Origin of the sequence: Bacteroides faecis MAJ27 (genome assembly GCF_900106755.1) — a bacterium.
GTDB lineage: Bacteria > Bacteroidota > Bacteroidia > Bacteroidales > Bacteroidaceae > Bacteroides > Bacteroides faecis.
This window is the reverse complement of record NZ_FNNN01000015.1, coordinates 57,672-115,342: the sequence shown is the minus strand read 5'-3', so window position 1 is coordinate 115,342 and position 57,671 is coordinate 57,672. Positions and strand designations below refer to the sequence as shown.

Genomic DNA, 57,671 nt, shown 5'->3' with positions numbered 1-57,671 from the left:
ATATAATCCGGAGCAAACGCGATGCTGCTCAAGCGAGCGACGATCAATACATGCAAGTTACTGATTTCTGTAGAGATGAGAGTTCTAAGAGTGGTATCCAGAGTAGTAATTCTTTCTCCAAGTTTACCCATATCTGCTTTGATTTTATCCAGCTCGCCATCGATTCTATCTCCCAGATCTTTGAGGTCCTTATTAGTTTGCACCAAATCACCTTGCAAGTCCTTAATATCCTTTGCATTGTCACCTATCAGTCCGCGCAATGCACTGTTTTCCTCTGTCTGCGCATCCCACAATTTTTGGTTTGCTTCCTGAGCGGCTTTCAGTTCATCCTCAGCTTTCTTAATAGCTTGCGCAAGAGCTTCGTCAGCTTCTATCTTGTTGGCGTCTATCATGCCTTTCAATTCCTTATCATAAGCTTTCAAGGCATCCAACTGAAGTTGAAGGTTCTCGTCCGCAGCAATCAAAGTCTTGATAGCGTCTTGAGCGGTCTGGATATTGTTCGCGTTGGTGACCACATCCCCCTTAAGACCGTCTACAGTGCCTGTCAGTGTACTTAATTCGGCTTGAACACCGTCAATCCTACCACCGAGCAACTGAATGACACCCTCAATGTCTTCATTGAATTGCACAATAGCGGCTTCCAGGTCTTTCTTGTCAGCCTTGGTCGCGTTGATTTCAGCGATAGAAGAGTCTACATACTCTTTCATCGCAGTTACTTCTTCCGTGATTTTAGCGAGCGCTTTAGCTTCGGCGTCGGCAGCGGCCTGTTTTGCCGCTTCTGCTAAAACTTTGGCTTGGGCAGCTTCGGCAGCGGCAGCGTCACCGGCAGCTTTGGCAGCATCGGCAGCGGCCTGGGCTTTGGCAGCGTCGGCCTTGGCAGCGTCAGCAGTAGACTGGGCTGTCTGCAAAGCAGCCTGCAAGGCAGTCAGCTGAGCAGTCAACTGTTCTTGTAGAGTGCCAACGGTAGTTCCGTTTTTGTCGATTTGTTCTTGTAACGCCTTGATGTCGTCATCGTAGTCTTTACAAGAAGTAAATGTACCTGTTGAAGCCGCCAACAGCGTTCCAAACAGGATTGCACTTAAATACTTTTTGTTCATGATAAAAAAACTTTTAATTTATAAATTAAAAAAATAATAAAAATATAGTTCTTGTTTTGGATTATCAATTCCCATAAATCCCATGTTTTACTCCTTTCATTCCTTGCATAACCTCCTTTTCTTAAATTATTTCACCTACATTTGCCTTATACAATATACTCTGAAGTATATAGTCTATGCACACTTTACCCGTTACTTTGTAGGTAACGGGAAAACCTTTGTACCTGCCCCAAAAGGGTAGTCAATACCGGAAAATGTCTGAATTGGTAATGAAACATCTTTACCCCTGCTTCTGAGAAGAGGCAGAGGGGAGGAAATTCTTTTATCTAAATTAGAAGGGTGAAACACTCTAATACTAAGAAAATCGCTGTTTTATCGTGTTATTTCTCTTTTTTTAGTAGTTTATCAGAAAAAATATCTTTTTTGTTTGCATGTTTTCCAAAATATCTCCATCTTTGCAACGCTATTTAGCTCCGTTACCTACAAAGTAACGGACTAGCTATCAGGCAGATATTCCTATCACCGAATGCTTTACATAACTGATTATTTGTGTGTTGGCTTCATCAATTTTCCTACTACGGAAAGGTTTCAGATACGTCTCCGTCACAGTGATGGAGGAATGCCCCATCGCCTCGGAGATAATACCCGGATGAATTTCGCAATGATAGGCGGTCGTCGCCCAAGTGTGACGGGCAGTGTACGAGCTGAGTCTGTCGTTCAGCGCCAGCCATTCGCCCAGAAGCATGAGTTGCTGATTGAAGCTGCGTAATGCCGATTGATATTCGCGATATGCTTCCTTCGTCCCCTCACCACTTTTCAACAGAGGAAATAAATAAGGAGATGTGTCGTCACGACTTATATACTTCTTCAGGATTGCCATCGCTTCCGGAGTCACAGTAACCGACAGAGAACGACCCGTCTTACGCCTGCGGTAAGTTATCACATGATCACGCAAATCACTTTTACGCAAATAGGCAAGATCGACAAAAGGAAGACCGCGAAGCAAAAACATCAGGATGAACAATTCCTGTGAGCGCCGCATGCCGGCAGGCACGACAGAAGACGAAGACACCCCAGCGAACACCTTTTTCATATCTTCATCACACAAGGCACGCTTGTGATCCGCACGGGTACCCGTATAGACAGAACGAAACAGATTGGGTACGTAAGAAGCCATGCGACCATCCACCGCACGATTATAGACCGCACGAAACGTGCGTAAATAAGTGGAAACAGTGTTCCAGCTACATCCACGGCTACGAAGGTAAATCTCGAAGCCCTTCAACCATTCAGGGGTTACTTCATCAAATGCAAAATCCCTTTTCCCATGATAAGCAATAATGGCATTGAGACTGCTGCGATAAACGTGTGCAGTACCAAAGTTTCCCTCCATCTGTAGCCCCACCGCTACTTGCTTCATAAATGCTACTACTTTCAACATTTTACTTACTATTAATTAAATTACACGATAAATATAGGAATATTTTAGCATCTCTCCCAAATACCCTACAGACATATATTCATTCATCGGCAGGTTATCCAATCAGCGGATTTGACCATACCTCCGAAAGTAAAACAACAAAAAAAGAAACCGGTATGTTTTTTCGCACAAAGTTTTCGCTGCGAATAAACAGTTATTATAATTAACAAATAGTTCTAATTACAAATTTTATAAAGCAAGCATATACATATAAATTTACAGATATGAAAAACGAAAATAAAACTAAATAATTTTATACTATTCAATTAATTTATTTTTCATAACTTTGCAGAAAATAAGCCACAAATAGCGGTTTATAAAAACTAAATATAAGAATATGATAAAAGTAGAAAAAGAAGTATCCAAAGATTACATCATCAAGGGATTTAAACATTTTACCCAATTAGCTACGGAATACTTTCAAGGACATCCGGACTGCAATGCAGCCAGAAAAAGAATGCGCGACACAATAGACGCCAACTTGCAGCTCAAAGCAGAGCTCACCGCAGCAAGCTACACCGAACACACGACTTTGCTAAGTCCGAAGATGCAGCAAATCATTTGGGCGTACTGGGGACCACCCATCATTTCACTGTCGGAAAACCAGGCAAACGAGTCGGACAACAAACGAGTTTAAACGCCCAAAAAGTGAAAATCGAACTATATATTTTTAAATATATAATTTATTAGTTATCCCTTATTATGGTTCCGCCCTGCGTTTCAAAAGATTTTTCTCAACAGACATATTCCATTAAATGTCAGAAGATTACCTCACTCCTTAGAGTGTTCCGCTGTGCGTTCCACAAAAATGCCCTTTTTTCACCCTCAAACAGAGGCTCCAAAATGACCGGACAGAGGCTTCGTTTACTATAAACAGAGGCTCTGTTTGCATCAGACGAAGCCTCTGTTTCACGATCTTCCTCCAACGTATACCGCACAAAAAAACAACATGCGCCAAAAGCAGCTATTTACGTCACCACGAGGAATATTACATCCCAACACGTCCAAGCACGTACATCCGTTTAGGATTCGAACAGCAATCAACCTACTTTTGGACAAAATTTAAAAAACAGAATATCATATGCAAAAAATGAATTGCCAGGCCATCGGATATGGCTACATCATCATCCCAAAAGCTCTGCTGAAAGAGCAACTTACAGGCTGCAGCCCACACGAAGGAGAAATAGAAGCTTTCCTGAAACTTCTTATAAAAGTCAACTACTCGGAAACAAAACTCACCGACCGCCAAAAACACACCATCGTGTGCAAAAGAGGTGAAAGCCTGCACAGCTACCGCAGCTGGAGCGCCATTTTCCACTGGCCAACGAGCAGAACTTACCGCTTCATACAACAACTGAAAACAAACGGAATCATCGAAATCATTCCTCACAACGACACCACCGCCCTGCATATCCGAGTGGTCAACTACGAAAACTGGACAAACATTTCGGCACTCGTCGGCGAGAAAAAAGAAAACGCCCGAAAAACCAGCGACGAAAAGTTCCGCCTCTTCTGGGACGACTTCCACAACATCCTGCAGCTTCCCAAAGAGAACATCGCCAAAGCGCAGCGTATCTGGAAAAAGCTGAGCGAAAAAGAACAGCAACTCGCCATCGACAACATCGAAGAGTATTATTATCATCAGACAAACGTGAAATTCATCCTACATGCCTGCAGTTATTTATCCAATAAAGCCTTTCTGAATGAATACTGACAACAGAGTTTCCCCACAGGCCCCGGAGATAGAAGAAGCCATCCTGGGGGCCTGCCTGATAGAACAGGAAGCCATGCCGCTCGCAGCCGACACACTGCGCCCGGAAATGTTCTACACCACGAGCCACCAAGTGATCTACGCCGCCCTGCTTGCCATGTACCGGGCAGGAATGAAGATCGACATCCTCACCGTCAAAGAAGAACTTGCCCACCGGGGCAAGCTGGAAGAAGCCGGAGGAGCATTCGGCATCACGCAACTGAGCAGCAAAGTAGCCACCTCGGCGCATATCGAATATCACATGCAGATCGTACACGAGAAATATCTGCGGCGAGAAATGATACTGGGACTCAACAAACTCCTCGCCTGCTCTCTGGACGAAACAATGGACATAGCCGACACACTGATAGACGCACACAACCTGCTCGACCGCCTGGAAGGTGAATTCGGACACAACGACCACATGCGCGACATGGACGCACTGATGACCGACACGATGAAAGAAGCCGAACAGCGTATCGCCAAAAGCGTGAACGGAATCACCGGCATCCCTACCGGCCTGACAGACCTGAACCACATGACATCCGGACTGCAAAACGGAGAACTCACCGTCATCGCCGCACGCCCCTCGGTCGGGAAAACCGCCTTCGCCCTCCATCTGGCGCGGCAGGCTGCCATGCAGGGACATGCCGTCACTGTCTACAGCCTTGAGATGCAAGGAGAACGCCTTGCCGACCGCTGGCTGTTGTCCGCCGGCGACATCAACCCTTACCGCTGGCGCACAGGCATCCCTAACCCGCACGAAGTGGCGGAAGCACACACCACCGCCGCAGAACTGGCACGACTACCGATACACGTAGACGACAGCACTTCGACCAGCATGGACCATGTACGCTCCAGCGCACGGCTCCTTAAAAGCAAGGGTACATGCGATCTGATCATCATCGACTACCTGCAACTTTGCGACATGAGCACCGGACAGAAGAACCGCAACCGTGAACAGGAAGTGGCACAAGCCACCCGCAAGGCTAAATTGATCGCCAAGGAACTGAACGTTCCCGTCGTATTACTTTGCCAGCTAAACCGCGAATCGGAAGGCCGTCCCGGTGGTCGACCGGAACTATTCCATCTGCGTGAAAGCGGCGCCATCGAGCAAGATGCTGATGTAGTGATGCTACTCTACCGCCCTGCACTGGCACGAATCACTACCGACCGCGAAAGCGGTTATCCGACCGAAGGGCTGGGAGTAGTCATCGTAGCCAAACAACGCAATGGAGAGACAGGGAACGCATACTTCAGCCACAACCCTTCTCTAACGAAAATTACGGACTATACACCACCACTGGAAGTATTGCTGAAACAAGCAAAATAAAAAAATTCCCGGAACCATAACTACAATATTATATTACATAATATAAGATTAAATATTTTCCGATTTTATTTCATATTTGCAGTAAAATAAAGAGCATAATGCTTGACTTTGCCTCTTATATTTCGTATATTTGCAATGTCATAGAGAAACAAAATTATTATTACTTAAACCTTAACTTTTTAAAATTATGAATGTTTCAGTAGAACGCTATCAGCGTAGAAAGTACATGAGTCAAGAGAATTCTCCGATGCTGTATTACGTACGCCAGAAATCGGGAACAGTCAGAGTGATGGACGTCGAAAAACTGGCAGATGCCATCGAAGCCAACTCTTCACTCACAGCAGGAGATGTAAAACATGCCATCGAAGCTTTTGTAGAGCAGCTCCGCCTGTCACTCACACAAGGCGACAAAGTGAAGATCGACGGTTTGGGAACATTTCACATCACACTATGCAGCGAGGGGACAGAGAAGGAAAAAGATTGCACGGTCCGAAGCATCCGCAGGGTGAATGTCCGGTTTGTAGCGGATAAAGCATTGCATCTGGTGAACGCAAGCCACACCAGTACACGAAGTGAAAACAACGTGGAATTCGTACTGGCAAGCAAAGGTGACACGGAAGGCGAAAATGCCGGAGGAGGAGGAGGAAATACCGGAGGCGAAGAGGAAGCTCCGGACCCGACAGTTTAACAGGAGATACCATATCGAACCAACCTTAACATATAACTCACCCCCATTATCAATTATCCATTAAAAAAATGCTAGATAAAATTATCGAGATTATTATGACTATCCTCCCTTTTCTGGGTAATCGTAAAAAGCGTAAAGCGATGGCGCAAAACGTCAAAGAATTCAGCGAGCTGGTGAAAGACCAGTATACCTTCCTGATGGAGCAGCTGGAAAAGGTACTGAAAGATTATTTCGACCTTAGTGCGAGAATGAAAGAGATGCACGCCGAAATCTTTTCGCTGAGAGAGCAACTGACACAGGCTGCCGCATTACAGTGCATAAACAAAGAGTGCATACAACGTACTCAAAGCGAAGCATCCATCTCTGAAGCATAATGCCGGACAATCATGAGAACGATCAACTTAATCGTAATTCACTGCTCCGCCACACGCGAAGACAAGGATTTCACGGAATATGACCTGGACGTCTGCCATCGCCGACGCGGATTCAACGGAGCGGGCTATCATTTTTATATCCGCAAAAACGGGGATATAAAGTCTACCCGACCGATAGAAAAGATCGGTGCCCACGCCAAAGGATTCAACAGAGAAAGTATCGGTATCTGCTATGAAGGCGGGCTTGACAGCAAAGGTCGCCCCAAAGATACCCGGACCGAATGGCAGAAACATTCACTGCGAGTACTGATTCTTACTTTATTGAAGGATTATCCGGAATGCCGCGTATGCGGTCACCGTGACCTTAGTCCCGACCGGAATGAGAACGGAGAGATAGAACCGGAAGAATGGGTGAAAGCGTGCCCTTGCTTCGATGCGGAAAATAACTGGAAAGCATGAGGCAGAAATCAAGTAAAGCTTCAATTGAATAGCTTATAAACAAGAAAACTCCAATTGCCCGACCAAACGAAGTCGGAGCAGTTGGAGTTTCTACATTTATAAAATAGATTGTCGGGATATCTCCTCTGAAGGAAATTAATGCTATCTTTGTAGAAAGTAATAAACCTAGAAACTTTTATATTTTAGCATGTATACTCCGCCTTTCACCATATCTCCCCGCACCATTCACTTAATAGCGGATATCTCCGCATTGGTAGAACGATATGCCATCCGTATGGAGCAGGAAGATGCCTTGCTATTGCGAAAAATCAACCGAATTAAGACCATTCAAGGTTCACTGGCTATTGAAGGAAATACCCTATCTGAAAGTCAAATTACAGATATCCTTGACGGGAAGCATATAGTAGCTCCCATCCGTGAAATACAGGAGGTACGAAACGCCATCAAAACCTACAATTCATATCACACTTTCGATCCCTACTCGGTAGACGACTTACTGATAGCACATAAAATAATGACGGAAGCACTGGTAGACAATACAGGACACTTTCGTCAAGGAGGTGTCGGAGTATTCGCAGGCACACAGTTGATCCACATGGCGCCTCCTGCCGACCGCGTTCCTTATCTTATCAAAGATTTGTTTGAATGGTTACGAAAGTCGGATGATCATTTATTAATAAAAAGCTGTGTTTTTCATTATGAGTTTGAATTTATTCATCCATTCAGTGATGGAAACGGGAGAATAGGACGTTTATGGCAATCGCTGATATTAGGCAAACTCCATCCTGTATTCGAACACTTACCGGTAGAGAATATGGTATTCGCCAATCAACAAGCCTATTATAATGCTATAAACCGAAGTACTGATGCTGTAAATAGTGGTATATTCATTGACTTCATGCTACAAGAAATATACGAAACACTAAAGAAACGGCAAGGCGATTCTATAGTAACAATGAAAGCGACAAAGGATGTCGGTATAAATGTCGGTATAAATGTCGGTATAAACGAACAAAAAGTTCTGGAACTTTTGAGAAAAAACAATCAAATCACCGCCAAAGAAATCGCCGGACTTCTAGGTATCAGTCTGAGGCATAGCGAACGTTTGATCACATCATTAAAGCAAAAAGGAATGATTCAGCGAGTTGGATCAAACAAAAACGGATACTGGGAAATTATAGTTTAAATGAAAGGTTGACCTCAATGTCAACCTTTCATTTAAACTATACCTTATCGTGCATCAAAAGCTGCATCAATCAGTGCCTGCAAGTTCAGATAGTGACTCCGGACAATCCCCGTAGAAGCACTTGCCGCACTTGCCAATGACCTCCTTAATTCGAGCAACTGTCCACGGGCAATTGTCGGTGCTTCGGAAGGAGAATCAGACGAGGATAAAACACTCGTCATCATACCCAGAAGCGATGAAGAGTTACCTTTCGGCTTATCAATCATCGAGATCAAAGCGTTGACATAAACTTTCTGCAAATTACGCTGGGCATAATCCGGTCTCTTACCGCCTTGCAGATCGCTCCAGATACCTTTCTTCAAGTCAGTAAACAGGTTATTGGCTGTATATGCCTTTGTACCGTTCAAGAATTCATCGTTTGTCATTTTATCCAACGTGTTCTTGCTTAAGAGTTGCTTCAGAATGCTGCTCTGTACACGGAATACAGCATTGTAAGTGTTGATTCTGGCTCTTTCGGCAAGCTTCTTATCCAGCAACCAGTTGGGAGTATTAAACAGTTCCTTATTCAAAAAGATAACTGCTTTTCTCTGAATATCTTTGGGTACATATTCCATTGCTTTGACGTCAGTCTGCTCTACGGAAACCGGGGTACTATAAATACCACCCACATTCGTCGCTACATGACGCATATACAGATTAAACTGCCCCACTATATTCTGATACAGACTGGATGCTTTAGCGTAGCCTTCGTTCGGTTCGTAAGTCCAGTTCATAATTTCAGGCATGATGCGTTTCAGATTTTTGATACCATAAGTGCTCGCCAATACAGCATCGTCACCCAAATCCTCATTCTGATTACGAGGATCGTTCCGGTCACTTTCCGTACCAAAAGTGTAACGTTTATCCTCTTGTAGTTTACTGATAATCCACTTGTTCATGTGAGGGATTTCGGCTTCGGGCGTCTTATATTCGGGCATCCAGCGATATCCCCATTCGATAGCCCACTCATCGTACATACCGATGCGGGGGAAGATTCCGGCACGGGATATGTTATCTTCGGGCTGCGCTACATAATTAAACCGTGCATAATCCATGATAGAAGGAGTATGACCGTTGGCTTCCACCCATGCTTTGTCTCGTAGCTTTTCTACAGGAACCGTGCTGGAAGAGCCGAAGTTGTGACGCAGTCCCAACGTATGGCCTACTTCATGAGAAGATACAAAACGAATCAGCTGCCCCATCAATTCATCGTCAAACAGAGGTTTGCGTGCACCCGGATCGACAGCTCCAGCCTGCACGATATACCAGTTGTACAACAGGCTCATCACATTGTGATACCAGTTGATATGCGTTTCCAGAATCTCACCGCTGCGAGGGTCGTGTACATGAGGACCGCTCGCATTTGGAATATCGGAAGGTTTATATACGATAGCGGAATGACGCGCATCCTCCAAACTCCATTCAGGATCGTCTGTCGGAGCTTCTTTGCCTATAATGGCATTCTTAAATCCGGCCTTTTCAAAAGCTTTCTGCCAGTCATTGACACCTTGAATCAAGTAAGGTACCCACTTCTTGGGAGTGGCCGGATCGATATAGATCACAATCGGATTCTTTGGTTCCACCAGTTCTCCCTTCAGGTATTTTTCTATATCCTCGTCTTTCGGCTCAAGACGCCAGCGGGTAATCTTCGCTTTATACTCCACCCCCTGAGGATTTTCGTCAAAATCCTTGTAGCTGACAGCAAAGTAACCTACTCTGCTATCATACAGTCTTGATTTCATCGGTTCTTTGGGGAGTAACATCATAGAACTGTTCAGCTCGTATGTCAACGGAGAACTTGGAGCGGAAGACACGGATGTTCCGGCTCCTGCAGGTGATGAGGCTCTCCGCTGAAAAGTACGTACCGTACGGACTTCGATATTACGCGGAAATGCCTTCAGAGTATCAATATAGCTGGCATCATCTACCATACCTCCTATCCCGGCATTGTTTTTCGCACGGCTTTCAAATGAAAACAGTTTGTTATCCCTGCGGATATAGTCAGTCATATCTATGACGTAATTGTTCGTCTCGCCTTCTTTACGGACCGTTTTCAGAGGAAAAGTGGCTATAATGGGCTGTACATTAGAATTCAGTACTGCCTGATACAATCCTAATGTATCCGAAGAATGTTCAATATAAGAGATTTCACGAACAAACAGTTTATCGCCATTTCCCTTTTCGAAACGGATCACTTCATCTCCGATCTGATCTCCCGGATAACCGACTTTGCGCTTTTGCATATCTACGGGAGCCTTCACGATCCGATTCACTATCAGTACATCACGTCCGAAGAGCGAGTCGGGAATTTCAAAATAATATCTGCCTTCTACATTGTGCACTTTGAAGAAGCCATTCATCGTTTTAGCCTTGCCGGTAATTACTCTTGCATAAGGTTGCAAGGCATCTTTCTTCCTGTTGGCAACAGAATCGGTTTTGACTTTGGCTACTTCCTCTGTCTTTCCTTTCTTTTTCTTCTTCTTTTTAAAAATGTCTGTAGATTGCGCCCCGACTGATGGAATGAGCATCGCCAGAATCATTAGAGTTGAGACTAATTTCTTCATGTGTCCAATATTATATGTATTTATTTGAAATACAAAGATAATTATTTGAACGAACTATCCAAAACTATAATCATTCCGGCGTATGATCGTTTTTTATAATGCCAGGCGGTAGATCTCCTTACTGTCTTTCTTTGTCAGCTTCACATAGTTACCCACAAATTCACCTTTATTGCGATGCAGACTATCTGCAAGGCGGTCAATATCCGGATTTTCTATACCCAGTTCTTTGAAGGTTACAGGTAAGCCAATCGATTTGAAGAAAGCTTTCAAGCGGGCAATCCCTTCAAGTGCCACTTTCTTTTTATCGTCCGACTCTTCCACTCCCCACACACGAACAGCATATTGGGCTATTTTATCTACATTGTGTTCTGTCATCCATGTCATCCAGGCAGGGAAGATCACAGACAGACCGGCTCCATGAGTAACATTGTAGATAGCACTGATTTCATGTTCGAGGAAATGGGAAGCCCAGTCTTCTTCGCAACCGACCCCGCATGTTCCGTTATGGGCGATGGTTCCACACCACATCAGATTGGCACGGGCACCGTAGTTTTCGGGTTCTTTCATCACCGTTGCCGCTTCTTTGATAATGGCAAGCAATGTGCCTTCGCACAGGCGGTCGCCTATCTCTACTTCTTTTGTATTGGTAAAGTAACGCTCCATAATGTGCGCCATCATATCGGCAATGCCACAGGCAGTCTGGAAGGGAGGAAGTGTATAAGTCAGTTCAGGATTCATCACCGCAAATACAGGACGCAGCACGCCGGGCGCACGCAGGCTTAATTTCTGCAATCCGTCGACTTTAGTGATCACGGTATTGCCGGAACCTTCACTTCCGGCAGCGGGAATCGTCAGCACGACAGCAACCTTCAGTGCTTTGGCCACGATGGATTTTCCTATGTAGAAATCCCAGAAGTCACCGTCATAAGGTACTCCGGCAGCAATGGCTTTCGCTGTATCAATCACCGAACCGCCTCCTACCGCAAGCATCATGTCAACGTTTTCTTTCCGGCACAGGTCGATACCTTCATATACTTTCGTATCTATGGGATTAGGCTGTACTCCACCCAGCATACAATAAGGAATGCCTGCTTTCCGCAAGGAGTCTTCCACACGGGCAAGCAGACCGCTGCGCACTACCGAACCGCCTCCATAGACAATCATTACTTTTCGTGCACCGTACTTCTGTACCAGTGCTCCCGTTTGAGTTTCCGTATCCCGCCCGAATACAAATTCGGTAGGACTATAAAAGATAAAATTGTTCATTGTCGTACTTTTAGTAAGTCTTTATATAAGCCTCACAAAGTTATAAATTTATGTAATAATCCGTTCTATCCGCAATTAAAATTAGGGTAATATTTTCCGGATACCACTACTCTTTTACCTTATTCCCTACCTTCATAAGAGCAAGCCCGATAACGATCCAAACCATTTCGCGTACACGGGTAATCAACGCGGCATACACTCCGTAAGCTCCGGAAAGGGAAAGACCACCGACAGCAAGGGCAAAACCGCCTTCACGACCTCCCAGCTGCATCGGCAAGAAAAATAAAAGATTAGCCAATAATGAAGAAAAAGCGGCAATCAGGCAACAGTCGGCAAAGCTGACATGGGTTGTCAGCACATTAAGAATCAGCCATATTTCGAGACAGCTGACCACACGCGCCATGTACTCTAAGGAAAGGGCTGCATAAAACGTTTGTTTCTTTTGCCGGTGAAGAAGGGAAATCTGTTGATCTATATTCTCCAACTGCTCCCGATGCACTTCGGCAAAGTGAATCACCTTCTTTTTCAGAAAAGGAAGACGGCTGCCCAAACGGACAAAAGCGACTGCCATCCCGTGCTGATAACCTTTGATAAACAACAATGCTATCAGCAGGCAGAAGATTGTAATAGCACCCAATATAATCCCCATTCCCCATCCTACCGGATACAGGCAGATATAAAGCAGTACGGAAGTCAGCCAGAAACAAAAATGAGAAAAGATGTGCATCATCACGTAAAGGATCACAGAAGAGGTCGCCCTTTCTACACCGATATAGGGTTTCAGCTCCATGATGCGGTAAGGCTCCCCTCCCATCAGTCCGACGGGAGTCACATAATTAAGAGCAAAGCCGGTAACGGTGAATTTGTAGAGACGGGCAAACGAGAATCCCGGTTTGCCGCCGCTACGGATGATGATATACCACGATACTGTATTAATCAGATAGACCGATAGCCACAAGATCAGCACCAAAGGCAAATATATTCCCGCACGTTTCAGATTCGTCCAAAGTTCCTGATAATCCATATCGAAAGTGAACATCATAATCAGGACGGCAACAATGCCGAATGCGAGGAATATATTGCGGTACTTATTCTTCACTATTTAATATACTGGTAATATCGTTCAAAGAAGTTTCTGAATCCCCGGATTTTCATTAATCCGTATTCGAACACCAACCAGCCTGTCAATGCGCAAGAGATTCCAAGCAACACGTCAATGATGTAGTGATGGCATGAATAGACAGCTGTTCCCCAAATACCCGCCATGATGATAGAAAAAAGAGTAATCACATACCATCTGCACTTGCCGATGATGGCATACACCAATGCAACTACCATATAAGCTGCATGGAGAGAGGGGACCGCCGCAAAGACATTCGCATTACGTCCATAAATGGAATCAAAGACAGACACTCCGAAAATCTCGTCGAAACGGCCCAGTCCTGCCACATTACCCGGAGTATTCAGGATCGGTTCAAAACCGTAGTTAATGGCATACCAGGGCGGAGCAGCCGGATGAATATAATAACCGGCAAAACCGATCAGATTTACAAATAAAAAGACCAGCGCAAAGCGAAGATACGTCTTCCGTTCTTTTTTGAAATAGAGGCAAAGCCCGAACAGGATGGGGACAGGAACCCAGCAAAGATAGAAGATACCTGCAAAGACGTCTGCCATCGCCCAATGATGCGCGGCAAAAAATTCACACGGAGTCACCAGTACCCCATTGTCCATCACTCCGAACAGAGACTTCTCCAGATTATAAAGTCCTTCTACATCAATCGGATTCACTTCGTAGTTAGGACAAATGCGCATCCAGTCATATGAAATACCGAATAGGGCAAAGGGAAGAAGAGCTACTGCCAGCTTCCGGGTAGGCAGCCCGGCAAAGAATAAAATCAAATAGAGTGCCGCTATCAGCAGGTGTTCGGAACGAAGTCCGATAAAGACTGTTGTCAGCAGCAAAAAAAGAGCCATGATCACAAGAACCGTCAAGGTTTCTTTCTTCGATGGCATTTTAGTTGTTTGTATCATCACGACTTATATTTTCAGTTATGCATTCTTCCGTTCGTCCGCCATCATTACTTTATAGCAATGTCTTACACGCGCAAAAGCGGTAATGTTAGCGAAAAGGGCTACAAAGGACAAAGGCACGATCAATATCAGCATCGGGTCGAAAGCCGTTATATCCTTAAATACGCCACAGAACAAAGCACCAAGACTCGTCAGCACCACACGTTCCGGACGTTGCATAAATCCTACTTTGCATTCAATTCCCAGACCTTCGGCACGGGCACGCACATAGCTCACCATCAACGAGCCGATCAGGGCTACAAAAGCGATAATCGCATAAAAGAAATAATCTTTCATCGACAGATAATAGCAGATACCGAAGAAAGTCATCAGCTCACTGTAACGGTCGAGCACCGAATCATAGAGTGCACCGAACTTGGAACTCATGTTTCCCAGACGTGCCACACGGCCATCCATCATATCGAACAATCCGGCAAACAGGATAACGCCTCCCGCCCATCCGATAATAGCCAAATCGTCTTGTCCGCCATAGATACCGGCATAGACAAACATTCCTGCCGCCACTACATTCAGAATGAACCCGGTAGTAGTGATAAAGTTGGGAGTAATTCCTATTTTAATCATTCCATGTATCAGAGGATTGATTATCTTATAAATCACCTGCTGTAAGTAATCTCTATAATTCATATACCTTAATCTGTTTTTATCTAAATCTTCTGTTTTTATTTCAATTCCTTTTGAATAAATTCCTTATATCTATATTCCGGTAAACAAAGAGGCGCTGCATATTATAATTCCAGAACAACGCTACAATGACTGCTACTATCACTTTAGGGATAATAAAAAAGTCTCCGAAATACTGGCTGAGTGTATCGCGTACCCATGGAATTCTCGCTAACGATTCCGTCAAAGTATACGTTCCCCAAGTATTCAGCCAAATACTGCAAATCCATACAATAATGAACTTCACAGCAATATGTGTTTTCTTTCCTTTAGATTTAAAAGTCCATTTATAATTGATAACGCAGTTGACAATCCCCCCGTAAATAGCTCCTGCCAGAGTAGCATATACGTAGTAGACATCAAACAGCCTTACCAGAAGGATAGTCACCAGAAAGTCTGCAATAGTCGCCATCTGAGCCGAAAGCTGCGCCCTCAAAAACATGAAGACTCCACCCTTCTGCGAGATCATCCGTGCAACTCTTTTCAGCCAATCACCCATCGTGCCACCGCTAACAAGATAAAACTATACACGCCCGCCAATACATCATCCATCATCACTCCTACTCCTCCTTTGAGGCTCTCCATCTTGCGTACTCCCAATGGTTTGACAATATCGAAAAAGCGGAACAGAGCAAAAGCAGCTGTCACGTACCAATACCAGTGTCCATTATCGGGAACAGCCAGCAACGGAATCCACACTCCTACCATCTCGTCCACCACCACGCGTGACGGGTCTTCCCCCCAACAAGATTCAAGCTTATTGGCAGCCCAAATGCCTGCAAAGGTAAATACAATCACCAAAGCGGCAGTCGCCCACAATACAACAGTGAAAGGAAGCAGAAAATAGAGTGCAATCCAAATGATAGAAGCCAGCAACGCCCCAGCCGTACCGGGAGCAAAAGGAGAAAAACCGGAGCCAAAGCCCGTGCCTATAAAAACAGGTAGAAAGGAGGGTCTCTTCATTATTTCCAATAGCGTGTAGAATAATAAAACTTTCCCCTTACTGAAAAGGGGAAAGTTTATATATTTATCAGGAACATTTTCCCGAATTAAGCCAAATAATCAGGTTCTTTTTCACCAATCATGTTACGCAATGTCTGTTTTACCATTCTCCATTGAGTGAACAGGTCGTGTTCCGGCTGATGTTCGAAATCGTGCATCGGGCTCTTGCAGAAGAATGACAACCATGTCTGGATGCCACACATGCCGGCACGCATAGCCAAATCACTGAACAACACCAAATCGAGTGCAATAGGAGCAGCAAGGATAGAGTCACGGCAAAGGAAGTTTACCTTGATTTCCATCGGATAGCCCATCCATCCGAAGATGTCGATGTTATCCCATGCTTCTTTGTTGTCCTTACGTGGAGGATAGTAGTTGATACGTACTTTATGATAAACGTCTCCATAGAGGTCCGGATATTTCTCCGGTTCGAAGATAGTGTCGATTACTGACAGCTTACTAACTTCCTTTGTCTTGAAGTTGTCCGGATCGTCCAGTACTTCACCGTCACGATTACCCAGGATGTTAGTAGAGAACCAGCCGTTCACACCCAGCATACGGGTCTTGAACATCGGTGCCAATACTGTTTTCATCAGTGTCTGACCGCTCTTGAAGTCTTTTCCTGAAATAGGTACATTCTTTTGTTTAGAGAATTCCCACATTGCAGGAGTATCTACACACAAGTTAGGAGCACCCATTACAAACGGAGCATCTTCTGCAATAGCAGCATATGCATAACACATACTCGGAGAGATAACTTCTGTATTGTTATCTTTCATTGCTTTCTCCAAAGCAGCAAGTGACATGTGTTCGTCAGACAGCGGAATGTAGATTTCGGTACTTGCAGCCCACAATACAACCACACGTTCGCAGTTGTTGGCAGCCTTGAAGTCGCGGATGTCCTGACGGAGTTGTTCTACCATTTCCCAACGGGTAGCAGCCTTCTTGATATGAGTACCGTTCAGACGTTTCGCCCAGTTGTGATCGAAAGCTGCCGGCATAGGCTTGATAGCTTCCAGTTCATCTTTCACACCATTCAGGTCTTTTTCTTTCAAAACCTCAGCATACATGGCAGCTTCGTATGCGTTATCCGGGAAAATATCCCAACCACCGAAAACAATGTCGTTCAAATCAGTCAAAGGCACAACGTCTTTGATGAGTTTTTCTTCGTTGTTTTCCATGCGCATTGTGGCTAACTGTGTAATAGATCCTATCGGTTTTGCCAGTCCCTTGCGAGAGGCTAGTGTACCTACAATCATTGTGGTAGCTACCGCACCACCTACTCCAACTACTAACACGCCCAGACGTCCGGTAGCGGGTTTAATTTCTTGTTTCATTTCTATTCTATTAAAATTAAACTAAAATTGATGCAAAAATAAGATTAATTAATTACTAATACGACCTTTGTTTGCTATATAAACATTGCAATTAGCAGGATTTAACTTTTAAAAGGTCATGTGGAGACTTATTCTCAAGCCGGACTTATCAACATCGGGAGAATCCCGGTATGTAAGCCGCCAGACATAGTCCAGACGTAATACCTTGAAAATGTTTTCAATGCCCACACCCGCTTCTACGTAAGGTGTTTTTCCCATTGTACGGGTGTTTGCTATCGGAAAAGCGAACAAACCATCGGTCATATCCGGATTATTTTTATCACTCAAATGCCCATAAAGTCCACGACAGGAAACTATTTCCCTCCACTTCAGTTTTTTCAACAAAGGTATGCGATTGAACAGCCATCCGTTGAGGAAATACGTCACATCCCATGAGAAATATTCGTCATTCATGAATTCCATTGCGTTCATTAATGAATAAGATTCCGGCTGAATGGTATAAGAAAGGTTCGCATTGGGCATGATGAGCAGCGGAAACGGTACTTTGTCCCACACCTTCCCGGCTTTCAATATAATATCTGTATAACCGAAAGCGGAAAACCAGAAACGTTTCTGTATGCCTGCTTCAGTATGATTATAAGTATAGTCGCTTCCTAGCACTCCTTTTCCGGCAATGGTATGCGACAGCGTAAACACCGGAGCATCCAGCGATACGGGAAAGCGGTTCCACTGCGTCTGGAAAAATTTCTCATTCGGCGCATAACGCAGTTTTAATTCTGCCGCACTGGTAGAGAAGTCTTTGACCGGAGAATAGACCTCCCCCTCTTTCTTCAAGAAAGGGATAAGATAGGTAGATTCGTCTGTCCGCCGGCGTGCCGTGAGCTGGAAAGAAAAGCCGGAATAGAACTCATTGGTATAAGTCATTTCTGCTTGCTGATAATAACCGATACGGTCATCCTTCTCACGTTTCAAGGCAAGGAATACGTTGTCCTTACTTGTATAAAGGTAGTTCTGACCGTATTGATTAACGTCCGACTCATAGCGTACTTTCAACGAATGAACGGGGAACTCGTTGGCATATTCTTTCTTCTTCTTGAATGAGTATTCAATTTCCGCCAACCCTTTTACTCTTTCATCTTTAAATCCGTAAGCAATATATCCTTTGCCAAACAGATGGGGATTAAGCCATGCGGTCGTCATCCCACCACCACGAATACGCGGTCCTTCGAGGGTATTACCACTGATTGTCGCGTTCATCGGCCCGATATAGAAAAGAGGCGCTTCCTTAGAAGTAGGAATATATCCGGTGAAAAGAATGGATAATATCTTCTCCGTCCAATAGTAAACCGGATAGCCACGTAGCTGTGTCATCAGGCGATCTACCGAATTCTCCTGTTGGGAGATGGCTGCTTGCGGACGATTCTCCGCCCAGAAGGTTTCGGGACGTGACAAGGCTTCGGTTTCTTCGATGATGCGTTCCGGCTTGCCGAAAACTTTATCAGCTTCTGCGGTCGGAGCAAAAGAATAGTTACTGTAATCTGCTACCCGACGGGCAAAGATACCGTCTTGTCCTTCAGTCAGTTTAAATTCTACGGTGATGCTTTCGTGGTCGAGCAAACGGGTACCGTCTTCCGCACGCTTGAACTCTTGTTCGAGCAACATATAGTCTACGAAGTTCAGATTGATTTTCTTTGGGAAGTTCAGCACGGCACGTTTGACGAAATAAGTGGAGTCGAGTGTCACGTAGAGGTGTCCGTTAAAGCCGAAAGACTCGGAATTAAAAGGAGTGAAGGCAAGATCTGCACATGTTTCACCACCTATCTGCAAAGTATCCATCAGGTAATATTTGTAGAATCCTGTACCGATACGGGACAAAGGACTGACAAACTTATTAGTGAACAGAGAAATGTTGTTCTCGTAAATATCTACGTCTTTAAAAACTTCATTGATAGCAGCCTGCATTCCTTGTTTGGAAAGAAATTCATCTACCCCCGCCTGTTTGCGCCCCTTTACCCATTGCTTTTCGGAATGAGGGGATTTACGGTAATAGTCGGTAGCAAGCAGTTCCCGTGCAGATACAGTCAGGATAGGTTTTCCGGTTACGGCGGAAGTATCCACATACTCTGTCAGGAAGTCGAATTTACGGTATAACCATTTCTTCTGTTTCTCCTCGTCGAAATTATTCAGGGCAAAGGTTGTCTTCTCATAACGCTCCCGTTGCCAGAAATCCTTTTCATTGGGTGAATGGTCGTCACGGTGTTCTATCATCCGGCGGACAAACTCCACGGCAGGATTGTCTTTCTTCTTGTAATGTTCCCGCTTGGGTTTTACCAGTACTTCATTGAGAGCATACGTAGCAGGAGAAAGAGCTACCTTATACGAAAGGTTACGGGCCGGATGAATCAAACGGCTGTATTCATTATAGCCTACGGTCGAAATAACAAGGGTTCCTTCGGAACGGTGTGTCTTGAAGTAAAAGCGGCCATCACTTCCGGTAGTTGTTCCTTCGGTCGTATTTTTCAGGCGTACGGATACATAAGATAAAGGTTCTCTTGTCAGAGAATCAGTCACCACGCCTTGCACTATGTACTGGGCATTTAGCGGAACACTGACAGCCAATAAAAGAAAGAGCGATAATGCACCTTTGATTATTAATCTCATACCTTGATATCCTATTGAATTGAGCGGGGCAAAGGTATGAGGGATTTTAGAACAAAAAAAGGTCTATATAGCGGAAGAACTGTTCTCCTTTGACGTTTGATCAGGGAAAAAGAATACGGAATCTGGTCAATCCGTCGGTATACGTCCGCAAAGAGAAGGTACAGCCATGACGCATCAGAACCTCACGGATAAAGATCAGTCCGATTCCCTGCCCATTGGGTTTAGTGGAAAAGAACGGGCTAAACAGCTTTGCCTCTGTTTCCTTGCTGATTCCCTTGCCATTATCTACCACTTCGATAATGGCGGGAGAAAGGGTACGGACAATAATTTCTCCATCCTTTTCGATACTTTCCGCAGCATTCTTGATGATGTTCACCAGTACTTGTTCGAAAAGAGAGGCATCCATTTTTACTTCTTTCAACGTTTCGTCTATCTCCAGACGAAGGGTTATATTCCGGTCGGTACACATGCCCTCCATAAAACGCTTACACGTAAATGCGAGGTCATTCAGGTCGACCGAAGTAAGCGTTGGCTCGGGGATCTTCACTACATCGGCAAAACGAGTGATAAAACGGCTCATCGAGAAACAGCGTTCGATGCATACACGCATGACATCGCATATATCATCCATCTCTTCTTCGGTAGAAAGCGCCTGCTCTACTGTATCCAGTGTAGAGGTGATTCCGGCTGTGGTATTGTTCACCTCATGGGCAATCATGCGGATCACTTTCTCATAGGCTTTTTTCTCGGCCTTCATTACTTCGTCCGTCAGACTTTCTATCAGGAAGAAAGGATGCTGAAATCCACGGTCAATAAAAGAAGAATGCGTACATCTATAAATATTCGAGTCATTCAGGCGGACGGTCACTGTCTCTCCTTTTGGAACATTTGCCAGTTCAACAGCAAGCGGAGAGTCTATCTCGCTCATTTTCCTACCTTGAACATCTTCCTGACGGACCCCCAGCATCTTCTGTGCCATCGGGTTAAGCTCTGAAAGATCATCATCCAGAGAGGTGATGATAACTCCCATCGGAGAAGCTTTAATCAGCAAGTCAAGGAAGTTGTTTTGTTCGCGGAGGCGAAGACGTTCGTTCTTAAGTTGTTCCATCATCCGGTTAAAGACGTTCACGATACGATCGGCTTCATATTGTCCCACAGGACTTAGCCGACTGCTGAAATCCTGTTCACGCAACAATTCCATACCGCTTCCGATAGAGTTCAGCGGCTTTACAATCTTACGATAGAAAAACTGGAGATAGCACAGGATAAAAAGGATCAGCCCCTCCCCTACATAGAAATAGATCAGGTTCAACCGGCTTGAAAGAAAAAGTAATCCACCTCCCAACAACAGAAGCAGGAAAACGAGTATACCAAAGAATCCTTTTATACGCATAATGATAGTTATCTGCTAAACACTGATTCCAAACTTCTCCAGACGCCGATAGAGTGCAGCGCGACTGATGCCAAGTGCCGTGGCTACCTGACTCAGATTTCCTTTATGACGTTCCAAAGCCTGCAGAATTGTCTGCCGTTCTATTTCATCCAGCGTCATACCTGCCAAAGAAACGCCTTCGGCAACTTTCTGATCTTCATGACGGATATATTGAGCATCAAAATCGGCAGCATCAAGTATCGGTTTCCCATTGACTAGAATCGTACGCTCTACCAGATTCTTCAACTCCCTGATATTTCCCGGATAGGGTAAACGGCTCAGGAACTGCATAGCATCCGCAGAAAATTCAGTGCGGGGAAGCCCATTGGCTTCTGCCTGACGATCGGCAAAGTGACGTGCCAGCAAAGGAATATCCTCCCGACGTTCACGCAAAGCCGGCAGTTTGACTGTTATCAGATTGATACGGTAAAACAAATCTTCCCGGAAAGTACGTTCACTCACCATCTTGCGCAAATCGGCATTGGTAGCAGAGACAACACGGATATCGGTCTTGCGCGGACGGCTGTCTCCCAATACTTCAAACGTCTGATCCTGTAACACCCGCAAGAGCTTTACCTGACAGGAAGGATCGAGATCACCAATTTCGTCCAGGAAAATCGTCCCTTTATTCGCCATTTCAAAACGTCCGATACGGTCGGAGGAAGCATCTGTAAAAGCTCCTTTCTTGTGACCGAACATTTCACTTTCGAACAGGCTTTGGGATATTCCTCCCAGGTTCACTTTAACAAAAGGTTGTCTGGCACGCTGACTGTTGATATGTATCGCTTCAGCTATCAGTTCCTTACCTGTCCCACTTTCTCCGGTTATCAATACGGAAGCATTCGTCTTCGCTATACGGGCAATGGTATTCAGTACTTCCATCAGCCCCTGACTGCGACCGATGATATGCCGACGGTCAAAAGTTTCATTCTGCTCCTGCGTTGTCTCTTTGAAAGAGCCCGCCAGTTCCAAAGCTGTCTCAATACGCTGCAATAATGCCGCGTTATTCCAAGGTTTGGTGATAAAATCGAAAGCTCCTGCCTGCATACCTTGCACTGCCAGCTGTATGCTTCCCCATGCAGTCATCAGTATCACCGGAGTCTCCGGACGGAATATTTTCACTTGCTTTAGCAGTGTCAGACCTTCTTCGCCCGTAGTAGAAAGGGTGAAGTTCATATCCATCAAGATTAAATCCGGCACTACGGAACGTACCACCTCCATAGCTTCCCGGGGACCGGGAACTGCCTGTGCTTCATAACCGGCCCGCTTCAGCATAAAACTGAGTGAAGAACGCACTGCACTGTCGTCGTCTATTATTAAAATCATAGCTTATATTTCTTATGACAAAGATATCGCAAATACTCAACACCGGCAACAGATTCTCTGATTAATAGCTATTGCCGTACTATTTCTTCAAAGTCAGCCTCTAATTCTGTGTTAGCCTGAAAATCCCAAAGAGTCAGACTACGAATCTGATAAAAGTAATACCAGTAATAATAAAGTTCGGAGATATGTTTCCGGCGCGCTTCATCTTTGGAGTTCTGTGCATCATTCAAGTCCAGCGTGTTGATTTTACCAATCAGGAAGGTTTCAATACTGGTCTTGTAACGTTGCTGTGCTATTCCGTCCGCTTCTTTGGCTATTGCCAACTGTTGTGCCTGGTTATTGAAATGCTCTACCAGCAAGAAAATATCCTGGTTGAAATTGATCTGTTCCTGCCGGATTTTCGAAAGCACTACATCCCGGTTGCTTTTCGCTACCCGTACCTTTCCACGTCTCTTTCCCCAGTCCAGAATCGGAATCTGAACACCTACCTGCACAATCTGATTGTCCTGCAAGTTTTTATAAACACTGGAAAGTTCACGACTCTCCCCCGTATACCCCACACTGGCAAACAAATTAATGCTGCGCAGATTGCCACGCGCCGTAGCTACCGCATAATCGGCCTCCAGCTGGCGGCGACGAATATTCTGAGCAAAGGAATTACGTTCCAGTGCCTTATTCAATACCATATTATATTCCATCTTGCCACCGTCTACGGTCTCGGGAACCACAGGACAAAGGACTTCATCCTCTCCTATTCCCAGAAAAGCACGGAGCTGAAACATTTTGGCATTCAGATCACTTTCCGCTTCAGTCAATGCGGCTTTCGCATTCAGAGCCGAAAGTTTTAATTGAAGAAGCTCATTTTCTGAAATCTGCCCCATCTTGCGTTTAGCTATAGCAACCTCGTAAAGTTGATTGGCATTCGTCAGATTCTGCCGTGCAGTTCCAAGAGTCTCTTTCGCCAACAGCAGATCAAAATAATAGGTAATAGTCCGCATCGTTACTTCTTCGGTAGCCGTGATAAACTCCGCTTTCGCTTCGGCATAGCGTACAGGTTCTATACGCCGGTTCCACTTCACGTTATTCACGCCAAGAATCGGTTGCGTCAGTTTCAAAGTGACGGGAACAGACATCAGGTGACGGTCACCATTATTACCTAACTGCTTCAGGTAGTCGAGAGAGGAGGTCAATGAAAGTTGCCCACCGGTAAGCCAGATATTCTGGTCGATGGAGAGTTCACCGGAAAGCCCTAAAGCACTGTTGCGGACAAAACTATAAGAGCCGTCAGGATTCTGATAGGAACCGTAAGACTTATTGTAATTAGGCAATGTTCCTTTCAAATTAATTTCCGGAAGAAGATCGGCACGGAAGGTCCGATATTCCCAATAAGATGTTTTTAACTCATTCAAGGCAACAGCAGCGTCAACAGACTGCACACGCGCCATAGCGATAGCTTCATTCAAGGTGATTTCCCTCTCCTTCTGTGCCGACACTGCCAAAGGCAGGCAAACTGCAGCCAAAACAAACAATATACTTTTCTTTTTCATTGTACACGGTATTTTCCATTCAGATAGAATCAAACCATGTGCCAAAAGAATAATACATTTACTATCAATCGTTTATAAAAAGACGCCAGTGTTCATTTTCGGACACTATGCACAAAAATGAACGTTCTGTTTTATTCGCAGAAATTCGGGATACGTACTGTGAAACGAGTTCCCTTGCCTACTTCGGAGGTCACAAAGATAGTACCTTTCAGACGTTCAACGATCGTCTGGCAGATACTTAATCCCAGCCCTGCCCCCTGAGTAAAGTTATCCACTTTATAGAATCGTTCGAAGATATGCCGGATACCCTCTTCGGAAATACCGACTCCTGTATCTTCTACAAAGATTCTGGTGTATCCGGGGTCTTCATCTTCCTCATATCCGAAAGTGATGGAGCCGTAACTCGTAAACTTAGCAGCATTATTTATCAGATTATTTACGACTTGTTGCAAACGGACATTATCTGTCACCAGATATTTTTTCTCATTGTCGGGCATACGAAGAACCAACTCTACTCTCGGTGGCATATTCAGCCGTTGCGAATCATGCACAGTCTTCAGCAGCAGAGGCAAATTATGATTGGCAAACATAAATTCCATTGTTCCCGACTCGATACGTGATAAATCAAGAATATCGTTAATCAATGCAAGCAACAGCCCGCAATTCTTATTGATCGTTGCTATAAATTGTGCTATTTCTTCTTCGGTAAAGCCACTTGTATCACTCAGTAAGTCGGAGAAACCGACAATAGCATTCAACGGCGTACGGATCTCATGGCTCATATTGGCAAGGAAAGCCGATTTCAGTTTATCTGCCTGGAGCGCTTTATCACGTGCCTCCCGCATCTCCTGTTCCGCTGTTTTATAACGCTGGATACTTTGACATACACCTAATATATTATACAACGAGTCTCTTGTCAGACCGGAAATGACAGAGGAACGGTATTCCCACCATTCATATTCTCCATTGGCATTACGCTGACGGAAATTCAAACGGGTATTGGTTTCTTTTCCCGCCAATGTTTTATCAAAGAGAATACGCATTTCCTTCAAATCCTCCGGATAAACCATACGATCCATTTCATCACGGGTAATGGAAGTGATCGATCCGTCATACCCAAAGCGCACAAGAAATCCTTGCGGAAAAATGAAGCTGTTACTCTCCACATCAAACTGCCAGGGGTAGATGGCACTCTCCTCCACAGCCATGTTAAAGAAACGTTTCTGCATTTCTTCATCTGATACGTTACGTGCTGAAAGAGCCATGCCTGTAATCTGTCCTCCGGAATGGATCGGAACAATCTCTCCGGAAACCGGGAAATAATGCTCACTGTGGACTTCTTTCATAAAGGAACCATCAGGAATAATAATACTTTGCCCGGTTTCTTCCACCTTCCTCAACATATTGTGAAGGATATCCTGACCATTATAGTATATCTTGAAAATACTGCCCGCCATCATTCCTTCATAATTCCGTCCTCCCGATTCCGATGGCAAATGAAGCATCTTCAGCAGAGAACGGTTCGTGAAGTGGATATGAAGATCGGTATCATACGTAATCACACCGTCACGTATGGAATGGAAGATATTATCAAATTCATTACGCTGCTCCACCAGTTTATTCTGTACCAGCAAGCGAGTCTGGGCATGTATCCGCCGTTTGGCTTCACGTCGGTTAACGCGAATCAGCCACACAATAGAGGCTATCAGCAATGCCAGAATAGATGGATAGAGGAAAATAAATAATAATTTGTATCTTTCCCAATACGGGCGATTGACAATGACACCGCTGGAAGACACCTTATCCGGATCTATGTGAAAAAAGTCCAGCTGCTTGTAGTCGAAAATAAATCCTTGCTTTGTCTCCGTCACTCCCAACTCCAATGGAGATTCACCCTTCAAGACTCTCGATGCCTTCGTTGCAGCAGATACCGCAGAAGTATATGCATCCGCATCATACGCAGCAAATACACCGTTCATCAATCCCACATTCTGACTGGAAAAGACGGGAGCTTTGGAGTTCTTCCCAACAAATGAAAGGAATGGTGACCATTTCGGGGCAACAACAATACGCGCATAACTATTGCGGGGATAGCAGATAGCTGCAATAATATGATTGGTTGACTCGTGCTGGGTATTGTAGAGTTTCATGTTGTAATCCGGATTTTCCTCCTGAAAAAGCAACCACTCTTGTTTGAAGTCCTCACGCCCCTTGTTACTCAGAAAGCTGTTGTCAATCACGCATATCACTTCTTTCCGCTGGGGAAATACCTTTCGTGCCTGCTTTAAAATTACATGAAAATCAGGATTGGCGGTAAATCCACATACATTAGGGAGGCTCGCTATAAGTTCATTATCGGGATACTTGATTCCAAAAAACACAACCGGAACCTGATAAGGCAACGAATCGCCGGAAGAAAAAAGTGTGTAGAAAGCCTCATCGCTTGCTGTGATAATCAGATCCGTTTTCTTGTCACGGGCGCGCTGACAAAAACGGCGCATAATCACCTTCTCTGAGTTGAATGACCAAAAATCCGCATCCAGATATTCAGTAGTAATATTCACAGTCAGTCCATTCTCTCTGAACCCCTTTGCCAACCCCTCATTCAGGTCATTGTGCCAGGGAGTTTGAGAGGTATATGATTGAATAAAAAGTACGTTGTATGTGTGTTCCGCTGCCGCCACCCGGGCAAAAACAGCAAAGAGCAAAACTACAAACAAACAGTAATATTGTCGGTTCATAAGCTAAGAAGCTGCATTGTTTTCAACATTTTGCCTACAAAGATAAGTTATTATATTGAAAACAATGCAAATAGCTCCAGTTTTTTATTCCTCCCGCAAGGCTTCTGCCGGCTGCACGCGAATGGCCTGCCGGGCAGGGAACCAAATGCCTATGAGTATCATCAAAGCCATCAAAAAACAGGTCGCACAGAACGCTATAAGAAAACGAAGGATACTCCATTCTATACCACCTTCTGTCAGTTCCAGATATCCTATATTATAACAAAGAACAGCAGCAGGAACAGCAGCCAGAGTCAACAGCAACAATCCTTCTTTATTAAGACGGTGCCAAATCCCCATACGGGTGGAACCGACTGCAATACGAAGTCCGAGCTCTCCACGACGGTGCTGGGTGCGGAACCAAAACGTACCGACAATGCCCAAGAGTATATTAACCAGCAGGAAACCCATCATCCAGAACCGCGTCTGCATCTGATTGACATTGCTACGATTGTAGATTTCGCGTATCGCTTCGTAATCGTGTACTTTCAGTATGAAGAGGTTTCCTACACTTAACTGAGTATCCGAGAGTTCCATCAGACGTTCCGAAAAACCGGCAGCGGTATTCGGCTTTACACGCAGGCAAACTTCAACATTGACTGGATACAGGTCGTCATTATTCTCGGCTAACTCTGTCTCTGTAAAAGGTACAGCCATATATCGGTCACCATAATTAGACCAAAAGTCATTGTAACGTACTTTGGTAGATACGGCGGCTATTTTATAGACATTGGTAGAATCATCCACATTTATTACTTCTTTTCCGAGTAGTGTGCGGTCACCTTTATAATCGTCGGGCCATATATTCTCACCAATAACCGAATTTCCATTCTTTATAGCCTGCACCAAAGGCCGATAGCCCTGACCATCCGCGCTCTGATAACGGAATACCTGAAAGAATTCCGGCGTCACCGGACGTTTCAACGGACTACGTACCAACGTATCAAGGCGAAATCTGATACCGGAATTACTTCCTATATACGGACGTGCATTCACTGATATGGAGACTGCCTCCACTTCCGGCAAACGACGCAGGCGGTTAGTCAGCTCAATAATGTCTTGCCCTGTCGTCGTTTCTTTCTGTCCTTTCGGGATATAAGAATCACTCTTATTATTTTTCAGACTGAGTTCCAGATAGTAAGTATTGGTAATATCATATCCCAACGGTTCGTAATAAGTACGCGCCGTTGCATAAGTCCAATCGACAATGTACCACAGTACAACGAAAACAATCAGCAATTCTGCCCACAGCCACCCATTCGAACGGCGTTCATTCCATATTTGTTTTAACAGTTGCATCTTTTTTAAAATTAGTTTGTTGAATGTTCCGGTTATCTCTCATTGATGGCATCCACAATATTGGTCCGTGTCACTCTCCATGCCGGAATTGCCGCACTCAATAAATTAAGTGTGAAGCAAGCAAAGAACGCCAGCAAGAATACAGCAGGATCGAACAACAGATCCATACACATTGCACGCAAATCCGTCACACCATTATCCATAAAGTCTATAGAAAACAGCATACTTCCCAAGAAGAAGGTAGCGGCATAACTCAAAACTAATCCGAGCACTCCACCCAACAGTGAATAAAGCATATTTTCAGAAAGCACCTGCATCATCAGTTCGCGTCTAGGTGCACCAAAAGCTTTTCGAACACCAATTTCAGAAAGACGTTTGCGCATACGCGACAATGTCAGTCCGGAAAGGTTGACAGCAGGAACAATCAACAAAATGATTAAAGTTATTACATACTGACGGACAGCCTGCTTCACAGCCGGAGGATTATTGGCCGAATATCGTTGTGCCGCTACGAAATAAGTGTCCGGCTGGTCACGATAAAGTAATTTATAATCCGGATAACCTTCCATATATTTGTCCCTAAGACGTTCGGCTTCCATACGGATCGCCGGAAAATCATCCTGCGATTTAGCCAGAATGTAAACACTCACCATTCCCATAATTCCATAGTTTTCCCAACTGGCAGTAAACGCATCCGTAGAACTCAAAGGAATCCATATCTGGGCATAAGCATATCGTGCCAGTTTGGAAACAGGGCGCACTACCCCACAAATCATATAAGCAGAATGATTTAAAAGGAATGTTTTTCCGACTACATCCGTCGTTCCGAACAATTGGCGGGCTATATCCTCAGTTATCACTGCCTTTGTTGCACCGGCATCAAAAGTTGCCTTATCAAACGGATACCCCGAAAGGAAATCGAACTGGAATACTTTCCAGAAATCATCATCCACCTGCAATACGCTGCAACTAACCTTTTCACCCGCAGGCTTGGCGGCCAACATCGTTTCCGCAAAACTGCTAGTTATAGAAACGGCCTCGGGCGTAGTCATATCTTTAAAACAAGCTTTCGCTGTCTTATAAGAAACAGGGCCGTTACTCTGCCAGTTCTCATTAGTTTTATACTGAAAACCTGCATACCTGAAAATCAACATGCGGTCACGGTAACTTTCCGGAGCAAAAGGTGCAATGGTAGCACGCAATGTGATGACGATCACCATAATCATAGCGATAGCCAATGCCGTACCTATGATGGAGATAGAAGAAAGTAACTTATTCTCCTTCAACAGGTGAAATGCTTGTTTGAAATAGAGTTTTATCATTGTTGTTGCATTATCTTCTCATTCATTTTCATACTTATCAGAATCACCAGCCTTTAGTGCTCACATCCGGACATTTCAACTTTTTATGATTGATTCTCCCCACTCCGTCACGTTTCAGAGAAGCCCTGTCTGCCTTGCCGGACAAAGTGATATTCCCCACCCCATCCACCTTGGCTTTTATAGTATTACAGTTTACATTCATTTCCATATTCCCTACTCCGTCTACTATTAATTGCACCTCATCACAACGAAGATTTTTCACCTCACAATTTCCTACTCCATCAAGTTTAAAAGTAATGTTTTTCAGTTTCAAAGATTCTCTGGCATTGAAGTTACCGACACCATCTATCTTGACGTTGTTCAAATCCGGAGCTGTTATATAAAATGTCAGGTTCTTGACGTTTTTTACATTCTTCTGCTTATATTCGATAACTAATGTTTCTCCCTTTACGGTTACTTTGGTCTTATCAACATACTCAAAAGGTCCTTCCATCCTACAGGAATATGTGTCCGACTGAGTAAAGACAATGTTACCTACAGACTGAAGATTGATTGCGGAAAATTCGCCCACTTTACAGTCTTCACTCACATTTTGTGCCCAAAGCGGACAAAGTGCCACACTTAACAATACGGCCACTGCTGTTATAAAAATATTCTTCGTCATGATTATCTGTTTTAGAATTTTCAACTAGAGATTACTGCACCTGGCGACCGTCAAAGAAACGAATAGTCCTGGAGGTCTGTTTAGCCTGTTCTTCATTATGCGTTACCATCACAATCGTACGCCCGTCTTCCTTATTCAGCCGATGGAGAAGTTCCATGACTTCCGCTCCCATCTTAGAATCCAGATTACCGGTAGGCTCATCGGCAAGAATGATCTCCGGATTGCCAACGATTGCACGTGCTATTGCCACACGCTGGCACTGACCACCGGAAAGTTGCGTAGGGAAGTGATTCATACGATGACTTAATCCGACTTTTTCCAGTACTTCTTTTGCCAGACGTTTACGTTCACTATTGCTGATACGACGATAGAGCAACGGTAATTCAACATTATCCATCACATTGAGCGAGTTAATCAGATGGAAGGACTGGAATACAAAACCCAGCGTTTTGTTACGGAAAGCCGCCAGTTGCTTATCTTTCATTCCCTCGGTGTGCGTACCATTAATTTCAATCGTCCCCGTTGTAGGTGCATCAAGCAGCCCCATGATATTCAGCAACGTGGATTTACCACATCCGGACGGTCCCATAATACTCAGAAATTCCCCGCGTTCTACTGTCAGGTTCACATTTTCCAATGCGACCGTTTCGATCTCGTCCGTACGGTAAATCTTGGAAAGAGAAGTCAATGTTATCATAATTATAAGTATTTAATTTATTCTATATCATATTTCATTATACCCAACCCATACGAAACCTATTATCCGTTTTATCTCATTTTCAGCTTATTCTTGTTCTTGTAAGAACTCATATCACTGACAACCACTACATCTCCCGGCTGCAAACCACTCACCACTTCCACATATTCAAAGTTTGAATCTCCTAGTTGAACTTTACGTTTCACCAACTCATCGTCTGCCGTCTGAACAAAAAGCTCATACTCACCACGTCCTACATAGAAAGAAGCGTTCGCCATCCGCATTACATCTTCTTTCACGGCGTTCATCACATAAACGTCCGTTTTCAGCCCCGAACGTAAACGATGGTTATTATCATCTTTCAACTGCACTGTAAAGGAAATAACTCCGTTTTTAGACAAAGGTGTCACACTGCTGACCGTTCCTTCCAGTTTGTCATTACCTATCTTCACAACCGCTTTTCCTCCGGCAGCAACCCGGTCGCCATACGTATCAGCTATTTCACCTTCTACTTTAAAATGGCTTAAATCTGAAATGACAGCTACCTGTCCGCCTTGGGATATCTGGGCACCAATCTGATTATTAATATAGGTAAGAATAGCTTTACGCGGAGAACGAATCTGGGCATCGTCCAGTGTACGCTTCATTTCGGCAAGACTTTTACGAAAGATATTGAAATCCAGTTCCTGTACTTTCAATTCGGCTGCCGCTACTTCTTTTTCGTTCTTATATTGCTGTTGAAGCTGCTCGTATTCCAGCTGTGCTACGTTATAACTCAATTCTGCCTGACGCACTTTATCTGTGGTTCCTGCTCCCAGACTATCCAGATAATGTTCATTTCGAAGTTCTACTTTCATACGACTCAACTTCATGGCGGAAACCTTAATCTGCATCGCCATATCAGAAAGTTTCGTCTGATTATTAACACGGAGCTGATCCAGCTTATAGCGGCGCATCTGCTCTTCGTCAAGCAGTTTCTTATATTCTGTTTCCGTGCTCTGAAGATCGAGTTTCAAAATCGGAGTACCTACTTCCACACTGTCCCCACCTTTTTTGTACACCTCGACGATGCGGCTGTTGATAGGTGAATTGATAATTTCTTCAAATGCGGGAACTACTTTGCCGGATGCACTGACACTAACTTCAATCATCCCTTTGTCAATCGTAGAAAGTACCAGATCCTTCTTTTCCACTCCTGTCCGCATGATTGATATAAGTACGCCGACAAGAATAATACCTGCTGCTCCTATTGATGAATAACGGATGATTTTTTTATTGCGTTCTTTATTGCGCACCTCTTTCGGAATTTCTCTGTCCATATCTAAGTATTTACAATTTCACATTCAGTTGTTTTGCCTTTTATTATACCAAATCTATGCCAAAATCATAATCATCTGATTAACAATGGATAGTAACAAAAACAGGGTGTCCGATATCGGACACCCTGTACGAATTCACCGCTCAAAAATATAGTGACGCCATCCTGTTATCATAGCGTCACTATCCTCTTATGATGGCGTCACTATCACGACTAGATAGCGTCACCATCGCAAAACGGCATTATTCCTTTTTCGGTTCGGCTGACTGCGGCTCCTGTTTTACCGGTTGCGGCTCTTGTATGAGTTCTTTGCCCCAATGAGTTGTAGCTTCTATTGTTTCCCTGTCGCGGATTTCTTTCGCTTTACGGGCATAGACTATCATACGCATAGACTGATCGTACGTAAAGTAATTCCATACCCAGTTCAGCAATACCACGACTTTATTTCGTACTCCAAGAATAGAACGCAGATGGACTACCAGCCACATCACCCAAGCAAACCATCCTTGCATTTTCACTTTACTGAATTCAGCTACGGCACGATTACGGCCAACGGTTGCCATCGAGCCTAAATTGCGATAATGAAAAGGCTTCATCTCTTTTCCTTTTTCCAGACGGATCAGATTCTTTGCCAGCAATTCTCCCTGCTGAATGGCAACCTGTGCCAATTGGGGATGTCCGTTCGGATAATCTTCGTCACCGGAAAGGATACACAAGTCACCAATCGCAAATATATTATCCGTACCTTCTACCCTGTTAAAAGCATCTACTTTGATACGGCCTCCACGACCGATAGCAGCTGCATTCATATTTCCAAAAGAAACTCCGGTAACTCCGCTTACCCAAATGAAAGTACGGGTAGCAATCTCACTGCCATCTTCAAGTGTCACTTTATGGTTACGATAATCCGTAACACGCTTATTCAAAAGAATATTGACTCCCATTTCGCGCAGGAACTGCTCCGCATGGCTCGATGAGTCCTCCGACATTCCGGCGAGTAATCGTGGACCGGCCTCTATCAGATAAATATGCATCAGACTACTGGGCATATCGGGATAATCATTCGGCAATACAAATTTCTTCATTTCCGAAAGCACTCCTGCAACTTCCACCCCTGTAGCTCCGCCGCCAACGACCACAACGTTCAGTAATTCCTGTTGCTCCTGTTTGTTGGAGCAGGTTACCGCACGTTCCAGATTGGCCAAAAGAGCATTTCTCAATCCCATAGCCTCGGATACATTTTTCATAGGCATGGCTTCTTCTTCAATATGCTTATTACCGAAGAAATTGGTCGTAGTACCTGCCGCCAGCACAAGATAATCGTATTCTGCCTTACCTATGGAAGTCTGTATCAGGTTCTTTTCGGGAAAAATGGCACGTACTTCCGCCATCCGGAAATAAAAATCTTTCCGATGCTGGAATATCTTACGGAAAGGGAAGGAAATGGAAGTCGGTTCCATACCCGCCGAAGCCACCTGATAAATTAACGGAGGAAACTGATGATAGTTATTCTTATCTATCAACACCACTTGAAAGCCTGATTTTTTCAGCTTATTAGCCAGTTTCAAGCCACCGAAACCACCGCCTACTATGACGACACGTTTCTTACTGTCCTTTGCAATATTAAGACTCATATATTAATCATGTTTTATCATACATAATAACATACGGGCAGAACATTTAGTTTTCACACGGCAGTACTTTTGCAAAGAAAAAGGCAGCAATTTCTTCCCCGGTGGCGAAGCACCTCCTCATCGGTGCCGAAGGGGGTGTTCCCCGGTGCCGGAGCATAGCTTCATCGGTGCCGGAGAAAAACGGATATAACAGCCTTCTAGCGAAGACGCAGACGATCTCCTACCTCCGGAATATATTCTCCGTCCTTACGGTTCATCTTATACAGATTTTTGAGACGGATACCATATTTCTGCGAAATGCCATGCATGGAGTCTCCATCTCTTACAATATATACGGTGTGAGGCTTGGACGCCTTCTTCTTTTTACTCTTCAGGTAAATAATATCTCCGTCCACGAGTGTATAATCACGCTGCAAATCATTATATTTCACCAATTTCTTCCAGCTGATATCAAATTCTTTACCCAAATCTTTGAAGGTATCTCCGCTACGGGCTACGATATAAGCGATATCATTGGCAATATATACCGGATGCGGACTCAGCAGCCAAGGGTTCTTTCGCAGTTTGCGCTCCGAGTAAACGCCTTTGCTGTCATATTTATATAAATCGTAATCTTCGATAATCGTAATCAGACGATTGGCATAGGAAGGATCGGTGGCATATCCCGCTTTTTTCAGTCCGCGTGCCCATCCCTTGTAATCAGTGATGTCCAGTTTAAAAAGAAAGGCATAACGAGCGCCTCTCCGCAAGAAATCAGAATGGTCTTCGTACGAATCACGGGGATGGCTATATGCCCGAAAACATTCATTACGCGCGTCATCATCATGACGAACGGTGCGCCCGCGCCAACTGCCACCACACTTTATACCGAAGTGGTTATTACTCTTACGTGCCAACTGACTGTTTCCAGCCCCACTCTCCAGCAATCCTTGTGCCAGCGTGATACTTGCGGGAATTTTATGGAGTTTCATCTGCTCCACAGCCAAGTCACTATACTTATTTATATATTCTACATAACGTGCATTCCGTCTTTGCGCCTGTACCCCTACGGCAAAGAAAATAAGAACAGTTAAAAAGACCAGTCTATACAATTTGTTCTCCATTTTGATTGATATGTGGATTATTGGTCACAAAAATCTGAAAAATAATTGGGATTATCAATCTCTTTTCTAACTTTGTAACATTAATAATGTAGAACTAACCTATTTACCTATATGAAGGACCTCACAATTACCGCTATAATTAAAGTATATCAATACGATGAACTGAATGAGGCTGACCAGTCATTAATGAAAACAGCCATGGAAGCAACTGCCCGCAGCTACGCTCCCTATTCACATTTCTCAGTAGGCGCCGCCGCACTGCTGAACGACGGGACCATTGTGACAGGAACCAATCAGGAGAATGCAGCTTATCCGTCAGGGCTTTGCGCGGAACGTACTACCCTGTTTTATGCCAACTCGCAGTATCCCGACCAACCGATCAAGACCCTCGCTATTGCAGCAAGAACCGAAAAGGATTTTATAGAAAAACCTATTCCTCCTTGCGGCGCCTGCCGCCAGGTTATTCTGGAGACGGAGAAACGCTACGGACAACCGATCCGCATTCTGCTATATGGCAAAGAATGTATCTACGAAGTAAAAAGCATCGGCGACTTACTGCCACTATCATTTGACGCATCAGCTATGGAGGAATAAATATGTTACAACAGTATCACACCAAACTAAAAGGAACACTCGCACTCACAGATTCATATCTGACAGAGAAGGCTTTGCAAAAAGAAAAAGGACTCTATAAGTTTATATGGGTCCGGCAAGGAAGCATCACTGTAGAAATTGACCATCAGGAAATGGTGCTTTCAAAAGACGATGTAATCTCACTGACTCATCTGCAACATCTTGAATTTAAATCAATAGAAGGTGAATATATGACTTTGCTATTCAACAGTAACTTCTATTGTATCTATGGAAATGACCACGAAGTATCATGCAGTGGCTTCCTGTTCAACGGTTCGTCCCATCTTGTCAGGTTCACTCTGAATGAAAAAGAACGCCGGCAACTGGATCAGATTACCGAAGCCATGGAAAACGAGTTTACCGTTTCCGACAGCCTGCAGGAAGAAATGCTACGTATCCTGCTGAAGCGCTTCATTATCCAATGCACACGAATCGCCCGTCAGCGACTGGATATCACGCGGGAAAAGGAATCCGGCTTTGAGATTGTCCGCCAGTATTACAATCTGGTAGACGAGCATTACCGGACCAAGAAGCAGGTACAAGACTATGCCGACATGCTTCACAAGTCTCCCAAAACACTTTCGAACATTTTCTCAACCTGTAAGTTACCTTCTCCGCTAAGGGTCATTCACGAACGCGTAGAAGCAGAAGCCAAACGCCTGCTGCTTTATAGCAGCAAAAGCGCTAAAGAGATTGCCGACATTCTGGGCTTTGAAGATCAGGCTTCCTTCAGCCGTTTTTTCAAAAACATGACAGGTCAGAGTGCCGTACAATTCAGAAATACGGAAGAAGGGAAGAATTGATAAGCGAAGCGGAAGTATTGCCATTTCGGGGGGATGCAGAAAGCACGATCTTTGCGGTATTAAGTTAAACCATTAAAAAGACCGCAAAATGAAAGAGAAATTGATTGCTTTACTCACCTTCACCTCCAGCCTGAAGAATTTCGGAATTAAGTTTATCCGTGTAGCTATCCTGGTCGTATTCGTATGGATCGGCGGATTGAAATACTTCCATTATGAAGCCGACGGAATTGTTCCGTTTGTCGCCAACAGTCCATTCATGAGTTTTTTCTATGCGAAAGATACTCCTGAATATAAAGAACACAAAAATCCGGAAGGAGCTTTCGTACCGGAAAACCGTGCATGGCATGAAGCCAATAACACGTATACTTTCTCTTATGGATTGGGAGCACTCATTATGAGTATCGGCATATTGGTATTCCTGGGGATTTTCTTCCCGAAAGTAGCGTTGATAGGTGATACGCTTGCTATCATTATGACATTAGGTACCCTATCCTTTCTTGTTACCACGCCCGAAGTCTGGGTCCCCAACCTGGGCGGTGAAGAGTTTGGCTTCCCGTTACTGTCCGGTGCTGGAAGATTGGTTATCAAAGATATTGTTATTCTTGCAGGAGCCGTAGTGCTTCTTTCAGACTCGTCACAACGCGTACTCAAAACACTAAAAAAAGACTGATTCCACTGATGCAGAATGCCCTGACTTCCCGGAACTAACGCAAACAATATACTTTTTTATCTGTTATACTACTGAATATATATCGTTAATGAAAGGAAGTTATGAAACAATATGATGCAATAATTATAGGGTTCGGCAAGGCAGGCAAAACGCTTGCTGCCGAACTTTCCAACAGAGGATGGCAGGTTGCCATCGTCGAGCGGTCCAATGAAATGTACGGAGGGGCTTGCCCTAATGTGGCTTGTATACCTACCAAGAGTTTGATTCACGAATCAGAGATATCAACTCTGCTTTATCATGACAATTTTGACAAGCAGAGCAACATGTATACACAGGCTATTGCCAGAAAGAACAAACTGACCTCTTTTTTAAGAGAAAATAACTACGAAAGATTAAGTAAACGTCCTAATGTAACTATTTACACGGGAATGGGATCTTTTGTTTCGCCCAATACTGTGAAAGTGGTTCTCTCTGAAGAAGAAATCGAATTGCAGGGAAAGGAGATTTTTATCAATACCGGCTCCACACCCATCATTCCGAATATAGAAGGTATTCAGCAAAGTAGAAATGTGTACACCAGTACTACTCTCCTGGATCTGGATATCCTGCCTAAACACCTGATTATCATAGGTGGCGGTTATATTGGCCTGGAATTTGCGTCCATGTATGCCGGATTCGGAAGCAAAGTCACTATCCTCGAAATAGGAAACAGATTTATGCCCCGCAATGACTCGGATATTGCCAAAAGTATCCGGGAGGTAATGGAAAAGAAAGGCATTGAGATCCGCTTGAATGTGCGTACACAGTCTATTCATGATACGCATGACGGGGTGACTCTGACTTATTCGGATACTTCCGATGGTACCCCTTACTTTGTAGATGGAGATGCTATTCTGGTAGCAACAGGTCGTAAGCCGATGATTGAAGGACTGAACCTGCAAGCAGCCGGAATAGAAGTTGATGCCCATGGCGCTATTGTTGTCAATGACCAGTTACGTACCAATACGCCCCATATATGGGCAATGGGGGATGTAAAAGGAGGCGCACAATTCACGTATGTCTCACTGGATGATTATCGTATTATCCGGGACCAACTTTTCGGAGATAAAAAGCGGGATATCAACGACCGGAATCCGTTGCCCTATGCCGTATTCATCGACCCGCCGCTGGCACATATCGGAATTACGGAAGAAGAAGCACTAAAAAGGGGGTATTCTTTTAAAGTTTCCCGATTACCGGCAACTTCCGTTGTCCGTTCACGTACTTTGCAACAAACTGATGGCATGTTGAAAGCTATCATCAACAGCCATAGCGGGAAAATAATGGGTTGTACCCTATTCTGTACGGATGCTCCGGAACTGATTAATATCGTCACGATGGCTATGAAGACCGGGCAACACTATACATTCCTGCGCGACTTCATCTTTACGCATCCCAGCATGAGTGAAGGATTGAACCAATTATTCGACGTATAAAATTGAATAGAGCCTCTAAACCACATAAACGGAGGCTCTAAAATATCTTTTTAACTGAAATAGAGCGATATTTATAAGAAAGTATTATCTTTGCGACCAAGTTAAACTATATACTTACCACAATGAGAATTTCTAAGTAAGACAACACTTCTAGTAAACATCACTTTTCATCTATGCTTTTTCATAACCGTTAAGCATCACGAAATTCGTGTTGTTTAGCCAGTATTGTGTTTGTCGTTCCCTTACCCCGTGATTATCTTCACCCAGTTTTCAACCTCAAACCCAATAGACCATCATGCCTATTAGTATTCAACAAATCAGCTATATCCATCCGGATAAAGAAGTATTATTCAGTGACCTTAACTTTGCCATCAGCAAAGGACAAAAATTAGGATTAGTCGGTAATAACGGCTGTGGCAAATCCACGTTGCTACAAATCATTGCCGGACAACGATCACCATCTTCCGGTGTCATTGTCCGTCCGGACGACCTGTATTATATTCCACAGCATTTCGGACAATATGATTCGCTGACCATTGCACAAGCTTTGCAGACAGACCATAAACAAGAAGCTTTGCACGCTATCCTCGCAGGGGATGCCTCAACCGAAAATTTCACAATTCTGAACGATGACTGGAACATAGAAGAACGTTCCATGGCCGCTCTTGATTCCTGGGGATTAGGACAGTTCACGTTATCCTATCCAATGAATCTGCTTAGCGGAGGAGAAAAGACACGTGTATTTCTGGCAGGTATGGACATTCATAATCCATCCGTTATCCTTATGGACGAACCAACCAATCATCTCGACTCATCGGGCCGGCAACGTTTATATGATTGGGTACAAAAATGGCGTTCTACACTGCTGATAGTAAGCCACGACCGTACAATCCTCAACCTCCTTCCGGAAATCTGTGAGTTAGAGAAACATCAGCTTACGTATTATGGTGGCAATTATGAGTTCTACAAGGAACAGAAAAACATCATGCAGCAAGCCTTGTTAGAACGAATCGAAGAAAAGGACAAAGCGCTCCGACTCGCCCGCAAAGTAGCCCGCGAAACAGCTGAACGCAGAGAGAAACAGAATGTACGTGGCGAGAAAGCGAACATGAAAAAAGGTGTTCCACGCATCGTATTAAATTCATTGCAGAGCAAATCGGAAAAGAGTACTGCAAAACTCAACAACGCCCATCAGGAAAAAGCCGGGAAACTGACAGATGAACGAAATCAACTCAAAAGTTCGCTTCCTTCAACAGCAGTATTAAAAACCGATTTCAACAGTTCCTCTCTCCATTCGGGAAAAATACTTGTTACGGCAGAAAAGATTAATTTCAGCTATCATCAGATGGATAATAAAGAGAGTCAAAATACTTCAGGCACCGACAACCCGGAACAATTTCTCTGGAAGACCCCTCTCAGCTTCCTGATAAAAAGCGGAGACCGTCTCTGTGTAAAAGGGCTGAACGGCAGTGGAAAAACAACTCTGCTGAAATTAATCACAGGACAACTCCAGACTCAGACAGGGACACTGACAAGAGCAGATTTCACTTACGTCTACCTAAATCAGGAGTATTCTATCATTGATGACCGGAGCAGTGTTTTAGAGCAAGCTTACGCTTTCAATAGTCGTAACCTGCCGGAACATGAAATAAAGATCATCCTAAACCGTTTTTTATTTCCCGCTGCCGAATGGGACAAATCCTGCCGGAAACTCAGTGGGGGAGAAAAAATGCGACTGGCTTTCTGCTGCCTGATGATCAGCAATAATACACCCGATATGTTTATACTGGACGAACCGACCAACAATCTGGATATACAAAGCATTGAAATTATTACTGCTACCATCAAAAACTACACGGGCACTGTCATAGCCATCTCACATGACGACTACTTTATCAAAGAGATTGACATTGACCAGCCTATTTTATTGCATTAATAAAACAGTTTTCATAACTTCGCAGTTCGAAGAATACAGAAAGAAAAAAATGAGTCAAACAGCACAATCCTGGTGGTTCGTCTTCTACAAAGACGAACTACTGCTTGAAAAGAAAGAGAACGGCACATTTGCCCTCCCTTATGGAGAGATACCTCCCGTCTTTATGATAGAAAAGACTACCGTACATGATGTAACGACTTTAGAAGGAAGTAATTGCAAAGCCTTCTCCCTGGCCCGTCCTATTGAAGAATCGGCCAAGTATGTATTAGTCGGGCTTAGGGCTTCTTATGAATGCCTGCCCGTAGCCCATTACCAGGCAGCAGGGAAAGCACACGAAATATTACATTGGGATAGAAACAGCCGGTTCTGTTCTGCCTGTGGCACACCGATGGAGCAAAAGGAATCCATCATGAAAAAGTGCCCTAACTGCGGTCGGGAGGTTTATCCGGCTATCTCTACCGCTATTCTTGTATTAGTGAGAAAAGGTGATTCTATCCTACTGGTTCATGCCCGCAATTTTAAAGGCAGATTCAACAGCCTCGTTGCCGGGTTTCTGGAAACAGGAGAAACACTGGAAGAATGTGTAGCCCGCGAAGTAAAAGAAGAAACGGGACTGGATGTGAAGAACATCACTTATTTCGGCAATCAGCCCTGGCCTTATCCCAGCGGATTAATGGTCGGTTTTATTGCAGATTATGCCGGAGGTGAAATCACATTACAGGATGAGGAACTCAGTTCCGGTGATTTCTATACCCGGGATCATTTACCGGAACTACCCCGTAAACTGAGTCTGGCACGGAAAATGATCGACTGGTGGCTGGACTGTTCCAATAAATAGCCAAAATGGATGATAAGTATCCCTATTATCTTTTGCATTACCATTGCACTTAGTTTATTCTCTTATTACTATTTTGAGAAGCCCGCTAACAAATGGGTAAAACGAATATTCACTAAAAAAACAATCATAAATCAACCCCATGGAATTATCAACAAAAACATCACGAATTGAGGTAGTAGACGCCCTCAGAGGCTTTGCCGTCATGGCTATCCTCCTGGTACATAACCTGGAACATTTTATTTTTCCTGTTTATCCGGAAAGTTCCCCCGAATGGCTGACTATTCTGGACAATGGCGTACTCAATGTAATATTCTCTTTGTTTGCCGGAAAATCTTATGCGATATTCGCTCTGCTTTTCGGATTTACCTTTTATATCCAATCACATAATCAGCTGCTAAAAGGAAAAGATTTCGGTTATCGTTTCCTATGGAGAATGATATTACTTGTAGGTTTTGCCACTCTCAACGCCGCTTTCTTTCCGGCAGGGGATGTACTGCTCTTGTTTGCAGTAGTGAGCCTTATATTATTTATTGTACGCAAATGGAGCGATAAAGCAATTCTGATTACTTCTATCATATTCCTGCTACAGCCTATTGAATGGTATCACTATGTGATGAGCCTTTTCAATCCGGGCTATACCCTACCTGACCTGAATGTCGGAGCAATGTACGATGAAGTAGCAGCCTATACTAAAGGCGGGAATTTCTGGGAATTCCTGACAGGCAACGTCACACTGGGACAAAAAGCCAGTTTGTTCTGGGCTATTGGCGCCGGACGTTTTTTACAGACAGCAGGACTTTTCCTTTTTGGTCTGTATATCGGACGAAAACAGCTATTCGTCACTACCGAATCTCATCTGAAATTCTGGATAAAGGCACTTATCATAGCAGCCATCTGTTTTGCCCCACTTTATTCTCTGAAAGAACAAATCATGCAAAGTGACAGCAGTCTGATCAAACAGACAGTAGGTACGGCTTTGGATATGTGGCAGAAGTTTGCATTCACCATCGTACTGGTTTCTTCCTTTATTCTGCTTTATCAAAAAGAAAGATTCAAGAAAGCCGTGTCCAACCTCCGATTCTACGGTAAGATGAGTCTAACAAACTATATCAGCCAATCTATACTGGGAGCTATCATCTATTTCCCGTTCGGCTTCTATCTGGCTCCTTATTGTGGATATACCCTCAGTCTGATCATCGGTATTGTCCTTCTTCTGTTACAGGTACAATTCTGCAAATGGTGGCTGGCCAGACACAAACAAGGTCCGCTGGAAACAATCTGGCACAAATGGACTTGGCTGGGAACTAAAAAGTAAAATACAGAAATGAAAGAATGCAGACTACGAAGTACACGCATACGACTATATCAACTATACACGTTCATTGAAAGTACCACACAATTGTGCAACTCAGTAGTCTGCATATAAAAAACGGTGCGTGACAGATTGCGCTTGTGCCTGCAATTCGCCTCCCTCGTTTCTCCCGTTATTTCAATATTTTGAATTTGCCGATAACAGGAAGTTCTTTCGCTTTCCCATTTGCCGCATTAATGATGCCGATAACGGCAAGCACAGCAAAGACAATGCTGACAAGACCGAGAAGGCTGACAACAAAATAAAGCCTCCACGAAATAGCTAAAACGACAGCACTCAAGATACTATACGCAACTCCGTATAAGACAGCGGCAATACACAGCACCAATCCTTGGTTGGAATGGAAGCGAGCGAACTTAGACTCCTTAGCTGCAAAAATCGGTATCAGTACCAGTATACCGAAATAAGCCAGCACCGCCATCACTTTGTTTTGCTCGATGTCCGCCTGATTGTACCCGCCGGCAGGTTGCTGTGATTGAGCAGATTGAGTCGCATTTACTTCTACAGGTGCTCCGCAAGCCGGACAGAATTTGATTCCTTCTTCAATTTTTTGACCACATTTTCCACAGAATGCCATAATTTGTTTCCTCCTATTAATTAGTTATTTTTTAGATTAGAAAGTGTATACCATCATTGTGAGATCGATATGTCTTTTGTTCCGGCTATTCGCCAAGACCGGTTGCCAGATTTTTCAGTGAATCCAGTTCACTACCGAAAAACAGGATAACGACCAAGACGATTATTCCCGAAAGTACCGTCCCGATTATCATCCAGACAAGCATGGCACGCGCCATATTCCGTTTACTTACTTTATGACAACCTCCGCATGCCCAGATAATAAGACATATCATATTGATGAGCGGGAGCATCAGCAACAAAAAAATGCCAATATAACCGCCTGTCGTGATAGGCTCTTCCGTGTAGACAGCCGCAGGTTGTTGAACAGGAGGCTGTTGGGCCTGAACCATATATATCGGTGGCTGTTGGACAGACTGCGGTTGCGACACTGGTTGCAGTTGCGGTGCAAGTTGCTCAGTTCCTTCCGCCGCCAATGCTGCTCCGCATGAAACACAAAACTTAATATCGTCGGGCACCTTATTTCCACAATTGGTACAAATAGCCATAATTTATTTCTCCTTAACAATTAAATAAATATTGTTGTTGTCTTATATTCTATCGCTTCCCCTATCGTCATTTACTGTTCGTTTCGATTTTATTTTTCTTCATCACTCGCCGATTGGAGTTCTTCAAGGGTTTTCTTCACCTCGTCGCCGGTCGATTTAACTTCTTCAAGGACCTTCTTCACATCGTCACCGGTCGTCGTTTCCACTCCTTCAAGCGCTTTCTTCACATCCTCGCCGGTTACTCCGCTTTCTTTCAGTTCTTTTCCCAATTCGTCGCCAACCACCTTAAACCCGGCACTTACCAATACGGCAGCCCATTTCGTCACTTTACCTACGATTTTAAGTTTATCAAGCGCACCCACTTCATCGTTTTCCAATGCGTCGTTCAGTACTTTCAGAGGTTCTTCCATCTCTTTGTCTAGAGCTTCAAAGTCCTTTTTTGTCATCTTGTCTTTGTTCTTCTCGACCTTTTCGATAGATTTATCAATTTTTTCCATTGCTTTGTCTACCGGAGACTTCGCGCAAGCCACAATTAACAGAATGCTTGTCATACATGCCAGAACTACAAAAAAATTTCTCATATCCATCAGTTTTTAAAGTATTAATATATCATAGAATCCCTTATTCATAGCCGTTTGTTTATATTCGTTGACGTTCCATTATCTCCCCATACGCATCGAAGAAGATTCGTCCTTCTCCCATCGCACCGAAGCACTTCACGTCGGTATACCACAAAGCAGAGTATCACCTTTCTCCACCTCGGGCAAGCGGACAAGTTTCACTTGCGCCTGTTTTTTCTTATTTTGTCTCCACACACGGTGCTATCTCGTCGTCCGCCTCTCTCCCTGTGGCGAAGACATCGGAAGAAAGAACATCTTCTGAGAGAAAAAAGGGAAAGAGGGGACGAGAGAAACAGCGTGTTTATCGCATCAGAACTTGTAGGCCACTCCTGCCGAAATAAGCAGGCGACTCCAATCACCACCAACCTTGTACTTCAGCTCGGCATTGATAACAAACTTTTCGGAAAGATTGAAGTCCGCACCGGCACCGATGTTAAATCCGAACTCCGAATTGGATGCGCTGCCTCCACCATAGTTTCCGTATTCACCCAGATCCATCTCAGGAACGCTTACTTTGATTCCCCAAATACCTGCTCCTGCCACAGGATACAATGTGATGGCATCGGCAACCGGGAATAGGTAGTGTACGTTTACACCCGCATTCCACATATTGATATTATCTTTTTTCAGGAAGTAAGTGAACGATGGTTCAAGACGCAATCGGTTAATCACGTTCCACTGGAATTTCGCCCCGATACCGATGTTGGACAACCCGTCACCCGATCCGTATACCACTTGAGCACCCACTGCCGTTTCACCTTTCTCCTGAGCACTTGCTACTGTAATGCAGAGCACGGCTACCATCAATAATAAAATTCTTCTCATAATTACTTAAATTTAAAAATGTTTCCTACTCTATAAGCTTTTCGGTTTCGCTATGTGTTCCTCCTTTAAAGGTCGATGTGCAAAGTCTCCCGTTCCATCAACCCATACCTCCCATGGCCTGCATCGCCCTTTTGATGTCGTCTTTGTTCAGATCGATATAATAGTCCAGTTTGTTGCAAGTCAGCGTTTTTCCTGAAAGTTTAAACAAGACTTTATCTTCAGCGTCCAAATTTTCGTATACCATCTGTGCTATTTGCTCAGTCGGGCACGTCACGGAACAAGAAGCACCGGTACATGAATTGCCGTTGAACTTGAACGTATACACATAAGCGACCGTGTACTTCGTTCCCGGAACCGTGTAGCTGTATTTAAACGTAGCCGTGTTCCCATCTTCACTCCATCCTGTTTTTACGTTTTCTACCCCACCCGGTTCCTCTTTCTCTTCATCATCGTCACTGCATGCGGGGAATGCCAAAGCAAACATCAGGCAGAGTCCTGCCATTTTCAACCAAAGACCAAATGTTTTCATAATTATCACTATTTAATTTTTTTCCCTACTCTATAAGCTTTTCGGGTTTCGCTTGTGTTTTTCCTTCTAACAAACCTTTGATATCCTATACTGTCGGATCGGGTGCTTCTTCTTCACCTCCACTTTCGCCCCCGCCTTCGCTACCTCCTCCGGAAGAAGAGCCATCGGAACCCTTTCCTCCCCATTCTTCCCAAAAGATTTTATCACTAACAAGAGAGCGGGTGACAGTACGGTTTCCGTTTGTACGGGTAGACTCGGGGATAAAACGGATACGGACACCCGTAATTTGCGCCGCTGTCACCTTTTCGGGAGAGTCTACCCCCTGTCCGTTGGCTGCGGCGGTATAGTAAAACGTTCCCAGTCCTTCGAGTTTGACGGTACGCCCCTGCGCCATGTAATCGCTCAATACATCCGCCAGATCTTTCAGCACAGCGTACGTGTCGGCACGGCTGACGGTAGAAATCTTAGAAAGGCGGTCCGCCACTTCGTCCGTGGTGACAGGTTTGCCCACGGTAACAACTTGCGGATACCACTTGCCGTTAATCTTCTTTTGTTGTTTCTTAAAGAATGCCATATCATTTTGTTTTTTGTCATTAATGCATTTCTTGACTATGTTGCTCCCTGATGAGTCCGAAACTGAACAAAGTTCAACCTAGGGGTGAACCTAGTTGAAGCCAAGGGTGTACCGGGTTGAGCCCAGGGGTAAACTTTTCCTGCTCTGGAGCGCTTGTGGAACGACCGTCGTTTCATGCACCTTTGATAGTTAATAATTTGTCAATAAATCATTGATCGTATCGTTTTTGTCGGGCAAGATACTTACCTCAGTATCTACGCCCACCAACTTGGAGAAAACATACAGGTCTTTGTTCGAAAGACGTATGCACCCCATTGTAATTCGTCCGGGTATCAATTCAGGCTTGGATGTTCCGTGTATCCCGATGCCCGTGAAGCCGGGTGTTTTCAGCCGGAAGAACCGGGGACCATATACCTCGCCCGGACTCTCTGTCTTTGCCATATCTTTCTGCCAGACCGAGGGGTCTTCCACAGATGCTATGACAAACCGTCCTTCTGGGGTTCGGCAGTCCCATTCGCGCTGTTTGTGACCATAGTTTCGCCCGCATGCGATACGAAAAACAGCAAGCGTATCGCCTGTCGGACGAAGAACGATCATTCGCATATCCCGTTTGGATATCACCACTTGGTTAAGTTTCACTGCCCGTCCAGTGCTGTCCGTACTCACGTCCTGCACCGATACTGTCGCCATCGGTACCCCAATTCCGCCAAGGAGCATCCACAGGAGCAATATGCATACAATCTGGTTATTGTCATAGAAGAACACAATCATATTGTTTTTTTATTTTATGGTTACTGCTTCCTCTCATATGGGTGCACAAAAAAAGCGTGCAAACCTTTAATGATTGGTCTACACGCTTTAAAATTCTATTGATGTCCGCTCGGCTTACTCTATAATACTGCCGCAATCTTTCGGATATTGGCAAGCCTTTCGAGAAAGGATTTATCTGACTTGGCTACTTGAATGTTATAATCGACTTGCAATTTAATCAACGGCTCGGCATCAATACCGAGTGCGGCCTCAAACAGCAGAGCGTATTCTGCAGAAACAGCACGTTTGCCGTTCAGTATCTCATTGAGTAACGTGGGAGAAATTCCCATCTGCGCAGCGAGTTTTCTTTGCGATATGCCGCGGTATTCGATTTCATCTTTCAAAATCTCACCCGGATGTATCGGTTCGGATGGAGTCAGATTGTTGGCAATCATCTTCGGGTCAACACCTTCTATTTTAATCATAACGCTATTGTTTATAATGGTTCGACAAATCTATTATGTTGCATACGATAATAATCGGTTCTTCCATCGTTTCCCTCACGGTGAACTCAACCCGGTATTTATCATTCACCCTGATGGATGAAATACCATTTTTATCGCCTTTCAGCACTTCGTAGTTCAACGAATTATATTTTGCCAGCGATTCGATGTCCGGCACTTTTTTCATTAACTGAATACATTTTTGATAGCGTCTTACGATGTCGGGCTGATAACGGTGCTTCTTGTCACCCGTCTTCCCTTTCTCGTAAAGGTCCTGCAAGTATGTCTCTTCAAATGTAATGAACATATTATTCTCGTATTATGTTGCAAAGATAATCTCTTTTGCCGATATTCACAAATAAGTGAACACGTTTTAAGGGGCTTTCCTTCATTTTAAAGCGTGTAAACCAATACGTCAAAGAGCTCTTTTTCTATACAATATATATAGTCGTACAAAATTATATTTTCACGAACTCTACCCGACGGTTCTTTGCCCGTCCTTCGTCTGTCGCATTATCTGCGATGGGATTTGCCTGACCCTTGCCTGCTGAAGCGAGGCGATCGGCAGCGATGCCCATTTCTACCAGTTTATCTACAATCGCTTTACTTCGGGCTTCGCTCAACGTCTGATTGTTGGCTGCGTTGCCTGTACTATCAGTATGTCCTTCTACGGAGAATTTCAGATCAGGATTTTCGGTCATTAACTTGACGATACGGTTAATTTCCCCCATTGATTCAGGTTTGATTACTGATTTACCTACATCGAAGGTGATGCCATAGGTGATGAATTTGCCGTCGGACATCATGCGGTCATAGAGGGGGACAGCGCCTTTGGCGATGCGGACGTTCTTAATAAAGCGATTCTCTTTTTCCCCCTGATAAGCATAAATATTAAAACTTGTAGGGGCATCACAACGAGGAATATTCACCACCCGAGTTTCATTCAGATATACTTTCATCGCACGTTTATTGAAAGAAATAGATACACGATTGAAATCTCTGTACTTGAAAATATACTGCATCTCTCCTGTGCTTCTTTCTCCGCCTGAATACCATTCCCAATTTACGCTGGTAGTTTTATCCCCAAGTTCGAAGGACCACGGATTATACCAATAAATTTGGAATACATTCTTTCCATTCGCCCCTATTAAATCAATATTATAACGGCTATTGCCGCCTGCGTAGTTGCCGGTTTGTGCATTATTCCCATCACCTTTACGACCGGTAGGCACATAAACTTCAAATTCGATGGTAAATACATCAGGCAAGTAGTTCTTCTCTTTCATGAGAGGCATGATCTTTGTTGCTTCGGTCATATAGATAGCATTCTTTCCGTCTATCTGTGCAACCTCAGCATAACCACTCTTCAAATCCCACTGTGAAGGAAACTCTCCCAACTTCTCACCAGCAAGTTGATCGTCAAACATCACCTCATCGCCTGCGACAAAGTCGAATTTGTTCCAATTCATCGTTGAAGATTTCTTTGCTTGTTTTCCACCTTCTTCTGCATTCTCGTTCGTATCTTCCGTCTCACCGCCTGTGGTATTATCACTTCCCGTATTCCCTTTTCCCGTCACGGCATCTTCCGCCTTACCGAATGCCTTATCCACGGTCTTGTCCGTAGCTTCGTTCACTTTGTCCTCGACTTTCTTCTTAGACCTCTCTTCCACCCGCTTCGCAGTCTTTTTGGCTACCTTTTCCAGCCAACCCTGCGAATAAACTTCCGTTGTTCCTGCAAGTAGCAATACGGTAAAAACAAATAGTAGTCTTTTCATCTTTCCTTTATTTTTTAGATTAACAATACATTTTTTATCCATTCCGTCTCTTTATCCTTTCCGCATCTCCCTCCCGCTTCTTTTCAAACATGCTCATATACTTGCGGGGAGTCATCTTTTCGTATCCATTGAAACGAGTAAAAAAGACGGAACGTGAACGAAAGCCACACTGTACTCCTACTTCTTCAATCATCAACCGACTGTTTGTTACAGCCATCTCCCGCAACATCTTTTTTGCCTCTTCTATCCGCATCCGGTTGATCAAATCATAGAAATTGCGCCCCATATACCCATTGATTGATTTAGATATAATCTTGGTCGAAATACCTGTATCTCTCGATAACTCCCACAGCGAATATCCCGGTTCCCGATAGCGCTTTTCTGTTTCCAAATAAGCGACAATCCGTTGACAGTATTCCGCCATTTGCCTTGTAGAAAGCGTAAATTGCGCCGTATCATCCAAAGACCGGATCTCTTTCTGTATATCCTTATTTGCCATTATTCTTCCATCTTTATTTCCGTTCATTTCATCCCTATTTACCTTAACGCGTCCGAATACGCCAATACAACTCTGCCCAGAATCTCTTAAAAGACCGGAACATGCCTCTCATACCTTTTTCCTTTCTGCGATCAGCTTCCATTCGCGCAGCCGCTTTCTCCATACGCGCTATGCGCTCGTCGCGAGCAATCGGTTCATCGCGTGAAATACATTCGTCAATGATTTCTATTACCTCTTCATACGAAAGCAATGGTCTCGTGTCTTTATCTTCATCCATGTTCTATACAATTTAATGAATCATTGATTTCTATGCTCACAAAATTAAGCTTATCGCACATTACCCGTTTGTACTATTTGCGCATTTATTTTATATAATTCACCCACTTTTAACTATCAGAATTTGACTTATATGCGCATCATCCGAATGTAAAGCACTGATTATAAACAGATTTCAGCCACAAATCGGACAAACAAAAACTATTTACAATATTATATCAAGTAAAACCGGTCGGAAGGTATAAAACCGGGGCATAGGATCTAAAATGAACGGAAAGATTACAGAATTTTCTTACGATATTGCGAAGGTGTCATCTGAAAAGTCTGCTTAAACATCCGTGAGAAATAGGAGATTTCAGGAAAGCCACATTTCATTGCAATATCACCCACCGGAGTATTGGTAGAAGCAAGCAGGCGCTTCGCTTTATCCATCCGCATCTGGAGGATATAACCGGAACTGCTGAAACCGGTAATCGCTTTCACCTTGCGATTCAATTGCGACAGGCTCATACACATTTTGTTCGCCAAGAGGTCCGAATTCAGATTATGATGTCCCATCAAAGAGTAAATCAAGTCATTCAGACGAGTTAAAAACTCTTGGTCAGCTACCGACAGCTCGACAGCCTGATCGGTACCTTCATGCAAAGCATGAGAATATTTCTCGCGCAGCAGACGCCGTTGCTCCAACAGTTTGACTATGCGAACTTTCAATTCGTCGGCATTGAAAGGTTTTTGCAGGAAAGCATCAGCACCCGTATCCAATCCACGCACCCGATCTTCTTCCTCACTCTTCGCCGTTATGATGATAATAGGTATATGGTTCAATATATCCGAATGGCGAATCTCACGGCAAAGCTCATAACCGTCCATCTCAGGCATCATCAAATCCGTAAGAATCAAATCGGGCATATACTCTTTTGCTTTCTCCAATCCTTCATTACCATTGCGGGCATACAGTAAATGATAGTCTTTCTTCAATAATTGATCAATATAATAAGACACGTCTTCATTGTCTTCTACTATTAATATAGAAGAGTGCATGGAGTCATTTATTTCTCTGTTTTCACCGGCTCTCTCTACATCATAATCCTCAGCAAGCATCACTCCTCCACCGTTGACCGATAAGGGCTGGAAAAAGTCAGACTTTTCGTCAGGCAAGTATTTCTCCCACAAAGAATTTCCATGCTGCAATGGCAAAGTGATCATAAATTTGGTTCCTTCTCCCAATCGACTCTCCACTTTTATATGACCATACATACACTCCGTCATTTGCTTTACCAATGATAATCCGATGCCTGACCCGGTATCGGAACCACCATTATTCTCTCCCTGATAAAAGGTATCAAATATGTGAGGCAGATCTCCCGCATCTATACCTACTCCCGTATCTACGACGTAAATCATCAGTTTATCTTTATTTCGTGACATCAACAGTGATACTCGTCCTTCCTTAGGAGTAAATTTAAGAGCATTTGACAATAAATTACGAATAATCTTGCAAAGGTATTCGGGTACAAAGTCCATCATGATGCTCATCTCTTCCGGAATAAAACGAAGGTCTACCCGTTTTTGCTGCGCATATACCTGGTAGTTCTCTATGAGCATTCGAATATAGGCAACTACATCCCCTGTGCGCCACTCCGGCTCTCCGACCTCCGATCTGACTTTTGAGACTTCCAGCAACTGATTGACCAGATCCAACAGACTCTGTCCTTGCCGGCTGATCGTTTCAATACTCTTTTGCAGTTCTTCCCTGTTCATACCACCCTTCTGTAATTGTTCCAACAGTCCCAATATCACCGTCAGCGGTGTACGAAACTCATGTGTTACATTCGTAAAAAAGTTACTTCTCACCTTCTCCATCTGTTTCATGGCACGGTTATGACGAGACTTCATCCGCGATACATACCACAAAAGTCCTGCCGCCGCTCCTACAAGTAACAGCGCAAACAGGCTGACTAACAGATATATATTTTTAGTGCGTTGTTGCATCTCATAGGTGCCACGCAATAAAGTCATCTCGCGCAGACTCCTTTCCCTTTCATAATTGACCCTCAGGTTCTGAATATGATTCACATTATCCACATTCTTTACGCTATCGGCATAAGCGCGACTTCGTATATAAGAGTCGAGTGCTTGCCTACAATCACCTGCCTTTTCATAACAAAGATACCTCAAGCGATACACCTCGCTGAGATGTTCCCAAGCATGAATGGCATCAGCAGTTCGTTGAGCCTTATCCAAGTAAACTTTTGCAACGCGAATATTCCCTTTCGAGATATTAACACGAACCAATGAAAGACACGCTTCGAGCCAGTGCCAGTCATCTCCTGTTTTTTCCATCAGATCATAAGCATTCCGATACTCCCGAAGAGCATCGTTCCATTTCCCTTCTAGCGCAAACAATCTTCCAAAGTGATTATGACATAACGAAATACCCAAATCGGAATGGGCTTTACGATTATGTTCCATAGAAAGTTGATAATACACCAATGCCGAATCAATCATTCCCCGTGTCTCGAATACCGATCCTAAATTTGCATAATTCATAGCTTGACCTAAATCGCTGTGCAATTCCTGTTCCCCGGCAAGTGTCACACGAAAAATACTGTCGGCAGCATCCAAATTATCCAATGTCAGGTAAACATTACCAATGCCGCTCAAAGACATCACACGATTCTTCTTGGCTATGAAAGTAGTCTTATTAGAAGATCGTTCACAAAGCATCAATGCCTGATAATGGTAAGAAGACGCCTCGTCCATGATACCCAGCCGGCGGAAATTAGTGCCTAAATTATTCAAAGCCTGAATTATTTCAACTGTATCTTGCAGCTGCATAGCATACATCAATCCTTTGCGATGATAATCAATCGCCTTATCAAAATGGGCAGTCTCCCTGTAACGCTTCCCCAGTTCTTTACATGTGAGAATCATTCCCGATTTGTTTTTTATATATTGATAATGCTCAAGCCATATAATCAAGGAGTCCATGGATGGAGAAGTTTTTATAAGACTATCGATAGTCTCCCGTTGTATAACGGATCTTCTTTCCGAAGTTACCTGATGACAGGCAAGCATCCAAAAACTACCTATGAGTATAAGTAGCAGGAAGAAGACATTTCTATAGGTAATAATAAAGTTATCCATCACTATTGTCATGTATGTGTATAAAAAAGAAAGCGTGGGACTATCAGCTGATTTTAAGAGATAGGCTCTGGTAAACCCATGCAGTAAAATAAGCAACAGCCCACGCCTTTGACTATATACTTATTGCATATAACAATGACGTGAAGAGTACAGCTTATTCTCCTGCGAAAAATTTACCAGATTTTATCTCTGAGAACAAAGCTAAACACTTTCCATGTGTTTAAAATGTCTGCTATATAAACGATAGCGTTGCAAATATAGCAAGTTTTTCAGACTTACAATGTGTGTTTGCACTCTTTTTAGGGCTGTTGCTCCTTTTTTGTCAACCAAAACAAATAGAACTTCTATAACGAATTCTTTTCGCAGCAAAAGAAGCGCAAAATAACGAAACTTCCTAACTTTTGAGATACATATAAATTCAGATGCACGGATTTAAGACTAAAAGTCCTACTATAGGCGATGTTATCTGTAAAGAAAGCAGGCCACGAAGTACACACAAACTACAAACGAACAACTTATGAAAATGAAACGTTACGTATCACTCTAAAGCATCAACAAAATCGTGTATCTCCGCAGCCTGCATGTTTAAATTGAGATGATTTACATAGAACAAGATTTCTGTAAGAAGGATTAGAAAGGGAACTTAAAGAATGCAAAGGAAATGAAAGACCGATGAGAAGCCGGATACAGACAATCGAAAAAGAAAGAAACAATCTACAGAATATCCATAAAAAGAAACGCCTCCATAATCTTCACATAAGACTATGGAGGCGTTATTTATTGATGATCTGTTTTATTCTGAAATATCAGTAATGCGACAGAGGATCAGATACCCAATGATTTCTTCACTGCTTCAATCTTTTCCATTGCGGCAGCATCAGCAGATGCGAAACAGTTGCGGCAGCCCATTTCTCCCTGTACTTCCATATAGAACTTGATCTTCGGTTCTGTTCCTGACGGACGAACGGAAACTTTGCTTCCGTCTTCTGTGAAATACTGGAGTACATTAGATGTTTCCGGCATATCAAGAGCAGTCACCTTACCTTCAGCATCTGTCTGCTTCAGTGTCTTGTAGTCTTTGCTCAGAATCACTTTGGAACCACCCAGTTCTTTCGGAGGATTAGCACGGAAGTTTTCCATCATAGCCTTGATCTCCTCAGCACCGCTCTTACCCGGTTTCACTACGTTCACTGTGAATTCTTTTGAGAATCCATATTCTACATAGATATCCAGCAGCAACTGATACAACGACTTACCGTTATCTTTTGCCCATGCAGCTACTTCTGCAATCAGACAGCAAGCCGATACGGCATCTTTATCACGTACGAAATCTTCAGCCAGGAATCCGTAGCTCTCTTCACCGCCACCGATATATTTCTTTTTGCCTTCACGCAGACGGATTTCACGTGCGATCCACTTGAATCCGGTATAGCAGTCAAGCATCTCAATGTTGTTCTTATCAGCAATCTTCTTGATAAGTTCGGTAGTAACGATAGTCTTCACACAGAACTCATTACCCTGAATCTTACCCAGTTGCTTGTATTGAGTCAGAATATAGTAAAGGTACATCATACAAGTCTGGTTACCGTTAATCAGTACCCATTCGCCCTTGTCATCCTTACAAGCGATACCTACACGGTCAGCATCCGGATCGGAAGCCATGACAAGTTCAGCATCAATTTCCTTAGCCAGATTCACGGCCATAGAAAGTGCTTCCGCATTTTCAGGGTTTGGAGATACTACAGTCGGGAAGTTACCATCCTTGATCATCTGTTCGGGAACAGTAAATACGTTTTCAAATCCCCACATCTTCAATGCACGCGGAATCAGCATCATACCTGTGCCGTGAATCGGAGTATAAACGATCTTCATATCTTTATGACGGGCGATAGCTTCGGGATCGATAGAGACAGTCTTCACCATATCGAGGTAAATCTTATCGATATCTTCACCGATGATCTGAATCAGATCCGGGTTGCCCTGGAACTTGATATCAGCAGCAGAAGCAATATTATTCACTTCATCAATGATACCTGCATCATGCGGTGCCAATACTTGTGCACCATCATCCCAGTATGCTTTGTAACCATTGTATTCTTTCGGATTGTGAGAAGCAGTCAGGATAATACCGCTCTGGCAGCCAAGGTGGCGGATAGCGAAAGACATTTCCGGAGTCGGACGCATATCATCAAACAGATATACCTTAATGCCATTAGCAGAGAAGATGTTGGCAGAAGTTTCTGCAAACAGACGACTGTTGTTACGGCAGTCATGCCCTACCACCACAGAAATCTGCGGCAGATCTTTGAAGTTCTTCTTCAGATAGTTGGAAAGACCTTGTGTAGCCGCACCTACTGTGTAGATGTTCATACGGTTGCTACCTACTCCCATAATACCACGCAGACCACCGGTTCCAAATTCAAGATCCTTATAGAATGCTTCGATCAGTTCAGTTTTATCTTCGTTCTCCAACATCCGTTTCACTTCAGCCTGAGTTTCGGCATCATACGCCGGGGTCAGCCATTTTTCGGCTTTCTCAGTGACCTGCTTAATGAGTTCCTGATTTTCCATTTCGATTATTGTTTATTGGTTAATGATTATTTCCTTGTTCTCTGTCAATCCTTGATTATATGCCAAGTCTTGAGCACACAAATGTAAAATAATAAGTTTATAAATCCTAGTTATTTAATGAAGAATTAAGAATGAAGAATGAAGAATTAATGTTTTTGAGATATACTGCGCCAGCCAATTCTTCATTCTTCATTCATCATTCATCATTTCACCAAGTACCTGTCTCCGGTCTGCTTCACATATTCCTCCAGAAATTCTTTCGGGTATCCGGGACGAATGACTCCGGCAGGCTGCCCGATAGAATTCCGTTCAAACTGTCCGTCCTTCATACGTTTCACTACTCCATCATTGTATTTCACAATCAGGAAAGTACCCAGCTGCTTCCAGGTATCGAAGGTACTTTGAGCAGTCATATTGGTATAGTTAGTCAGGAAAGCGATTGCAGCATTCTTATCTTTTGCCAGCAACTTGGCAGCCATTTCTTCAATGCCTTCCTGCGCATTGTTAAAGGTTGTCTCCATCTCTTTCTGAGCTGCACGCACGTCACCAATCATCAGATCATAACGCGGATAGACCATATTAGACACCCAGTTGAAAATCCAGAAAGCGGAATTCCAGGAGAAAGTGATATAATCTGCTCCGTCCACTCGCGTATAGCACACCGGAGCTTTCGTGGCACAGCAATATACAGGAGTAAATACCGCCATATTCGCATCATCCACTCCAAACCAAAGAACACCGCCTATAGGGTCCGGCTTGTTGGCACGCATTTGTGCAACAAATACAAAGCCACTTTGTTGAGTCGAAATCGGGCGCTCGTTGAAATATTCCTTGTCTCCTACTTTAAAATTCAGCGGAGAAAGGCGATACGGAGTTTTATAAGGACCGGCACCGAAGTCATTGGAAATATCAAGCGGTGTTCCTTCATAATGGTCACGCATCATATCTTTCACATCCTGTACGGAAAGTTTGCGGTTCGGCTTCACGAAAAGAGGCATCGGAGTGTCCGTCTTTCCTTCAATATAAGGAAGATAGTCATTGCCATGATCAGTAAATTTATTGAAATAGCTCCACACACGTGCTTCGCAGAAACGGCGTGCACCGAAATCAAGCGGTGCATAAGCCTCCGCAAAGCTGAAATCCTTATTCACGCCATTGAAGTATCCTTTCTCACGGGCAAAGGAAATCACATCCGGAGAAGTGATACAGTTTTCCTTGTCGTTCATGTCAAACTGGTGGATACGCGACTGATTGGCATGAGCCGAGATACAGTCATCCGGCACACGTACAGCCACCCAGACAGCCCCGCGGATGCCCGGTCCCTTACCGATCATTTCCATAATCCAGATTTCATTCGGGTCGGCAATCGTAAAGGATTCACCTTCGCTATAATAGCCATATTGCTGCACCAAGTCGGTCATGATGCGGATTGCCTCGCGTGCAGAGCGTGAGCGCTGCAATCCTATATAGATCAGACTTCCATAATCGATGATTCCGGTAGAATCCGCCAGTTCCGAACGTCCGCCGAAGGTTGTTTCGCCAATGGTTACCTGAAATTCATTCATATTGCCCGTCACATTATAAGTCTGGCGTGCCTGCTCGATTTCTCCCAGATACTTACCTGTATCCCATGCAT

At 43.9% G+C, this 57,671-nt stretch carries 51 protein-coding genes and 1 pseudogene (2 of these 52 cut by a window edge); 15 read left to right on the top strand and 37 right to left on the bottom strand.

The genetic code is table 11. The annotated features are described in order from the left end of the window. Positions 1–1,097 carry the start of a coiled-coil domain-containing protein gene (locus BLW31_RS14215; protein WP_010538755.1) on the bottom strand. It extends 2,740 nt beyond the left edge of the window, so the window shows 1,097 of its 3,837 coding nt (coding positions 1–1,097); its start codon is at positions 1,095–1,097; its stop codon lies off the left edge, out of view. 502 nt (positions 1,098–1,599) lie between these two features. Further along, positions 1,600–2,538, bottom strand: a complete 939-nt coding sequence (locus tag BLW31_RS14205; RefSeq protein ID WP_010538756.1) for a tyrosine-type recombinase/integrase — start codon at positions 2,536–2,538, stop codon at positions 1,600–1,602. A gap of 376 nt (positions 2,539–2,914) precedes the next feature. On the opposite strand from BLW31_RS14205, the gene BLW31_RS14200 reads away from it, so the two are divergent. The 7 genes from BLW31_RS14200 (at position 2,915) to BLW31_RS14170 (ending at position 8,367) form a co-directional block, all read left to right on the top strand. Then, positions 2,915–3,214, top strand: a complete 300-nt coding sequence (locus BLW31_RS14200) for a DUF4248 domain-containing protein (protein ID WP_010538757.1) — start codon at positions 2,915–2,917, stop codon at positions 3,212–3,214. 444 nt (positions 3,215–3,658) lie between these two features. Beyond that, positions 3,659–4,291, top strand: a complete 633-nt coding sequence (locus BLW31_RS14195; RefSeq protein ID WP_010538758.1) for an LvrA C-terminal domain-related protein — start codon at positions 3,659–3,661, stop codon at positions 4,289–4,291. Continuing rightward, positions 4,281–5,660 (top strand): replicative DNA helicase, encoded by a 1,380-nt coding sequence (dnaB, locus tag BLW31_RS14190; protein ID WP_010538759.1) that lies wholly within the window; start codon positions 4,281–4,283, stop codon positions 5,658–5,660. The genes BLW31_RS14195 and dnaB overlap by 11 nt, the downstream gene beginning before the upstream one ends. A gap of 187 nt (positions 5,661–5,847) precedes the next feature. Continuing rightward, a complete protein-coding gene (locus tag BLW31_RS14185; protein WP_010538760.1) occupies positions 5,848–6,348 on the top strand; it encodes an HU family DNA-binding protein in 501 nt (166 codons plus the stop codon). 68 nt (positions 6,349–6,416) lie between these two features. Further along, positions 6,417–6,722: a hypothetical protein gene (locus BLW31_RS14180; RefSeq protein WP_010538761.1), complete on the top strand. Its 306-nt coding sequence runs from the start codon at positions 6,417–6,419 to the stop codon at positions 6,720–6,722. Positions 6,723–6,734: 12 nt separating this feature from the next. Then, complete coding sequence (locus BLW31_RS14175) at positions 6,735–7,181, top strand: N-acetylmuramoyl-L-alanine amidase (protein WP_010538762.1); 447 nt, start codon at positions 6,735–6,737, stop codon at positions 7,179–7,181. 187 nt (positions 7,182–7,368) lie between these two features. Continuing rightward, on the top strand, positions 7,369–8,367 hold the full coding sequence (locus tag BLW31_RS14170) for a Fic family protein (RefSeq protein ID WP_010538763.1): 999 nt from the start codon (positions 7,369–7,371) through the stop codon (positions 8,365–8,367). Between the two features lie 44 nt (positions 8,368–8,411). On the opposite strand, the gene BLW31_RS14165 is transcribed toward BLW31_RS14170, so the two are convergent. The 20 genes from BLW31_RS14165 to BLW31_RS14070 form a co-directional block, all read right to left on the bottom strand. Continuing rightward, positions 8,412–10,970 carry a zinc-dependent metalloprotease gene (locus BLW31_RS14165; protein ID WP_029425629.1) on the bottom strand — a complete coding sequence of 853 codons (2,559 nt, stop codon included), beginning with the start codon at positions 10,968–10,970 and terminating at the stop codon, positions 8,412–8,414. Between the two features lie 93 nt (positions 10,971–11,063). Further along, complete coding sequence (locus BLW31_RS14160; protein WP_010538765.1) at positions 11,064–12,236, bottom strand: iron-containing alcohol dehydrogenase; 1,173 nt, start codon at positions 12,234–12,236, stop codon at positions 11,064–11,066. 106 nt (positions 12,237–12,342) lie between these two features. Further along, complete coding sequence (locus BLW31_RS14155; RefSeq protein WP_010538766.1) at positions 12,343–13,335, bottom strand: lysylphosphatidylglycerol synthase transmembrane domain-containing protein; 993 nt, start codon at positions 13,333–13,335, stop codon at positions 12,343–12,345. Further along, entirely contained in the window at positions 13,335–14,252 is a 918-nt protein-coding gene (locus BLW31_RS14150) for a phosphoinositol dihydroceramide synthase (RefSeq protein WP_029425630.1), read from the bottom strand. The genes BLW31_RS14155 and BLW31_RS14150 overlap by 1 nt, the downstream gene beginning before the upstream one ends. A gap of 36 nt (positions 14,253–14,288) precedes the next feature. After that, a complete protein-coding gene (locus BLW31_RS14145; protein WP_010538768.1) occupies positions 14,289–14,957 on the bottom strand; it encodes a CDP-alcohol phosphatidyltransferase family protein in 669 nt (222 codons plus the stop codon). Between the two features lie 40 nt (positions 14,958–14,997). Next, a complete protein-coding gene (locus tag BLW31_RS14140; RefSeq protein ID WP_010538769.1) occupies positions 14,998–15,462 on the bottom strand; it encodes a GtrA family protein in 465 nt (154 codons plus the stop codon). 14 nt (positions 15,463–15,476) lie between these two features. Further along, complete coding sequence (locus BLW31_RS14135; RefSeq protein ID WP_010538770.1) at positions 15,477–15,956, bottom strand: phosphatidylglycerophosphatase A family protein; 480 nt, start codon at positions 15,954–15,956, stop codon at positions 15,477–15,479. Positions 15,957–16,042: 86 nt separating this feature from the next. Continuing rightward, positions 16,043–17,332 (bottom strand): inositol-3-phosphate synthase, encoded by a 1,290-nt coding sequence (locus tag BLW31_RS14130; RefSeq protein WP_008762240.1) that lies wholly within the window; start codon positions 17,330–17,332, stop codon positions 16,043–16,045. 108 nt (positions 17,333–17,440) lie between these two features. After that, the gene (locus BLW31_RS14125) at positions 17,441–19,993 is read right to left on the bottom strand and encodes a DUF5686 and carboxypeptidase-like regulatory domain-containing protein (protein ID WP_032837142.1); all 2,553 of its coding nucleotides are present in this window, start codon (positions 19,991–19,993) and stop codon (positions 17,441–17,443) included. Between the two features lie 100 nt (positions 19,994–20,093). Then, positions 20,094–21,386 (bottom strand): sensor histidine kinase, encoded by a 1,293-nt coding sequence (locus BLW31_RS14120; RefSeq protein ID WP_010538772.1) that lies wholly within the window; start codon positions 21,384–21,386, stop codon positions 20,094–20,096. Between the two features lie 15 nt (positions 21,387–21,401). Next, on the bottom strand, positions 21,402–22,751 hold the full coding sequence (locus tag BLW31_RS14115) for a sigma-54-dependent transcriptional regulator (RefSeq protein ID WP_010538773.1): 1,350 nt from the start codon (positions 22,749–22,751) through the stop codon (positions 21,402–21,404). A 68-nt stretch (positions 22,752–22,819) separates the two neighbouring features. Further along, entirely contained in the window at positions 22,820–24,298 is a 1,479-nt protein-coding gene (locus tag BLW31_RS14110; protein ID WP_010538774.1) for a TolC family protein, read from the bottom strand. A 131-nt stretch (positions 24,299–24,429) separates the two neighbouring features. After that, the gene (locus tag BLW31_RS14105) at positions 24,430–27,039 is read right to left on the bottom strand and encodes a sensor histidine kinase (protein ID WP_010538775.1); all 2,610 of its coding nucleotides are present in this window, start codon (positions 27,037–27,039) and stop codon (positions 24,430–24,432) included. Positions 27,040–27,123: 84 nt separating this feature from the next. After that, positions 27,124–28,377 carry an ABC transporter permease gene (locus tag BLW31_RS14100; RefSeq protein ID WP_010538776.1) on the bottom strand — a complete coding sequence of 418 codons (1,254 nt, stop codon included), beginning with the start codon at positions 28,375–28,377 and terminating at the stop codon, positions 27,124–27,126. Between the two features lie 32 nt (positions 28,378–28,409). Continuing rightward, positions 28,410–29,699 carry an ABC transporter permease gene (locus BLW31_RS14095; RefSeq protein ID WP_010538777.1) on the bottom strand — a complete coding sequence of 430 codons (1,290 nt, stop codon included), beginning with the start codon at positions 29,697–29,699 and terminating at the stop codon, positions 28,410–28,412. 43 nt (positions 29,700–29,742) lie between these two features. Continuing rightward, positions 29,743–30,363: a GIN domain-containing protein gene (locus BLW31_RS14090; protein ID WP_010538778.1), complete on the bottom strand. Its 621-nt coding sequence runs from the start codon at positions 30,361–30,363 to the stop codon at positions 29,743–29,745. Between the two features lie 31 nt (positions 30,364–30,394). Further along, complete coding sequence (locus tag BLW31_RS14085) at positions 30,395–31,060, bottom strand: ABC transporter ATP-binding protein (protein WP_010538779.1); 666 nt, start codon at positions 31,058–31,060, stop codon at positions 30,395–30,397. A gap of 71 nt (positions 31,061–31,131) precedes the next feature. Continuing rightward, complete coding sequence (locus BLW31_RS14080) at positions 31,132–32,379, bottom strand: efflux RND transporter periplasmic adaptor subunit (RefSeq protein WP_010538780.1); 1,248 nt, start codon at positions 32,377–32,379, stop codon at positions 31,132–31,134. A gap of 241 nt (positions 32,380–32,620) precedes the next feature. Then, on the bottom strand, positions 32,621–34,012 hold the full coding sequence (locus BLW31_RS14075; RefSeq protein WP_010538781.1) for an NAD(P)/FAD-dependent oxidoreductase: 1,392 nt from the start codon (positions 34,010–34,012) through the stop codon (positions 32,621–32,623). Between the two features lie 197 nt (positions 34,013–34,209). Beyond that, a complete protein-coding gene (locus tag BLW31_RS14070) occupies positions 34,210–35,115 on the bottom strand; it encodes a glucosaminidase domain-containing protein (RefSeq protein WP_010538782.1) in 906 nt (301 codons plus the stop codon). Positions 35,116–35,226: 111 nt separating this feature from the next. Between BLW31_RS14070 and cdd the strand changes: the two genes are divergently transcribed. The 8 genes and pseudogenes from cdd to BLW31_RS14035 all read left to right on the top strand — a co-directional run bounded on the left by cdd (position 35,227) and on the right by BLW31_RS14035 (position 42,785). Next, positions 35,227–35,709, top strand: coding sequence for a cytidine deaminase (gene cdd, locus BLW31_RS14065; RefSeq protein WP_010538783.1), 483 nt, complete (start codon positions 35,227–35,229; stop codon positions 35,707–35,709). Positions 35,710–35,711: 2 nt separating this feature from the next. Next, entirely contained in the window at positions 35,712–36,551 is an 840-nt protein-coding gene (locus BLW31_RS14060; RefSeq protein ID WP_010538784.1) for an AraC family transcriptional regulator, read from the top strand. A gap of 88 nt (positions 36,552–36,639) precedes the next feature. Then, positions 36,640–37,221: a DUF417 family protein gene (locus tag BLW31_RS14055; RefSeq protein ID WP_010538785.1), complete on the top strand. Its 582-nt coding sequence runs from the start codon at positions 36,640–36,642 to the stop codon at positions 37,219–37,221. A gap of 101 nt (positions 37,222–37,322) precedes the next feature. After that, the gene (locus BLW31_RS14050) at positions 37,323–38,696 is read left to right on the top strand and encodes an FAD-dependent oxidoreductase (RefSeq protein WP_010538786.1); all 1,374 of its coding nucleotides are present in this window, start codon (positions 37,323–37,325) and stop codon (positions 38,694–38,696) included. Between the two features lie 295 nt (positions 38,697–38,991). Next, a complete protein-coding gene (locus BLW31_RS14045; RefSeq protein WP_010538787.1) occupies positions 38,992–40,632 on the top strand; it encodes an ABC-F family ATP-binding cassette domain-containing protein in 1,641 nt (546 codons plus the stop codon). Then, the gene (gene nudC, locus BLW31_RS14040) at positions 40,577–41,470 is read left to right on the top strand and encodes an NAD(+) diphosphatase (RefSeq protein ID WP_255324031.1); all 894 of its coding nucleotides are present in this window, start codon (positions 40,577–40,579) and stop codon (positions 41,468–41,470) included. Before BLW31_RS14045 ends, nudC begins: the two co-directional genes overlap by 56 nt. 6 nt (positions 41,471–41,476) lie before the next feature. Continuing rightward, positions 41,477–41,641: pseudogene (locus BLW31_RS24815) on the top strand (acyltransferase family protein); the annotation flags it as partial. Continuing rightward, positions 41,610–42,785, top strand: coding sequence for a DUF418 domain-containing protein (locus tag BLW31_RS14035; protein ID WP_010538790.1), 1,176 nt, complete (start codon positions 41,610–41,612; stop codon positions 42,783–42,785). The pseudogene BLW31_RS24815 and the gene BLW31_RS14035, both read left to right, overlap by 32 nt. 169 nt (positions 42,786–42,954) lie before the next feature. Here the strand turns inward: BLW31_RS14035 and BLW31_RS14030 are convergent, their stop codons facing one another. The 15 genes from BLW31_RS14030 to BLW31_RS13960 all read right to left on the bottom strand — a co-directional run. Next, positions 42,955–43,419, bottom strand: a complete 465-nt coding sequence (locus BLW31_RS14030) for a DUF4870 domain-containing protein (RefSeq protein WP_010538791.1) — start codon at positions 43,417–43,419, stop codon at positions 42,955–42,957. 85 nt (positions 43,420–43,504) lie between these two features. Then, on the bottom strand, positions 43,505–43,966 hold the full coding sequence (locus tag BLW31_RS14025; protein ID WP_010538792.1) for a zinc-ribbon domain-containing protein: 462 nt from the start codon (positions 43,964–43,966) through the stop codon (positions 43,505–43,507). Positions 43,967–44,055: 89 nt separating this feature from the next. Then, positions 44,056–44,547 (bottom strand): hypothetical protein, encoded by a 492-nt coding sequence (locus BLW31_RS14020; RefSeq protein ID WP_022301938.1) that lies wholly within the window; start codon positions 44,545–44,547, stop codon positions 44,056–44,058. A 348-nt stretch (positions 44,548–44,895) separates the two neighbouring features. Beyond that, positions 44,896–45,411: a porin family protein gene (locus BLW31_RS14015; protein WP_022301937.1), complete on the bottom strand. Its 516-nt coding sequence runs from the start codon at positions 45,409–45,411 to the stop codon at positions 44,896–44,898. 97 nt (positions 45,412–45,508) lie between these two features. Next, entirely contained in the window at positions 45,509–45,940 is a 432-nt protein-coding gene (locus tag BLW31_RS14010) for a hypothetical protein (protein WP_010538795.1), read from the bottom strand. 85 nt (positions 45,941–46,025) lie between these two features. Next, the gene (locus BLW31_RS14005) at positions 46,026–46,514 is read right to left on the bottom strand and encodes an HU family DNA-binding protein (RefSeq protein WP_010538796.1); all 489 of its coding nucleotides are present in this window, start codon (positions 46,512–46,514) and stop codon (positions 46,026–46,028) included. 189 nt (positions 46,515–46,703) lie between these two features. Next, a complete protein-coding gene (locus BLW31_RS14000) occupies positions 46,704–47,285 on the bottom strand; it encodes a L,D-transpeptidase (RefSeq protein WP_010538797.1) in 582 nt (193 codons plus the stop codon). A gap of 119 nt (positions 47,286–47,404) precedes the next feature. Further along, positions 47,405–47,749 (bottom strand): HigA family addiction module antitoxin, encoded by a 345-nt coding sequence (locus tag BLW31_RS13995; RefSeq protein ID WP_010538798.1) that lies wholly within the window; start codon positions 47,747–47,749, stop codon positions 47,405–47,407. 4 nt (positions 47,750–47,753) lie between these two features. Then, entirely contained in the window at positions 47,754–48,074 is a 321-nt protein-coding gene (locus BLW31_RS13990) for a type II toxin-antitoxin system RelE/ParE family toxin (RefSeq protein WP_010538799.1), read from the bottom strand. Positions 48,075–48,225: 151 nt separating this feature from the next. Continuing rightward, the gene (locus BLW31_RS13985) at positions 48,226–49,542 is read right to left on the bottom strand and encodes an OmpA family protein (protein ID WP_029425633.1); all 1,317 of its coding nucleotides are present in this window, start codon (positions 49,540–49,542) and stop codon (positions 48,226–48,228) included. Between the two features lie 34 nt (positions 49,543–49,576). Beyond that, complete coding sequence (locus tag BLW31_RS13980; RefSeq protein WP_010538801.1) at positions 49,577–50,068, bottom strand: helix-turn-helix domain-containing protein; 492 nt, start codon at positions 50,066–50,068, stop codon at positions 49,577–49,579. 16 nt (positions 50,069–50,084) lie between these two features. Beyond that, on the bottom strand, positions 50,085–50,318 hold the full coding sequence (locus BLW31_RS13975; RefSeq protein ID WP_010538802.1) for a hypothetical protein: 234 nt from the start codon (positions 50,316–50,318) through the stop codon (positions 50,085–50,087). 278 nt (positions 50,319–50,596) lie between these two features. Next, a complete protein-coding gene (locus BLW31_RS13970; protein WP_032837167.1) occupies positions 50,597–53,251 on the bottom strand; it encodes a hybrid sensor histidine kinase/response regulator transcription factor in 2,655 nt (884 codons plus the stop codon). A 1,038-nt stretch (positions 53,252–54,289) separates the two neighbouring features. Then, positions 54,290–56,035, bottom strand: coding sequence for a phospho-sugar mutase (locus BLW31_RS13965; protein WP_010538804.1), 1,746 nt, complete (start codon positions 56,033–56,035; stop codon positions 54,290–54,292). 203 nt (positions 56,036–56,238) lie between these two features. Then, positions 56,239–57,671 carry the 3' portion of a C69 family dipeptidase gene (locus BLW31_RS13960; protein ID WP_074759588.1) on the bottom strand. Its footprint extends 202 nt past the window's final position, so only the last 1,433 of its 1,635 coding nucleotides appear in the window; its start codon lies beyond the right edge, outside the window — the gene reads right to left on this strand; it ends in the stop codon at positions 56,239–56,241.

What these genes read in the sequence shown, in the direction of transcription:
- BLW31_RS14205 (WP_010538756.1), bottom strand. Translation starts at nt 2,538, where the DNA reads ATGTTGAAAGTAGTAGCATTTATGAAGCAAGTAGCGGTGGGGCTACAG.
- BLW31_RS14200 (WP_010538757.1), top strand. Translation starts at nt 2,915, where the DNA reads ATGATAAAAGTAGAAAAAGAAGTATCCAAAGATTACATCATCAAGGGA.
- BLW31_RS14195 (WP_010538758.1), top strand. Translation starts at nt 3,659, where the DNA reads ATGCAAAAAATGAATTGCCAGGCCATCGGATATGGCTACATCATCATC.
- dnaB (WP_010538759.1), top strand. Translation starts at nt 4,281, where the DNA reads ATGAATACTGACAACAGAGTTTCCCCACAGGCCCCGGAGATAGAAGAA.
- BLW31_RS14185 (WP_010538760.1), top strand. Translation starts at nt 5,848, where the DNA reads ATGAATGTTTCAGTAGAACGCTATCAGCGTAGAAAGTACATGAGTCAA.
- BLW31_RS14180 (WP_010538761.1), top strand. Translation starts at nt 6,417, where the DNA reads ATGCTAGATAAAATTATCGAGATTATTATGACTATCCTCCCTTTTCTG.
- BLW31_RS14175 (WP_010538762.1), top strand. Translation starts at nt 6,735, where the DNA reads ATGAGAACGATCAACTTAATCGTAATTCACTGCTCCGCCACACGCGAA.
- BLW31_RS14170 (WP_010538763.1), top strand. Translation starts at nt 7,369, where the DNA reads ATGTATACTCCGCCTTTCACCATATCTCCCCGCACCATTCACTTAATA.
- BLW31_RS14165 (WP_029425629.1), bottom strand. Translation starts at nt 10,970, where the DNA reads ATGAAGAAATTAGTCTCAACTCTAATGATTCTGGCGATGCTCATTCCA.
- BLW31_RS14160 (WP_010538765.1), bottom strand. Translation starts at nt 12,236, where the DNA reads ATGAACAATTTTATCTTTTATAGTCCTACCGAATTTGTATTCGGGCGG.
- BLW31_RS14150 (WP_029425630.1), bottom strand. Translation starts at nt 14,252, where the DNA reads ATGCCATCGAAGAAAGAAACCTTGACGGTTCTTGTGATCATGGCTCTT.
- BLW31_RS14145 (WP_010538768.1), bottom strand. Translation starts at nt 14,957, where the DNA reads ATGAATTATAGAGATTACTTACAGCAGGTGATTTATAAGATAATCAAT.
- BLW31_RS14140 (WP_010538769.1), bottom strand. Translation starts at nt 15,462, where the DNA reads ATGATCTCGCAGAAGGGTGGAGTCTTCATGTTTTTGAGGGCGCAGCTT.
- BLW31_RS14135 (WP_010538770.1), bottom strand. Translation starts at nt 15,956, where the DNA reads ATGAAGAGACCCTCCTTTCTACCTGTTTTTATAGGCACGGGCTTTGGC.
- BLW31_RS14130 (WP_008762240.1), bottom strand. Translation starts at nt 17,332, where the DNA reads ATGAAACAAGAAATTAAACCCGCTACCGGACGTCTGGGCGTGTTAGTA.
- BLW31_RS14125 (WP_032837142.1), bottom strand. Translation starts at nt 19,993, where the DNA reads ATGAGATTAATAATCAAAGGTGCATTATCGCTCTTTCTTTTATTGGCT.
- BLW31_RS14120 (WP_010538772.1), bottom strand. Translation starts at nt 21,386, where the DNA reads ATGCGTATAAAAGGATTCTTTGGTATACTCGTTTTCCTGCTTCTGTTG.
- BLW31_RS14115 (WP_010538773.1), bottom strand. Translation starts at nt 22,751, where the DNA reads ATGATTTTAATAATAGACGACGACAGTGCAGTGCGTTCTTCACTCAGT.
- BLW31_RS14110 (WP_010538774.1), bottom strand. Translation starts at nt 24,298, where the DNA reads ATGAAAAAGAAAAGTATATTGTTTGTTTTGGCTGCAGTTTGCCTGCCT.
- BLW31_RS14105 (WP_010538775.1), bottom strand. Translation starts at nt 27,039, where the DNA reads ATGAACCGACAATATTACTGTTTGTTTGTAGTTTTGCTCTTTGCTGTT.
- BLW31_RS14100 (WP_010538776.1), bottom strand. Translation starts at nt 28,377, where the DNA reads ATGCAACTGTTAAAACAAATATGGAATGAACGCCGTTCGAATGGGTGG.
- BLW31_RS14095 (WP_010538777.1), bottom strand. Translation starts at nt 29,699, where the DNA reads ATGATAAAACTCTATTTCAAACAAGCATTTCACCTGTTGAAGGAGAAT.
- BLW31_RS14090 (WP_010538778.1), bottom strand. Translation starts at nt 30,363, where the DNA reads ATGACGAAGAATATTTTTATAACAGCAGTGGCCGTATTGTTAAGTGTG.
- BLW31_RS14085 (WP_010538779.1), bottom strand. Translation starts at nt 31,060, where the DNA reads ATGATAACATTGACTTCTCTTTCCAAGATTTACCGTACGGACGAGATC.
- BLW31_RS14080 (WP_010538780.1), bottom strand. Translation starts at nt 32,379, where the DNA reads ATGGACAGAGAAATTCCGAAAGAGGTGCGCAATAAAGAACGCAATAAA.
- BLW31_RS14075 (WP_010538781.1), bottom strand. Translation starts at nt 34,012, where the DNA reads ATGAGTCTTAATATTGCAAAGGACAGTAAGAAACGTGTCGTCATAGTA.
- BLW31_RS14070 (WP_010538782.1), bottom strand. Translation starts at nt 35,115, where the DNA reads ATGGAGAACAAATTGTATAGACTGGTCTTTTTAACTGTTCTTATTTTC.
- cdd (WP_010538783.1), top strand. Translation starts at nt 35,227, where the DNA reads ATGAAGGACCTCACAATTACCGCTATAATTAAAGTATATCAATACGAT.
- BLW31_RS14060 (WP_010538784.1), top strand. Translation starts at nt 35,712, where the DNA reads ATGTTACAACAGTATCACACCAAACTAAAAGGAACACTCGCACTCACA.
- BLW31_RS14055 (WP_010538785.1), top strand. Translation starts at nt 36,640, where the DNA reads ATGAAAGAGAAATTGATTGCTTTACTCACCTTCACCTCCAGCCTGAAG.
- BLW31_RS14050 (WP_010538786.1), top strand. Translation starts at nt 37,323, where the DNA reads ATGAAACAATATGATGCAATAATTATAGGGTTCGGCAAGGCAGGCAAA.
- BLW31_RS14045 (WP_010538787.1), top strand. Translation starts at nt 38,992, where the DNA reads ATGCCTATTAGTATTCAACAAATCAGCTATATCCATCCGGATAAAGAA.
- nudC (WP_255324031.1), top strand. Translation starts at nt 40,577, where the DNA reads ATGACGACTACTTTATCAAAGAGATTGACATTGACCAGCCTATTTTAT.
- BLW31_RS14035 (WP_010538790.1), top strand. Translation starts at nt 41,610, where the DNA reads ATGGAATTATCAACAAAAACATCACGAATTGAGGTAGTAGACGCCCTC.
- BLW31_RS14030 (WP_010538791.1), bottom strand. Translation starts at nt 43,419, where the DNA reads ATGGCATTCTGTGGAAAATGTGGTCAAAAAATTGAAGAAGGAATCAAA.
- BLW31_RS14025 (WP_010538792.1), bottom strand. Translation starts at nt 43,966, where the DNA reads ATGGCTATTTGTACCAATTGTGGAAATAAGGTGCCCGACGATATTAAG.
- BLW31_RS14020 (WP_022301938.1), bottom strand. Translation starts at nt 44,547, where the DNA reads ATGAGAAATTTTTTTGTAGTTCTGGCATGTATGACAAGCATTCTGTTA.
- BLW31_RS14015 (WP_022301937.1), bottom strand. Translation starts at nt 45,411, where the DNA reads ATGAGAAGAATTTTATTATTGATGGTAGCCGTGCTCTGCATTACAGTA.
- BLW31_RS14010 (WP_010538795.1), bottom strand. Translation starts at nt 45,940, where the DNA reads ATGAAAACATTTGGTCTTTGGTTGAAAATGGCAGGACTCTGCCTGATG.
- BLW31_RS14005 (WP_010538796.1), bottom strand. Translation starts at nt 46,514, where the DNA reads ATGGCATTCTTTAAGAAACAACAAAAGAAGATTAACGGCAAGTGGTAT.
- BLW31_RS14000 (WP_010538797.1), bottom strand. Translation starts at nt 47,285, where the DNA reads ATGATTGTGTTCTTCTATGACAATAACCAGATTGTATGCATATTGCTC.
- BLW31_RS13995 (WP_010538798.1), bottom strand. Translation starts at nt 47,749, where the DNA reads ATGATTAAAATAGAAGGTGTTGACCCGAAGATGATTGCCAACAATCTG.
- BLW31_RS13990 (WP_010538799.1), bottom strand. Translation starts at nt 48,074, where the DNA reads ATGTTCATTACATTTGAAGAGACATACTTGCAGGACCTTTACGAGAAA.
- BLW31_RS13985 (WP_029425633.1), bottom strand. Translation starts at nt 49,542, where the DNA reads ATGAAAAGACTACTATTTGTTTTTACCGTATTGCTACTTGCAGGAACA.
- BLW31_RS13980 (WP_010538801.1), bottom strand. Translation starts at nt 50,068, where the DNA reads ATGAACGGAAATAAAGATGGAAGAATAATGGCAAATAAGGATATACAG.
- BLW31_RS13975 (WP_010538802.1), bottom strand. Translation starts at nt 50,318, where the DNA reads ATGGATGAAGATAAAGACACGAGACCATTGCTTTCGTATGAAGAGGTA.
- BLW31_RS13970 (WP_032837167.1), bottom strand. Translation starts at nt 53,251, where the DNA reads ATGATTCTCACATGTAAAGAACTGGGGAAGCGTTACAGGGAGACTGCC.
- BLW31_RS13965 (WP_010538804.1), bottom strand. Translation starts at nt 56,035, where the DNA reads ATGGAAAATCAGGAACTCATTAAGCAGGTCACTGAGAAAGCCGAAAAA.